The 57,671-nt window shown below is 66.2% G+C and carries 46 protein-coding genes (1 of these 46 only partly in view); 26 read left to right on the forward strand and 20 right to left on the reverse strand.

Annotated elements, in window-relative coordinates:
- Positions 1-11 precede the first annotated feature (11 nt).
- Both M1L61_RS15890 and asd read left to right on the forward strand, forming a co-directional pair.
- The gene (locus M1L61_RS15890) at positions 12-662 is read left to right on the forward strand and encodes an SCO family protein (protein ID WP_010483041.1); all 651 of its coding nucleotides are present in this window, start codon (positions 12-14) and stop codon (positions 660-662) included.
- Entirely contained in the window at positions 659-1,501 is an 843-nt protein-coding gene (gene asd, locus M1L61_RS15895) for an archaetidylserine decarboxylase (protein ID WP_019336666.1), read from the forward strand. The genes M1L61_RS15890 and asd overlap by 4 nt, the downstream gene beginning before the upstream one ends.
- 107 nt (positions 1,502-1,608) lie before the next feature.
- Here the strand turns inward: asd and M1L61_RS15900 are convergent, their stop codons facing one another.
- Together M1L61_RS15900 and M1L61_RS15905 are read right to left on the reverse strand one after the other, a co-directional pair.
- The gene (locus M1L61_RS15900) at positions 1,609-1,956 is read right to left on the reverse strand and encodes a ribonuclease E inhibitor RraB (RefSeq protein WP_248853766.1); all 348 of its coding nucleotides are present in this window, start codon (positions 1,954-1,956) and stop codon (positions 1,609-1,611) included.
- A gap of 23 nt (positions 1,957-1,979) precedes the next feature.
- Positions 1,980-3,584: a transglycosylase SLT domain-containing protein gene (locus M1L61_RS15905; RefSeq protein ID WP_099560512.1), complete on the reverse strand. Its 1,605-nt coding sequence runs from the start codon at positions 3,582-3,584 to the stop codon at positions 1,980-1,982.
- Between the two features lie 122 nt (positions 3,585-3,706).
- Here M1L61_RS15905 and M1L61_RS15910 point away from each other — a divergent pair, with 122 nt between their 5' ends.
- A complete protein-coding gene (locus M1L61_RS15910) occupies positions 3,707-5,212 on the forward strand; it encodes a helicase HerA-like domain-containing protein (protein ID WP_248853767.1) in 1,506 nt (501 codons plus the stop codon).
- A gap of 80 nt (positions 5,213-5,292) precedes the next feature.
- The gene (greB, locus tag M1L61_RS15915) at positions 5,293-5,799 is read left to right on the forward strand and encodes a transcription elongation factor GreB (RefSeq protein WP_019336668.1); all 507 of its coding nucleotides are present in this window, start codon (positions 5,293-5,295) and stop codon (positions 5,797-5,799) included.
- An 87-nt stretch (positions 5,800-5,886) separates the two neighbouring features.
- Here greB and M1L61_RS15920 read toward each other — a convergent pair whose 3' ends face one another.
- Positions 5,887-6,726, reverse strand: a complete 840-nt coding sequence (locus M1L61_RS15920) for a DUF3025 domain-containing protein (protein ID WP_191863469.1) — start codon at positions 6,724-6,726, stop codon at positions 5,887-5,889.
- Positions 6,723-8,084, reverse strand: a complete 1,362-nt coding sequence (gene rimO, locus M1L61_RS15925; RefSeq protein WP_248853768.1) for a 30S ribosomal protein S12 methylthiotransferase RimO — start codon at positions 8,082-8,084, stop codon at positions 6,723-6,725. Before rimO ends, M1L61_RS15920 begins: the two co-directional genes overlap by 4 nt.
- A gap of 203 nt (positions 8,085-8,287) precedes the next feature.
- On the opposite strand from rimO, the gene M1L61_RS15930 reads away from it, so the two are divergent.
- Genes M1L61_RS15930 through M1L61_RS15940 form a run of 3 tightly spaced genes read left to right on the forward strand, consistent with a single transcriptional unit; the run spans position 8,288 to position 9,561 of the window.
- Positions 8,288-8,959 carry a dienelactone hydrolase family protein gene (locus M1L61_RS15930; protein ID WP_248853769.1) on the forward strand — a complete coding sequence of 224 codons (672 nt, stop codon included), beginning with the start codon at positions 8,288-8,290 and terminating at the stop codon, positions 8,957-8,959.
- Positions 8,956-9,378: an HIT family protein gene (locus M1L61_RS15935; RefSeq protein ID WP_010483023.1), complete on the forward strand. Its 423-nt coding sequence runs from the start codon at positions 8,956-8,958 to the stop codon at positions 9,376-9,378. The genes M1L61_RS15930 and M1L61_RS15935 overlap by 4 nt, the downstream gene beginning before the upstream one ends.
- A 15-nt stretch (positions 9,379-9,393) precedes the next feature.
- The gene (locus M1L61_RS15940) at positions 9,394-9,561 is read left to right on the forward strand and encodes a DUF5668 domain-containing protein (protein ID WP_005418011.1); all 168 of its coding nucleotides are present in this window, start codon (positions 9,394-9,396) and stop codon (positions 9,559-9,561) included.
- 75 nt (positions 9,562-9,636) lie between these two features.
- On the opposite strand, the gene dcd is transcribed toward M1L61_RS15940, so the two are convergent.
- Together dcd and apbC are read right to left on the reverse strand one after the other, a co-directional pair.
- The gene (gene dcd / locus M1L61_RS15945; RefSeq protein WP_010483020.1) at positions 9,637-10,209 is read right to left on the reverse strand and encodes a dCTP deaminase; all 573 of its coding nucleotides are present in this window, start codon (positions 10,207-10,209) and stop codon (positions 9,637-9,639) included.
- Positions 10,210-10,286: 77 nt separating this feature from the next.
- Entirely contained in the window at positions 10,287-11,141 is an 855-nt protein-coding gene (apbC, locus tag M1L61_RS15950) for an iron-sulfur cluster carrier protein ApbC (RefSeq protein WP_026347084.1), read from the reverse strand.
- Between the two features lie 214 nt (positions 11,142-11,355).
- On the opposite strand from apbC, the gene M1L61_RS15955 reads away from it, so the two are divergent.
- The 8 genes from M1L61_RS15955 to M1L61_RS15990 all read left to right on the forward strand — a co-directional run bounded on the left by M1L61_RS15955 (position 11,356) and on the right by M1L61_RS15990 (position 29,341).
- On the forward strand, positions 11,356-14,145 hold the full coding sequence (locus M1L61_RS15955) for a TonB-dependent receptor (RefSeq protein ID WP_010483016.1): 2,790 nt from the start codon (positions 11,356-11,358) through the stop codon (positions 14,143-14,145).
- Between the two features lie 340 nt (positions 14,146-14,485).
- Positions 14,486-17,293, forward strand: a complete 2,808-nt coding sequence (locus tag M1L61_RS15960) for a TonB-dependent receptor (RefSeq protein WP_049409174.1) — start codon at positions 14,486-14,488, stop codon at positions 17,291-17,293.
- A gap of 166 nt (positions 17,294-17,459) precedes the next feature.
- Complete coding sequence (locus M1L61_RS15965) at positions 17,460-19,487, forward strand: prolyl oligopeptidase family serine peptidase (protein WP_248853770.1); 2,028 nt, start codon at positions 17,460-17,462, stop codon at positions 19,485-19,487.
- A gap of 187 nt (positions 19,488-19,674) precedes the next feature.
- Entirely contained in the window at positions 19,675-22,542 is a 2,868-nt protein-coding gene (locus M1L61_RS15970) for a TonB-dependent receptor (RefSeq protein ID WP_019338609.1), read from the forward strand.
- 189 nt (positions 22,543-22,731) lie between these two features.
- Positions 22,732-24,834 carry a M13-type metalloendopeptidase gene (locus tag M1L61_RS15975; protein ID WP_248853771.1) on the forward strand — a complete coding sequence of 701 codons (2,103 nt, stop codon included), beginning with the start codon at positions 22,732-22,734 and terminating at the stop codon, positions 24,832-24,834.
- Between the two features lie 222 nt (positions 24,835-25,056).
- A complete protein-coding gene (locus tag M1L61_RS15980; RefSeq protein ID WP_010483006.1) occupies positions 25,057-27,063 on the forward strand; it encodes a M13 family metallopeptidase in 2,007 nt (668 codons plus the stop codon).
- A gap of 123 nt (positions 27,064-27,186) precedes the next feature.
- On the forward strand, positions 27,187-27,681 hold the full coding sequence (locus tag M1L61_RS15985; RefSeq protein WP_143993719.1) for a VOC family protein: 495 nt from the start codon (positions 27,187-27,189) through the stop codon (positions 27,679-27,681).
- A 76-nt stretch (positions 27,682-27,757) separates the two neighbouring features.
- Positions 27,758-29,341: an NAD(P)/FAD-dependent oxidoreductase gene (locus tag M1L61_RS15990; protein WP_248853772.1), complete on the forward strand. Its 1,584-nt coding sequence runs from the start codon at positions 27,758-27,760 to the stop codon at positions 29,339-29,341.
- Positions 29,342-29,445: 104 nt separating this feature from the next.
- On the opposite strand, the gene M1L61_RS15995 is transcribed toward M1L61_RS15990, so the two are convergent.
- The 7 genes from M1L61_RS15995 to M1L61_RS16025 all read right to left on the reverse strand — a co-directional run bounded on the left by M1L61_RS15995 (position 29,446) and on the right by M1L61_RS16025 (position 36,062).
- A complete protein-coding gene (locus tag M1L61_RS15995) occupies positions 29,446-30,120 on the reverse strand; it encodes a rhomboid family intramembrane serine protease (protein ID WP_005410509.1) in 675 nt (224 codons plus the stop codon).
- Between the two features lie 93 nt (positions 30,121-30,213).
- Positions 30,214-30,552, reverse strand: a complete 339-nt coding sequence (locus M1L61_RS16000; RefSeq protein ID WP_241873196.1) for an MGMT family protein — start codon at positions 30,550-30,552, stop codon at positions 30,214-30,216.
- Positions 30,549-31,469: a DMT family transporter gene (locus M1L61_RS16005; protein WP_029550870.1), complete on the reverse strand. Its 921-nt coding sequence runs from the start codon at positions 31,467-31,469 to the stop codon at positions 30,549-30,551. The genes M1L61_RS16000 and M1L61_RS16005 overlap by 4 nt, the downstream gene beginning before the upstream one ends.
- 157 nt (positions 31,470-31,626) lie before the next feature.
- Positions 31,627-32,985, reverse strand: coding sequence for a glutathione-disulfide reductase (gene gorA / locus M1L61_RS16010; RefSeq protein ID WP_010482995.1), 1,359 nt, complete (start codon positions 32,983-32,985; stop codon positions 31,627-31,629).
- Positions 32,982-34,232, reverse strand: a complete 1,251-nt coding sequence (locus M1L61_RS16015) for an FAD-dependent oxidoreductase (RefSeq protein ID WP_043401124.1) — start codon at positions 34,230-34,232, stop codon at positions 32,982-32,984. The genes gorA and M1L61_RS16015 overlap by 4 nt, the downstream gene beginning before the upstream one ends.
- A gap of 3 nt (positions 34,233-34,235) precedes the next feature.
- On the reverse strand, positions 34,236-35,480 hold the full coding sequence (locus tag M1L61_RS16020) for a DUF418 domain-containing protein (RefSeq protein ID WP_235651927.1): 1,245 nt from the start codon (positions 35,478-35,480) through the stop codon (positions 34,236-34,238).
- Between the two features lie 99 nt (positions 35,481-35,579).
- Positions 35,580-36,062: a peptidylprolyl isomerase gene (locus tag M1L61_RS16025; RefSeq protein ID WP_010482989.1), complete on the reverse strand. Its 483-nt coding sequence runs from the start codon at positions 36,060-36,062 to the stop codon at positions 35,580-35,582.
- Positions 36,063-36,135: 73 nt separating this feature from the next.
- On the opposite strand from M1L61_RS16025, the gene M1L61_RS16030 reads away from it, so the two are divergent.
- On the forward strand, positions 36,136-36,714 hold the full coding sequence (locus tag M1L61_RS16030) for a C40 family peptidase (protein ID WP_187296438.1): 579 nt from the start codon (positions 36,136-36,138) through the stop codon (positions 36,712-36,714).
- 197 nt (positions 36,715-36,911) lie between these two features.
- The gene (locus tag M1L61_RS16035; protein ID WP_134958098.1) at positions 36,912-37,619 is read left to right on the forward strand and encodes a C40 family peptidase; all 708 of its coding nucleotides are present in this window, start codon (positions 36,912-36,914) and stop codon (positions 37,617-37,619) included.
- A 259-nt stretch (positions 37,620-37,878) separates the two neighbouring features.
- Here the strand turns inward: M1L61_RS16035 and M1L61_RS16040 are convergent, their stop codons facing one another.
- Positions 37,879-39,213 carry a dicarboxylate/amino acid:cation symporter gene (locus M1L61_RS16040; RefSeq protein WP_019338617.1) on the reverse strand — a complete coding sequence of 445 codons (1,335 nt, stop codon included), beginning with the start codon at positions 39,211-39,213 and terminating at the stop codon, positions 37,879-37,881.
- A 154-nt stretch (positions 39,214-39,367) separates the two neighbouring features.
- Between M1L61_RS16040 and M1L61_RS16045 the strand changes: the two genes are divergently transcribed.
- The 5 genes from M1L61_RS16045 to M1L61_RS16065 all read left to right on the forward strand — a co-directional run bounded on the left by M1L61_RS16045 (position 39,368) and on the right by M1L61_RS16065 (position 44,621).
- Positions 39,368-41,074 (forward strand): alkaline phosphatase, encoded by a 1,707-nt coding sequence (locus M1L61_RS16045; RefSeq protein WP_057502494.1) that lies wholly within the window; start codon positions 39,368-39,370, stop codon positions 41,072-41,074.
- Positions 41,071-41,616 (forward strand): WG repeat-containing protein, encoded by a 546-nt coding sequence (locus M1L61_RS16050; RefSeq protein WP_248853773.1) that lies wholly within the window; start codon positions 41,071-41,073, stop codon positions 41,614-41,616. The genes M1L61_RS16045 and M1L61_RS16050 overlap by 4 nt, the downstream gene beginning before the upstream one ends.
- 553 nt (positions 41,617-42,169) lie before the next feature.
- On the forward strand, positions 42,170-43,456 hold the full coding sequence (gene tilS, locus M1L61_RS16055) for a tRNA lysidine(34) synthetase TilS (RefSeq protein WP_029550871.1): 1,287 nt from the start codon (positions 42,170-42,172) through the stop codon (positions 43,454-43,456).
- Positions 43,457-43,492: 36 nt separating this feature from the next.
- Entirely contained in the window at positions 43,493-43,753 is a 261-nt protein-coding gene (locus tag M1L61_RS16060) for an exodeoxyribonuclease VII small subunit (RefSeq protein WP_019338620.1), read from the forward strand.
- On the forward strand, positions 43,743-44,621 hold the full coding sequence (locus M1L61_RS16065; RefSeq protein ID WP_019338621.1) for a farnesyl diphosphate synthase: 879 nt from the start codon (positions 43,743-43,745) through the stop codon (positions 44,619-44,621). The genes M1L61_RS16060 and M1L61_RS16065 overlap by 11 nt, the downstream gene beginning before the upstream one ends.
- 85 nt (positions 44,622-44,706) lie before the next feature.
- On the opposite strand, the gene M1L61_RS16070 is transcribed toward M1L61_RS16065, so the two are convergent.
- Complete coding sequence (locus M1L61_RS16070) at positions 44,707-45,078, reverse strand: DUF4870 domain-containing protein (protein ID WP_010482972.1); 372 nt, start codon at positions 45,076-45,078, stop codon at positions 44,707-44,709.
- A gap of 87 nt (positions 45,079-45,165) precedes the next feature.
- Complete coding sequence (pmbA, locus tag M1L61_RS16075) at positions 45,166-46,533, reverse strand: metalloprotease PmbA (RefSeq protein ID WP_049411897.1); 1,368 nt, start codon at positions 46,531-46,533, stop codon at positions 45,166-45,168.
- Positions 46,534-46,601: 68 nt separating this feature from the next.
- On the opposite strand from pmbA, the gene yjgA reads away from it, so the two are divergent.
- On the forward strand, positions 46,602-47,189 hold the full coding sequence (yjgA, locus tag M1L61_RS16080) for a ribosome biogenesis factor YjgA (RefSeq protein ID WP_010482967.1): 588 nt from the start codon (positions 46,602-46,604) through the stop codon (positions 47,187-47,189).
- A 41-nt stretch (positions 47,190-47,230) separates the two neighbouring features.
- On the opposite strand, the gene tldD is transcribed toward yjgA, so the two are convergent.
- The 4 genes from tldD to M1L61_RS16100 are packed head-to-tail and all read right to left on the reverse strand — an operon-like array spanning position 47,231 to position 54,710.
- Positions 47,231-48,676 (reverse strand): metalloprotease TldD, encoded by a 1,446-nt coding sequence (tldD, locus tag M1L61_RS16085; protein WP_159360420.1) that lies wholly within the window; start codon positions 48,674-48,676, stop codon positions 47,231-47,233.
- Between the two features lie 60 nt (positions 48,677-48,736).
- A complete protein-coding gene (locus M1L61_RS16090; RefSeq protein WP_248853774.1) occupies positions 48,737-52,591 on the reverse strand; it encodes a YhdP family protein in 3,855 nt (1,284 codons plus the stop codon).
- A gap of 30 nt (positions 52,592-52,621) precedes the next feature.
- Positions 52,622-54,109 (reverse strand): ribonuclease G, encoded by a 1,488-nt coding sequence (gene rng / locus M1L61_RS16095; protein WP_049454682.1) that lies wholly within the window; start codon positions 54,107-54,109, stop codon positions 52,622-52,624.
- Complete coding sequence (locus M1L61_RS16100; RefSeq protein WP_029379848.1) at positions 54,102-54,710, reverse strand: Maf family nucleotide pyrophosphatase; 609 nt, start codon at positions 54,708-54,710, stop codon at positions 54,102-54,104. The genes rng and M1L61_RS16100 overlap by 8 nt, the downstream gene beginning before the upstream one ends.
- A gap of 131 nt (positions 54,711-54,841) precedes the next feature.
- Between M1L61_RS16100 and M1L61_RS16105 the strand changes: the two genes are divergently transcribed.
- The 3 genes from M1L61_RS16105 to M1L61_RS16115 all read left to right on the forward strand — a co-directional run.
- Positions 54,842-55,579 (forward strand): SIMPL domain-containing protein, encoded by a 738-nt coding sequence (locus tag M1L61_RS16105; protein ID WP_006382138.1) that lies wholly within the window; start codon positions 54,842-54,844, stop codon positions 55,577-55,579.
- A 217-nt stretch (positions 55,580-55,796) separates the two neighbouring features.
- Complete coding sequence (locus M1L61_RS16110; protein ID WP_019338627.1) at positions 55,797-56,447, forward strand: energy transducer TonB; 651 nt, start codon at positions 55,797-55,799, stop codon at positions 56,445-56,447.
- 191 nt (positions 56,448-56,638) lie between these two features.
- Positions 56,639-57,671: the 5' portion of a TonB-dependent receptor gene (locus tag M1L61_RS16115; protein WP_019338628.1), read on the forward strand. It continues 1,805 nt past the right edge of the window; only the first 1,033 of its 2,838 coding nucleotides appear in the window; it begins with the start codon at positions 56,639-56,641; its stop codon lies off the right edge, out of view.

Raw genomic sequence — 57,671 nt, forward strand, 5'->3', positions numbered from 1 at the left:
CGGGGGCTCCCATGTTCAATCGCAACGCCGGCATCATCCTGCTGATCGCCCTGGCGGCGGGCCTGGGCCTGCTGGCCGCCCAGCAGGTGTTCGCGCCGAAGCCACCGGCCAACGCCCCGGCCACCGAAGCGATCACGCTGTACCCGCAGCCGCGCGAACTGCCCGACTTCAACCTGGCCCAGTCCGACGGCACCCGCCTGATTCCGGGCGAGCTGAAGGGCCACTGGACCCTGGTGTTCCTGGGCTTCACCTTCTGCCCCGACGTCTGCCCCACCACTCTGGCCGAGCTGGCCGGCGCGCAGAACCAGTGGGAGGCCCTGCCCGACAGCCTGCGCCCGCGCGTGCTGTTCATCTCGGTCGACCCGGACCGTGACAGCGCCACACGCCTGGGCGAGTACGTGCACGGCTTCCACAAGGACACCCTGGCCGCCACCGCCGATATCCCGTCGCTGGAGCGCTTTGCCACGTCGCTGGGTTTCGTGTTCCAGAAGGTGCCGGGCAAGCACTTCGACGAGAACCCTGAGGATTACACCGTCGAGCACTCGGCCAGCCTGGCCGTGCTCGACCCGCAGGGCCGCCTTGCCGGCCTGGTGCGGCCCCCGTTCAACGCGCCGGCCATTGCCCGCGACCTGCAGAAGCTGACCGAGAAAACCGCCCCATGAGCCTCACCACCGCCCTGACGTACGCCCTGCCCCACCGCCTGCTGTCCTCGATGGCGCGTTCGCTGGCGTACTCGGACGATCCGCGCGTGTCGCGCTGGCTGATCGACACCGTCACCCGCAAGTTCAACGTCAACCTGGACGAAGCGGCCAACCCGGACCCGCGCAGCTATGCCACCTTCAACCAGTTCTTCACGCGTGCGCTGAAGCCGGGGGCGCGCGTGGCCGATGCCGATCCGCGCAGCCTGGTGATGCCGGCCGACGGCCGCATCAGCCAGCTGGGGAAGATCGAGGCCGGCCGGATCTTCCAGGCCAAGGGCCAGTCGTTCACCGCCGCCGAACTGCTGGGCAGCGACGAAGACGCCAAGCCGTACAACGACGGCCTGTACGCCACCGTGTACCTGTCGCCGCGCGATTACCACCGCGTGCACATGCCGTGGACCGGCACCCTGCGCGAGACCGTGCACGTGCCGGGCCGCCTGTTCAGCGTCGGTCCGGCCGCGGTGAACGGCGTGCCGCGCCTGTTCGCCCGCAACGAGCGCCTGGTCTGCCACTTCGATACCAGCTTCGGCCCGATGGTGAGCGTGATGGTCGGTGCACTGCTGGTGTCCGGCGTGGAGACCGTATGGAGCGGTGAGGAGATCCCGGCCTACGGTGACCGCATCACCCGCAAGGATTACCGCGGCCAGGGCATCCAGCTGGAGCGCTTCGCCGAGATGGCGCGCTTCAACTACGGTTCGACCGTGATCGTGCTGCTGCCGCCGGGCGTGGCCGAGTTCGCGCCGCAGCTGGGCGCCGAAAGCCCGGTGCAGCTGGGCCAGGCGCTGGCGACGCTGCGCTGAGGTACATGTAGAGCCGAGCCCATGCTCGGCTGCTGGCTGCAACCGGTCATGCATTTCTGTGGGCAAAGGAAGCCGAGCATGGGCTCGGCTCTACAGCCAGAAGCGCGCTACTGCAGGGCCGGGGCTGGACCTACGTCCATGCCGTCGTAGTCTTCCACGCCCTTCTCCGCGGCCAGCGCCGCGAACTCCTGGTTGCGACGGTCCAGCGAGGCTTCGTCGTGAATCTCCACGCGCTCCACATGCAGCACGTGGAACGGCGCGTCGCCTTCTTCCGGCTCCTGCTCGAACAGTTCCACAAAGGAGTAGCCCTGCGCCTGCAGATGCTCAGCCAGTACCTGCAACGGCTCAGCAGTGGAATGCACGAAGAAATACCCCCACAGCAACGGGCCGGTGATGTCCCAGTCGGTGTTTTCGCGGAGGTTGGCGAACAGGTTGCGGGTGTCTTCGAGGTCCATGCGGATTCCAGGGGTCGGGAGGATTACTTGTCGCAGCCCTGCAGCTTCAGCGTCTGGCCGTGGCGCAGGCTGTAGGCCGGGGCCTTCAGGCCGTTGGCGCGGGCCAGGGTCGGCACGTCGCACTGGAATTTCGCGGCGATGGCGCCCAGGGTCTCACCCCGGCCCACCTTGTGGCTGCGCACCGGCTTCGGCCGTGCCGGCGGGCGCGGCGTAGCTACCGGAGCGGCCGGTGTGGTCGGCACGCTGGTGGACGCGGCGGCATCGGCCACCGGCACCACACCGCCCACGGCCACGCTGCCGGTGTAGCTGGCAGCGGTCGGACGCTTGATCGCTGCGTTCAGATCGGCGGTGATCAGCGTGCGGGCCAGATCGGCACGCGGGCCGCTGACGCAGTTGCGCTGGTACAGGCCGGCGATGCGGGTGGTGGCATTGATCAGCGTGCCGGCCGGAATCCAGCCGTCGGCTTCATAGCGCGGGTTGAGGTTGCGCAGCGCGCGCATGTAGCCATCGCGGGTGCCGTGGCTGCCCAGGCAGATGGTCAGTTCGTAGATGGTAGTGGACTTGGCCAGGCGCAGCGTGGCCGGCTGCGCGCTGATCTTCGGGAATTCCACGCCGTACTGCTGCGGGTGCAGGAAGATCCAGGCGGCGGCGATCACCATCGGCACGTAGTCCTTGGTCTCGCCCGGGAACTGGTTGTAGACGCTGTCGGTCCAGAAGCTCTGGCCAGCACTCTGCTTGAACACGCGCGCGGCACGGCCTTCACCACCGTTGTAGGCGGCCACCGACATTTCCACGTTGTTGTTCAGCTCGCGTAGACGCTCGTTGAGGTAACTGGCGCTGGCCTCGGCGGCGCTGCGCGCGTCAAAGCGCGTATCGAAGCCGGTGCCGTCCGGGCCGAGGCCGAAGCGGCGACCGGTGGCCGGCATGAACTGCATCAGGCCGGCGGCGCCGGCGCGCGAGGACGCATGCACGCGGCCGTTGGACTCCTTGGCCATGATGCCGAACAGCAGCGCCTCGGGCAGGCCGCGCTTCTCCCACTCCGGCCACATCACCGCACGCAGGTTCTGGTAGTTCTCGTAGCTGGTCAGCAGCGCGGGACGCATGTCGGTCAGCCAACGGCGGATGCCGGCCTGCACGGCCGGGTTGTACTCGACCATGCTGTCGAAGGCATGCCGCTTGTCGTTGAGCAGCGCGGCGGCGCGCGCGGCCTCCGGCACGTCGGCGGTGAGCGGGCCGATATGGTCGGGGTCGGCTTCCAGGCGGTCACCGCCCTCGTCGGCCACGTCGTCGCTGGCAGCGGCATCAGCGTCGTGCTTGAGCAGGCGCTTGTAGCTGGCAAGCAGGGTGCCCATCTGGCAGCCCTTCTGCTTCACGCAGTCGTTGAGGACATCTTCCATGTCTTCCAGCGCGGCATCGGCCTCGTTGCTGCCCTTGGGGTCGGCATTGGCGACCAGCAGCAGGGCGTCGCTGTAACGCTTTTCGGCGACGGTCATGCGCTGCTGCAGCGCATCCACCTTCACCTTGTCCCGGGCCGAAACCCGCTGCGCATGGGCGTCGGGCGCCAGGGAAACCAGGCCGGCCAGGGCCAGCAGCGGCCAACCGCGGGAAATCAGGACAGGAACGGGCATTGATGGCACTGTGTGCGAAACAGACAGGCAGAGTAGCGGCGCCGCCAAGGTCCGGGCAAGCCGACCTTCGGCCCGTCACCGCCGGCGGTTAACATTGGGCTATTCACCACAAGGGCTGGACCATGGATCCGATTCTGCTCGGCAAAGGCATTACCGACGATATTGCCGTCACCCTGTTGCCGAAACTCGGCAACCGCCACGGCCTGGTGGCCGGCGCCACCGGCACCGGCAAGACGGTCACCCTGATGACCCTGGCCGAGGGCTTCTCGCGGCTGGGCGTGCCGGTGTTCCTGGCCGATGTTAAGGGCGATGTGTCCGGCCTGGCTGTTCCCGGCACCGGTGCCGAGAACCTGCTGACGCGTGCTGCCGAGATCGGCGTGGCCGACTATGCGCCGGCCGCCAGCCCCACCATTTTCTGGGACCTGTACGGCAAGCTCGGCCATCCGGTGCGCACCACGGTCAGCGAGATGGGCCCGACCCTGCTGGCGCGCATCCTCGAGTTGAACGACACCCAGTCCGGCGTGCTCGACATCGTGTTCAAGCTGGCCGACGACCGTGGCCTGCTGCTGCTGGACATGGACGATCTGCGTGCCCTGCTCGGCCTGGTGGCCGAGGAGCGCAAGGACATCTCCACCGAGTACGGCCTGGTCAGCGCGCAGTCGATCGCCGCGATCCAGCGCTCGGTGCTGCGCCTGGCACAGGACGGCGGCGAGAATTTCTTCGGCGAACCAGCACTGGAACTGGCCGACATCATGCGGGTCAATCACGACGGCCGCGGCATGATCGGCATCCTTGCCGCCGACCAGCTGGTGCTCAAGCCCAAGCTTTACTCCACCTTCCTGTTGTGGCTGCTGTCGGAACTGTTCGAGCAGCTGCCGGAAGTGGGCGACCTGGACAAGCCGAAGCTGGTCTTCATCTTCGACGAAGCGCACCTGTTGTTCGACGACGCGCCCGCGTCGCTGGTGCAGCGCATCGAGCAGGTGGTTCGGCTGATCCGCTCCAAGGGCGTGGGCGTGTACTTCTGCTCGCAGTTCCCCGACGACGTGCCGGGCAACATCCTCGGCCAGCTGGGCAACCGCGTGCAGCACGCGCTGCGTGCCTTCACTCCGCGCGACCAGAAGGCGGTGAAGACCGCTGCCGAGACCTTCGTACCAAACCCGAAGCTGGACGTGGCCAAGGTGCTGAGCCAGCTCGGCACCGGCGAGGCGCTGGTGTCCACGCTGCAGGACAAGGGCGTGCCGATGCCGGTGCAGCAGACGATGATCGCGCCGCCGCGCTGCCGGATGGGACCGATCACCGAGGCCGAACGCGCGCAGGTGCGCGCCGGCAGCCCGGTCGGCAGCCGCTACGACACCGCGATCAACCGCGAGTCGGCAGCAGAGCTGCTGGCCCAGCGCGCGCAGAAGGCGGTCGAGAAGGCCGAAGCACCTGCCGCGCGCAGTCGCGAGCAGGACGAGGCGCAGGAGGGAGGCTTCGGCCAGTCGATCAAGGATGCGATCTTCGGCACCAAGCGCCGCCAGGGCATGATCGAGACCATGGCCAAGCAGACCACGCGTACCGTCGGCACCAAGCTGGGCAACCAGATCGTGCGCGGCATTCTGGGCGGCATTTTCGGCGGCAAGCGCTGATTCACCGCCACTGGGGTCAGAGCTCTTTCCACGGGAAAGGGCTCCGACCCCATCGTTCCTTTGAAAAGAAGTCTTACCGCATGTCCCGTTGGCGTCCCCCCGCAGAAAAAAGCACGGCCCTGATCACCGCCTCCGGCCACGCACGGCTGAAGGCCGAACTGGATGACCTGTGGCGGGTGCGCCGCCCCGAGGTGGTGAAGGCACTGGCCGCAGCCGCCGCAGAAGGCGATCGTTCGGAAAACGCCGAGTACACCTACCGCAAGAAGCAGCTGGGCGAGATCGACCGTCGCGTGCGCTACCTGACCAAGCGATTGGAATCGCTGCGCGTGGTCGACACCACGCCGACTGATCCGCAGGCGGTGTTTTTCGGCGCGTGGGTGGAACTGGAGAACGTGGACAGTGGCGACACCAGCCGCTATCGCATTGTCGGCCCGGACGAGACCGATGCAGGCCTGGGTTGGATCAGCATCGATTCGCCGCTGGCACGTGCGCTGCTGAAGAAGCGGCTGGATGATGAGTTCTCGGTAGAGCTGCCCGGCGGGCAGTTCACCTTTGCGGTGATCGGGGTGGAGTACGAGCCTGTGTAGCGTCGAGCATGGCTCGACTGCCTGCCCTTTGTAGAGCCGAGCCCATGCTCGGCTGATGGGCAAACGCAGCCGAGCATGGGCTCGGCTCTACAACGGCAACCCCACCAGCGGCAACGGATACTGGCGACCGGCACGCAGCGGGCGGAAATAATCGGCATTGCGATAGAAGGCGGAATCCTGCACGCCATGCCAGCCGGGAATACCGGCCAATGGCAGGGGCCGCAGCTGCAGCGGATCGGTCACTGCCCTGCCCTCGGCGATGGCCGCGGTCACTGCGTCAACGCAGGCATCATCGACTTCGTCGCGCACCACCACGCACTTGCCCACCAGACGGCGTTCCGGCAGCAGCGCCTGCTCCATCAGCGCGTGCCCGAATACCGCAGCGATGGCGATATCGCCGCTCAGCCAGTGCGCTGGCTCGAACAATGCATGCCAGTCATGCCCATCCCACGCACGCATAAACGAGTCATCGCGCACGCGCACGATCACGCCGGTCTCGTCGAACTGGGTCAACGCGGCCTGCGCACGGTTGCGCTGGCCCGGCGGCATCGCCTCGATATGCCGGCACTGCTGCACATTGAGGGCCTGCTTGAGCTGCGGGTAACGGGCCCACACCAGTGCATTGAACAGGTCGTGCCAGTTGTCGGCGCGGGTGGCGATAAGCCCCTGCGCGATGCGGGCTTCGTAGTGCAGGCCGTCAGCCAGCAGCGCGGCATCCTGCTCGACCAGGTGCTTGCCGGGCAGCGTGAGGCGTGCCTCGAGCGCTGCAATGGACGGCCACTCCGGGCCTTCCAACAGATCACGAACGTCGCGCAATCCGGCAAACACCGGGTGCGCGAACACCTGCGGATCGACCGCCGCACGCGGCGGCGGCACGAAGCGGCGGACACCGCTGCCGTCACCGGCGGCGGTCGTCGCTGTGGTCACAGCATCTTGAGATCGAATGCCGGGCGGTTAGCGGCCGGCAGCGCGTCACCGTACAGGTCGTGCTCGTCGCTCTCGGTGATTTCCACGTCGACGAACTCACCCACGCGCAGCGGCACCTGGTCGGCATTCTGGATGTGCACCAGGCCGTCGATCTCCGGGGCATCGGCCTTGGAGCGGGCCACGGCGATATCGCCTTCGATGGCGTCGACCAGGCACTGCTGCACGGTGCCGATTTTGGCTTCCAGGCGTGCCGCGGAAATCCGCGCCTGCTTTTCCATGAAACGGGCCAGGCGCTCCTGCTTCACTTCCTCCGGTACCGCATCGGGCAGGTCGTTGGCGGTGGCGCCTTCCACCGGCGAATAGGCGAACGCACCGACGCGGTCCAGCTGCGCTTCGTCGAGGAACGACAGCAGCTCTTCGAACTCGGCCTCGGTCTCGCCCGGGAAGCCAACGATGAAGGTCGAACGCACGGTGATGTCCGGGGCGATACGGCGCCAGTTCTGTACGCGCTCCAGGGTCTTCTCGACCGCGCCGGGGCGCTTCATCAGGCGCAGGATGCGCGGGCTGGCATGCTGGAACGGAATGTCCAGGTACGGCAGGATGCGGTTCTCGGCCATCAGCGGCACCACCTCGTCCACGTGCGGGTACGGGTAGACGTAGTGCATGCGCACCCACGCATCCAGCTCGGACAGGCCTTCGCACAGCGCCTTCAGGCGGGTCTGGTAGGCCTTGTTGCGCCACATCTTCTCGGCGTACTTCGCGTCCACGCCATAGGCCGAGGTGTCCTGCGAAACCACCAGCAGCTCGCGCACGCCGCCCCGCACCAGGCGCTCGGCTTCGCGCAGCACCTCATCCACCGGGCGCGAGACCAGCTTGCCACGCATCGACGGGATGATGCAGAAGCTGCACTTGTGGTTGCAGCCCTCGGAAATCTTCAGGTAGGCGTAGTGGCGCGGGGTCAGCTTGATGCCGTAGTCGGGCACCAGGTCCACGAACGGGTCGTGCTTGGGCGGCAGTGCTTCATGCACCGCTTCCATCACGCTCTGGTAGTCCTGCGGGCCGGACACCGCCAGCACGTTGGGGTACGCCTCGCGGATCTGCTCCGGGCGCTTGCCCAGGCAGCCGGTGACGATGACCTTGCCGTTCTGGTTCATCGCCTCGCCGATCGCGTCCAGCGATTCGGTCACTGCCGAATCGATGAAACCGCAGGTGTTGACCACCACCACGTCGGCCGAATCGTAGGACGGCACGATGTCGTAGCCTTCCGAGCGGAGCTGGGTAAGGATGCGTTCGGAATCGACAAGGGCCTTCGGGCAGCCAAGGCTGACGAAGCCGACTTTGGGGTTCAGCTGGGACATGGAATAGCGGGACTCTGGGGGCCTGGGCCCCTGCCGTCGTGGCAGGGGTTCCTGGGGGCCGGGGCCTGAAAGGGCGCCAGTATACCGGGGTTGGCGGCCGCGCTCTGAATGGCCAGCCGCCCGATCCCGCACAGCCGCTGACATCGCGCTAACCCACGCTGCACCGACAATGCCGTTCTGTTCCCCACAACGAGATGGAAACGATGGCCGAGTGGATCACCCTGGATACGCATCACGGCCCGGTACGGGCCTGGCAGGCCCTGCCGGAGGGCACCCCGCGTGGCGGGCTGGTGGTGGTGCAGGAAATTTTCGGCGCCAACCCGCACATCCGCGGCGTAGCGGAGCGCTTCGCGGCCGAAGGCTACGCGGTGCTGGCGCCGTCGTTCTTCGACCTGGTCGACGGTGCAGAAGCCGATCCGGATGCCCTGCCCTATGACGCCGAAGGCGTGAAGCAGGGCCTGGAACGGGTGACCGAACTGGGCATGGAGAAGGCGCTGGAGGTCGTGCGTGCAGCCGCCACCCGGCTGGCGCCCCAAGGCAAGGTCGGCACGGTGGGCTACTGCTGGGGCGGCACGGTGGCGATGCTGTCGGCCCTGCGCCTGGGCCTGCCCTCGGTCAGCTATTACGGTGCGCGCAATGTCCAGTTCCTGGATGAGACGCCCAAGGCCCCGGTGATCTTCCACTTCGGCGCCCAGGACAAGAGCATCCCGCCGGAGGCGGTCCAGGCCCATCGCGAGAAGCTGCCGCAGATGGCCACCTTCGTCTATCCGGCCGACCACGCCTTCAACCGGGAGGTCGGACATGCGTATGATCCAGACAGCGCCAGCCTGGCGCTGCAACGCACCCTGGACTTCTTCTCGGAGCATCTTGGATGAGCGATTTCGAACTCGATTCACGCCTGGCCACCGATAGCGTGCTGGTGGCCGAAGGACCGTTGTCGCAAGTGCGGCTGATGAACGACGAACGATTCCCCTGGCTGGTGCTGGTACCGCGCTTGGCCGGGGTGACCGAGTGGATCGAGCTGGACGGCGAGCAGCAGGACAAGCTGCGCACCGAGCTCAACCGCGCCTGCAAGGCCCTGAAGGGCGCCGACGGGGTGGAGAAGATCAATATCGGTGCGCTGGGCAACATCGTGCGCCAGCTGCATTTCCATGTGATCGGCCGCCATGACGGCGACCCCGCGTGGCCGGGCCCGGTCTGGGGCAGCGGCCCCGCGCACCGCTACGAGCCGGGTGCGCTGGACCAGCATGTCGCCTACTGGAAGGAACGGCTAGGATATCCAGCCCAGTCCTGAGCGTTTGCCGACCCGATGCGATTCAACCTCGTTGCCGCCGTCCTGCTGATCCTGATCGGCCTGTTCATGCTCGCCAGCAACTTGGGCTGGACGCACCTGAACCTGTCCAAGCTGCTGCTGACCTGGTGGCCGGTGGCATTGGTGGGTGTCGGCATCGCGATGCTGTTCGGTCGCGGGAAATAAAGAAGGCGGCGCATTGCGCCGCCCTCCTTCATGTAGAGCCGAGCCATGCTCGGCTTCACAAATCGCCTGCAATCTTCAGGTCCGCGGCAGCGTCACGCCGGTCTGGCCCTGGTACTTGCCGCCACGATCGCGGTACGACGTCTCGCAGATGTCGTCGGCGGCCGCCTGGAAGAACAGCATCTGCGCTACGCCTTCATTGGCGTAGATGCGCGCCGGCAGCGGCGTGGTGTTGCTGAATTCCAGGGTGACGTGCCCTTCCCATTCCGGTTCCAGCGGGGTCACGTTGACGATGATGCCGCAGCGCGCGTAGGTGCTCTTGCCCAGACACACCACCAGGGTGTCGCGCGGGATGCGGAAGTACTCCACGGTGCGCGCCAGCGCGAAGCTGTTGGGCGGGATGATGCATTCATCGCCGACGATATCCACGAAGCTGCCCGGATCGAAGTGCTTGGGATCGACGATGGTCGAGTTGATGTTGGTGAACACCTTGAACTCGCGCGAGCAGCGCACGTCGTAGCCGTAGCTGGAGGTGCCATAGCTGACGATGCGCTCGCCGTTGGCCTGCTTGACCTGCCCGGCCTCGAACGGCTCGATCATGCCGTGCTGCTCGGACATGCGGCGGATCCAACGGTCACTCTTGATGCTCATGCTTTGTCCTGGGGTACGAGGGGGCGCGAGGATTCTAGCAGGGGGCCGGGCGTCGCCGGCGGCCCCTGCCCGGGCACTTACAGCAGCGACGACAGGATCGGGATCGAGGCACGCGGACGCTTGCCAACCTCCTCGATCAGGCGCTGCGCGGCATGGCGGTAGGCCTGGGCCGGGACCGAATCCGGCTGGGCCACGGTGATCGGGGTACCGGAATCGCCCTGCTCGCGGATGCCGATCTGCAGCGGCAGCGAACCGAGCAACGGCACGCCGTACTGCGCGGCCATGCGCTCGCCGCCGCCCTCGCCGAACAGGTGCTCGACATGCCCGCAGCTGCTGCAGGTATGCACCGCCATGTTCTCGACGATGCCCAGCACCGGCACCTCGACCTTCTCGAACATCTTCAGCGCCTTCTTCGCGTCCAGCGTGGCGATGTCCTGTGGCGTGGTGACGATCACCGCACCGGCCAGCGGGATCTTCTGGGTCAGGGTCAGCTGGATGTCGCCGGTGCCCGGCGGCAGGTCGATCAGCAGGTAGTCCAGGTCGTCCCACAAGGTGTCGTTGAACAGCTGGGTCATCGCCGAGGTGGCCATCGGCCCACGCCAGATCATCGGCGTGTCCTCTTCGATCAGGTAGCCGATCGACATGGTGTCGACGCCGAACGCACGCAGCGGCTCGATGCTCTTGTTGTCCGGGCTTTCCGGACGGCCGGACAGGCCCAGCATGGCCGGCACGCTGGGGCCATAGATGTCGGCGTCGAGCACGCCCACGCGCGCGCCGAGCTGCTGCAGCGCCACGGCCAGATTGACCGCGGTGGTCGACTTGCCGACGCCGCCCTTGCCCGAACCAACCGCGATCACATTGCGGATGCGGGCATGCGGCGTGAGTCCCTTCTGGACCTGGCTTGCATGGGGACGGCGGGGAGAACTGTTCACAACGAGCACCGGCGGGGTCAGGGGGAATAACCGAGCATCATACAAGCTGGACGTAACCTGACTGAAATTCAGGATTGCTACAGATTCGTGCACAGATTGTTAAGTTCATGTTACGTTCGACCCGCACTGTTTTGGGCTGCGGAGCTGGCATTTCCAGCCCGCGCGATGGCGCATGCGCAGTGCCGTTTTTGTTTTTGCTCTCCAATGGAACTACATGAACTACGTAAGCAACACCGCACGTCGCAACACGCTCGCCGTCGCCCTGATTTCCGCTCTGATGGCCGCCGCCCCGGCAATGGCCCAGGACAAGGCGACCAACCTGGACAAGATCACCGTCACCGGTTCGCTGATCCCGCAGACCCAGGTTGAAACCCAGACCCCGGTGATGTCCATCACCGCCGAAGACATCCAGACCCGCGGCTTCAGCAGTGTTGCTGAAGTGCTGCAGCAGTCGTCGCTGACCACTGGCGGCCTGCAGGGCGGCCAGACCTCGGGTTCGTTCACCCAGGGCGCCGAAGCCGCCGGCATGTTCGGCCTGAATCCGGGCTACACCAAGTACCTGATCAACGGCCGCCCGATGCTCTCGTATCCGGCGCTGTACAACGGCAGCGAAACCTTCAACAACATCAGCGGCATTCCGATCGACATCGTCGAGCGCATCGAAGTGCTGCCGGGCGGCCAGTCCTCGCTGTACGGCTCGGACGCGATCGCCGGTGTGGTCAACATCATCCTGAAGGAGCGCATGGACGGCGGCACCATGACCCTCCGTGGCGGCACCTACACCGAAGGCGGCGGCAGCAACATCCGCTTCAGCGCTGCCAAGGGCATCAACGCCTTCGACGACCGCTTCCATGCGCTGTTCAACGTGCAGATCGAGAACGGCAGCCCGATCTGGGGCTACCAGCGCGACATCACCCGCCAGAACAACCCGGTCGGCTACACCGCCCAGGTTCCGTCGAACGACTTCGCCGTCATCACCAACGCTGACAACAAGCTGCTGATGATGGACCCGAGCCGTTGCGCCAACGTCGCCGGGCTGTATGACGGCACCACCGTGGTCGGCCAGCGCGCGTCGGGCGAGTCCTGCGGTTCGGTGTACAGCGCCGGCTACAAGACCCTGAAGAACGGCAAGAACAGCGGCCAGTTCTACTCGTCGATGACCTTCGACGTGAACGACAACTTCCAGCTGTTCGCCGACGTGCTGTACAGCAAGGAAAAGACCGAGTTCACCTCCGGCTCGAGCGCCCTGTGGTGGGGCACCAAGTCGGTCATGGGCGGCTTCTACGACCAGGGCCTGGGCAAGGTCGTGAACCTGCAGCGCGCCTTCGCGCCGGAAGAAATCGGCCCGGGCCACTACAACAACATCATGAACTCCGACGAAAGCCGTGCCTACCAGGTCACCCTGGGCGGCAAGGGCATGGTCGGCGACTGGGACTACAGCGCCAGCTTCACCCGTGGCGAGTACCGCCTGGACCAGAACCGCTTCGTGCGCTGGAAGGACAAGATCGAAGACTTCTTCGGCCAGACCGTGCTGGGCCCGCGCCTGGGCACCTCGGCTGGCGGCTTCGGCATCTACAACCCGGACTATGCGGCCTTCTACTCGCCGATCACCCCGGACCAGTTCGCCAGCTTCACCGGCTACGGTACCCACCGCAGCAAGACCTGGCAGAACCTGGGTCGCGTGCAGGTGACCAACGGCTCGCTGTTCAGCCTGCCGGGCGGTGATGCCGGCCTGGCCGTCGTGCTGGAAGGTGGCAGCGAAGGCTGGGATTACTCGCCGGACCAGGCGTTCGTTGATGGCAATGTGTGGGGCACCACCGCCGTCGCCGGCGCCGGCCACCGCAGCAACTACGCGGTCACCAGCGAACTGCGCATGCCGCTGCACGACACCCTGACCGTCAGCGCCTCGGGCCGCTATGACGCCTTCAAGATCGCCGACAAGACCGTCGACAAGGCCACCTACAGCATCGGCCTGGAATTCCGTCCGATCGAGAGCCTGCTGCTGCGCGGCAAGTACGGTACCGCCTTCCGCGCACCGACCCTGTCCGATGCCTTCCAGGGCATGAGCGGTTCGTACTCGTCCGGCCAGAACGACTACTACCGCTGCAGCCAGATGGGTTATGGCCTGCGTGATGAGGCCTGCTCGTTCTACAAGAACACCTCGGTGTACAGCGAAAAGTCCGGCAACCCGGACCTGAAGCCGATCACCGCCGATGTCTGGAGCGCAGGTGTGGTGTGGGCCCCGGTCAGCAACTTCTCGCTGTCGGCCGACTACTACAACTGGAAGATCAAGAACGAGGTCAAGACCCTGAGCTCGGACCAGCTGCTGCTGGCCGAGTACCAGTGCCACAACGGCCTGCCGAACAACACCTCGGCCAGCTGCGGTGACGTGACCAACTGGATATCCCGCGACGCCGGTGGCAACCTGACCCGCGTATACACGCCGAAGCTCAACGTTGCCAGCCAGAACCTGGAAGCGGTGACCGTGGCGGCCAAGTACCAGCAGGATATCGGCCGCTTCGGCTCGCTGATGTTCTCCGGCAACTACACCAACATGCTGAAGCGTGAAGTGCAGCCGATGCCGGGCGCCGCCAAGCTCGACCTGCTGAGCGACCCGTACAACATGTGGTACTACGACAACTTCGCCAAGGTCCGCGGCGATCTGTCGGTGGCCTGGAACATCGCCAAGTTCACCACCACCGTGTACGCCAACTACGTCGGCAGCACCCCGAACTACCTGGCCTACACCGGCCGCAGCTACGGCTACGTCCACTCCTCCGGCGCCAAGGCCGGCAAGTGGGGTTCGTACACCACGTACAACCTGAGCATGAACTACCAGGCACAGGAAGATCTGGTCCTGTCGCTGATGGTCAACAACGTGTTCAACAAGCTGCCGGAAGGCCAGCGCTACAACTACCCGGGCAACGAATCGACCCCGTTCAACGACGGCTTCTACAGCGTCTACGGCCGCCAGATCTCGGCCCAGGTCAAGTACAACTTCTGATCCCGTCGTTTTCCGGACTCCGTGTCTGGACCAGGCCCCGCTTCGGCGGGGCCTTTTTTTTGGTTCCAGGAAGCCTTCGGTAAAGCACTGATGCAGAAGCAGCAAATGCACTACGACAGATTGACCTTCATATCGCCATCTTTTGAAACACACCAAAACAATTGGCGTTAACCATTGATCTGCCGACATTTTTCAGGCCAAACGCCGATTGACGAAATGACGATCGTGTGCACTCTGCGTTAAGTGCGTGTTACGGTCCGGCTGAATGGAATGCAACTGAACAGATCGTTAAACCGACATGGAAGCCGGTCGCCAAGACATCTCACTACGGGGATTTTCCATGTCTCGCCATCGTTCCACACTCTCGCGCCACCCACTGACCCTCGCCCTCCTCGGCACGCTGCTCGCCTCCGGCACGGCCCTGGCGCAAAGCAACAATGCGCCGACCCAGCTTGACCGCGTGACGGTCACCGGGTCGCTGATTCCGCAGACCGAGATCGAGAACCACACACCGGTCCTGACCGTGACCGCCGAGGACATCCAGACCCGCGGCTTCACCAGCGTTGCCGATGTCCTGCAGCAGTCCTCGCTGTCCACGGGTGGCCTGCAGGGCGGCCAGACCTCGGCGTCGTTCACCCAGGGCGCCGAAGCCGCCGGCATGTTCGGCCTCAGCCCGGGTTACACCAAGTACCTCATCAACGGTCGCCCGATGCTTTCGTATCCGGCGCTGTACAACGGCGGCGATACGTTCAACAACATCAGCGGCATTCCGATCGACATCGTCGAGCGCATCGAGATCCTGCCGGGCGGCCAGTCCTCACTGTATGGCTCCGATGCGATCGCTGGCGTGGTCAACATCATCCTCAAGGAACGCATGGATGGTGGCGTCCTCAACGTACGTGGTGGCGCCTACAGTGAAGGCGGCGGCAACAGCTTCCGCCTCAGCGGCGCCCGCGGCTTCAATGGCGTGGATGATCGCTTCCATGCGCTGGTCAACGTGCAGTATGAGAAGACCAGCCCGATCTGGGGTTACCAGCGCGACCTGACCAAGGTCAACAATCCCGACGGCTACAGCCCGCAGTACGTCTCCAACGATTTCCTGGTGCTGTTGCCGGCCAACAACAACCGTTACGCGATGATGGACCCGAACCTGTGCGCCAATGTGGCCGGGCAGTTCGATGGCACCACGGTGCTCGGCACCCGGCCCACCGGCCAGGCATGTGGCTCCACCTATGGCACCGGCTACAAGACCATCAAGAACGGCAAGGAAAGCGCGCAGATCTACAGTTCTGCCACCTTCGACGTGAATGACAACTTCCAGTTGTTCGGCGATGCGCTGTACAGCCTGGAAGAGGTCAAGTACGCGACCGGTTCCGGCTACACCTGGTGGGGTACCTCGTCCGGCTGGGGCCGCTTCTATGACCAGGCCAGCGGCCAGTACATGAACCTGCAGCGGGTGTTCGCCCCGGAAGACATCGGTGGCGCCGGCTACCGCGACATCATGAACACCGACCGCAACAAGGCCTACCAGGTAACGCTGGGCGGCCGCGGCACGGCCGGCAACTGGGACTACAGCCTCAGCTTCACCCGCGGCGAGTACAAACTGACCGAGCGCAACTTCGTGCGCTGGAATGACCCGATCAACGATTACTTCGAACAGCGCGTGCTCGGCCCGGTGCTGGGCACCACCAGCACCGGTTACGACATCTACAGCCCGAACTGGGAAGCCTTCTACGCGCCGCTGCCGGCCGGAGACTTCCAGACCTTCACCGGTTACAGCTACAGCCAGAGCCGTACCTGGCAGAACCTGGCCCGTGCACAGGTCACCAACGGCTCACTGTTCAAGCTGCCGGGCGGCGACGCCGGCCTGGCCGTGGTCGTTGAAGGTGGCAGTGAAGGCTGGGACTACAGCCCCGATCCGGGCCTGATGGATGGCAGCGTCTGGGGCACCACGGCGGTCTCCGGCGCCGGCCACCGCAGCAACTATGCGGTGACCGGTGAGCTGCGTCTGCCGCTGCATGACACGCTGACAGTCACCGGCTCCGGCCGCTACGACGCCTTCAAGATCGGCAGCAACACCGTCGACAAGTCCACCTACAGCATCGGCATCGAGTTCCGCCCGATCGAGAGCCTGCTGTTCCGCGGCAAGTACGGCACTGCCTTCCGCGCGCCGACCCTGTCCGACGCATTCCAGGGCCGCAGCGGCTACTATGCCAACGGCTCCACCGACTACTACCGTTGCGGCCAGCTGGGCTACGACCCGGCCAACACCACCGGTTGCCCGTATGACAGCGTCTCGGTATTCGGCACCCGCGCCGGCAATCCGGACCTGGAACCGATCACCGCCGACGTCTGGAACGCAGGTGTTGTGTGGGCACCGATCAACAACCTGTCGCTGTCGGTGGACTACTACAACTGGAAGATCAAGAACGAGGTCGATACGCTCAGCTCCGACCAGCTGCTGCTGGCCGAGTACTACTGCCGTGGCGGCCAGGCCAACAACACCTCGGCCAGCTGCCAGAACGTCGACGACTGGATCACCCGCGATGCGTCCGGCGTGCTGGACGAGATCTACACCCCGAAGATGAACGTCGCCCGCCAGAACCTGGAAGCGCTGACCGCCAGCTTCAAGTACGTGCACGACATGGGCCGCTTCGGTTCGTTGCAGTTCTCGGGCAACTACACCGACATGCTCAAGCGCGAACTGCAGCCGCAGCCGGGCGATGAGTTCCTGGACCTGCTGCGTGACCCGTACGCGATGTGGGTATACGACTCGTACGCCAAGGTGCGCGCCGATGGTTCGGTCGGCTGGGCCAAGGACAAGTGGACCACCACCCTGTATGCCAACTACATCGGCAAGACGCCGAACTACATGGCCTACGTGGGCAATGGCTACGACTACGTCCACAGCTCCGGCTACAAGGCAGGCAAGTGGGGGTCCTACACCACCTACAACCTGAGCGTGAACTATCGCGCGCTGGACAACCTGACCCTGTCGCTGATGGTCAACAACGTGTTCAACAAGATGCCGGACAACCAGCGCTTCAGCTTCGCCGGGACCAGCGGCCAGCCGTACAACAATTACCTGTACAACGCCTACGGGCGTGCCATCTACGTGCAGGCCAAGTACGAGTTCGGCGGCAACTGATCTCCGCCCTCGCCACACCGAAGACCCCGCCCCGGCGGGGTCTTTCTTTGGGCTTACTCCCCCGGCAGGACAAATCCACAGGGCTTTCACGCCAAGTTGACTAACCCCACGCCTTCGTTCATCTTCAGGTCATGTTGATGTGCCCGCCACAAGGACCCTGCCGACCATGGAACTGCGCTTGACCCCCGCCCGCCTTGGCGCCGCCGCTCTGGCGGCGCTGTGCATTGCCCCTGCCCTAGCAAGCCCTCTGCCAGCCGAGGATTTCGCCAAGATCCCAACCATCCAGTCGGTCACCATGAGCGCCGACGGCAAGCAGTTGGTGGCCATCGTCGCCGCGCCTGGTAGCAACAACAGTGATACCGCTCTGGCCAACTGGAACCTGGACAACCTCGGCGCCGGTCCAGTCGCCATCACGCCATCCGGTGACCGGATGAAGTTCATCGCGGCAAGCGCACTGAAGGCGGGACGCAACCTCGTCATCGGACGCCAGGAATGGACAGGAAAACTCGGCGGCTGCGGTGAAGGCAACAGTACGGGAGCCACCAAGACCTTCCTGACCAAGGCCTACCTCACCGACGCCACCCAGACCAAGTTCGACGAGGCTTTCGCCAACAACACCCGCACGCTCGGGGTCAGCCCCGAGACCCTTCGCTGCCTCGAACTTGCGGGTACCGCCTCGCTGGTCCATGGCCTGCCGCTGGATGCAGACAGGGTCATCATCAGTCAGCTCAACGAAGCCACGCTGCAGGCCAACTACTACCGCTTCAACCTGCGCACCGGCCAGACCGAACTGCTGTTCAAGGGCAGCTCGCGCACATCACCTGGCCTGTTCCACCCCCGGACAGGTGAAGTCCTGACGCAGACCCAGGTCGAATCCGCCGGCTCCGACGATTTCGAACAGCGCATTCTGATCAAGAACAGCGCCGGCCAGTTCGAAGTGCACGCCCCCCTGACCACCCGACTGAGCGAACGCTATACGGTGGAAATCGTCGGCATAGACGATGACAGCGGCAAGCTGTACGTGCTGACCGACCAGTTCTCTGACCTGGTGCAGGCGCGACTGTACGATCCCGCCAAGAAGGAATTCGACAAGGAGCCCCTGGCCGCCCATCCATCCTTCTCGATCAGTTCACTGATCCTGGGCACGCGCAAGAGCAACTTCAACCAGGTCCTCGGCTTCTATATAGACGGCCCCCAGCGGCAGGCCGTGTACGTGGATCCGCAGATGAAAGCCCTGCAGGAGGGCCTGCAGAAAGCCTATCCCGGCCTGAGCGTCTACATCACCGGTTACAACGACGACCTTTCGCGCGTCCTGTTCACCACGGAGAGCAACCGCAACCCGAAGAGCTACTTCATCCTGGCCGATCGCAAGGATGTCGTGCCGCTCGGCAATGAGCGGCCCTGGGTGGACAGCAAGCAGATTGGCGAACAACGCTGGGTGACCTACACCGCACGCGATGGCCTGCAGATCCCGGCGATTCTGGACCTCCCGCCGGGCTGGAAGCAGGGCGACGGCCCGCTGCCGGCACTCGTGCATCCGCACGGCGGGCCGTGGGCGCGCGACTACACCGGCTGGGATGCATCAGGCTGGGTACCGTTCTTCACTTCGCGAGGCTATGCCGTGTTGCGCCCGCAGTACCGCGGCAGCTCTGGCCTTGGCCGCAAGCTCTGGCTGGCAGGTGACGCCGAGTGGGGCCAGAAGATGCAGGACGACAAGGACGACGGCGCTGCCTGGCTGGTCTCGCAAGGCATCGCCGCCAAGGACCGCATCGCGATCTTCGGCTATTCCTATGGCGGTTTCGCGGCTGCCGCTGCAACGGTCCGGAGCCCATCGCCCTATCAGTGCGCCATCGCTGGTGCCCCGGTCACCGATCTTGGCCGGCTGGGCACCTCCTGGAGCCAGAACCGCCTGCAACGCATCCTGCAGGGGCGCACGGTGAAGGGCATGGACCCGATGCAGAACACCGCGAAGGCCACGTTTCCTCTGCTGACGTTTGTCGGCGACCGTGACGTACGCACGCCGTCCTTCCATGCAAGGAACTTCTACAACGGCGTACAGGGCAAGGTGCCGGCCCGGTTCGAGCTGATCCCCGACATGCCGCACAGCATGCCCTGGTACCCCGTGCACTTCCGGACGACATTGACGCTCATGGCCGACTACCTGAGCAAGGATTGCGGCCCCGGCGGCCTCTGATCTCTCCCCCGCATCCAGCATCTCCCTCCAAGCCCCTGCCCGCGCGGCAGGGGCTTTTTCATGCGTGAACCCCTGAATTTCCCCTTACTAACAACAAGTTAAGGATCCCTATCATTCATGTTGCATTTACTTTACGCGACACATACACTCCATTAACCGAAGCATAACAAGTGGGGATCAAAACGAAATGCGCACCGCCAACCGCCAAACCAAGCCAAGCCGCGTCCCGTTGACTCTTGCTGTGCTGGCCTGCCTGCAGGTCGCACCGGCTCTGGCCCAGGAATCCACCCAGCAGGAAGCAAAGGCGTCAAGCACCTCCTCGTCATCCCAGCGCGCGACGGATCTTGACAAGATTACTGTCACCGGCTCCCTGATCCGCCGCGCGGACTACGAGACCACCTCGCCGGTGTTCACCATCAACGCCGAAACCAATGCCAAGCAGGGCCAGGTCAACGTGGCCGAGTTCCTGCAGAAGTCGGCCATCGGTTCGGCCGAAACCCAGATCACCCACCAGTTCGGCGGCTTCGTCGTGGACGGCGGTACCGGTGTGCAGACGGTTTCGCTGCGTGGCCTGGGCGCCAACCGCACCCTGGTGCTGCTCGATGGCCAGCGCCCCGGCCCGGCCGGTACCCGTGGTGCTGTCGGCGCCTTCGACCTGAACGTCATTCCCACCGCCATCCTGCAGCGTGCCGAGATCGTGAAGGACGGTTCGTCCTCCATCTATGGTTCCGACGCCGTGGCCGGTGTGGTCAACCTGATCACCAAGAAGAACATCGAGCGCCCGGAGCTGACCGTCACCGGTCGCGTGCCGACCGAAGGCGGCGGCGAAGTGTTCGCTGCCTCGCTGGCCAACGGCTGGAACTTCGAGAAAGGCAGCATCGTGGCTGCGGCAGAGTGGTACAAGCACTACGAACTGAACCGCAACGACCGTGACTACCTGAACTGCAGCAATGATCTGGTCAAGGATGCCGATGGCAACCGCATCGACCGTCAGGATCGCTCGATCACTGCCGGCACCAACCTGGCAAACTGCAACAACCTGCTGCATAACGTCGTCGACGTAGGTGCCATCCGTTATGTTCCTTCACCGGAAGGCAACACCATCGGCCCACTGCCCGGCTATCGCCCGCGTACCACCCGTACCTACGCAGGCGGCGGCCAGGCCTACTATGATGAGCCGCTGAACTTCGCACGCTTTGGTGAAGAGCAGATCATCAACCAGCAGGAGCGCAAGAGCGTCTTCGTAGCCACCGATTTCGCCTTCGACTCCGTCAACTGGAAGACCCAGTGGCTGTTCAACCGTCGCGAGACCGAATCCTTCCGCTGGCGCCAGTTCTTCCCGCGGATCCAAGCACCGGCAGGTTCAGGCTTCACCGGCGTCATCCGTCCGATCATGCCGTTCAAGTCACAGCAGGACGTCACGGTCGACTACTTCTACGGCGCCACCAAGCTCGATGGTCTGTTCAAGGGCACTGACACTTGGGCATGGGAAGTCAATGCCAACTTCAGCCACTCCAAGGGCAAATACGGCAACTTTGGCATCCAGGCCTCCAAGACCGGCGACGTTGACTACACTGACAACGCGCCGACACTGAACTACCTCGATCCGGGCTACCTGAGCGGGGCCAAAGTCGATGAACTCAGTAATCTGCTGGGACAGTGGGATTGGGGTAAGACGATCTACAAGCAGGCCACGATCAATGCCGTCGTCAGCGGCGACCTGTTCGAGCTGCCGGCAGGTGCTGTGGGCGTAGCCGCGGGCTTGGAGTACCGCTACTACTCGATCGATGATCAGCCGGGTGAACTGTCAAAGGCACAGGACCTTTGGGGCTCGAGCTCGGCCAATGTCACCAAGGGCGACGACAGGGTCAAGGAAGCATTTGTTGAATTCGATGTCCCGCTGCTGAAGGGCCTGCCGGCGATTGAGTCGCTGAGCCTGAACGCGTCCGGCCGCGCATTCCAGTACGACTCGGTGGATGGCACCGACGAGGTCTGGAAGGTGGGCCTCAACTGGCAGGTCATTCCGTCGCTGCGGCTGCGCGGCTCGATCGGCACCTCCTACCGTGCTCCGGGCCTGTATGAGCTCTATCTGGGCAACCAGACCGGTTTCCTGGGACAGACCGGCATCGACCCCTGCATCCGCTGGGGTGAGAGCTCCAACACCAACTACCAGCGCAACTGTGCCGCGGCAGGCATTCCTGCCGACTACGCAGGCGCCGGCAGCAGTGCAACTGTGTATTCGGGCGGCGGTGCAGGCCAGCTGATTCCGGAAACCTCCCGTGCCAAGACCGCAGGTATCGTTTTCACCCCCACTTTTGCCAATCTGAGTGTGGCAATCGATTACTTCGATTATCAGGTGAAGAACGAGATCGGCCAGATCACCACGGCTGACATCGTCAAGGGTTGCTATGGCGCTGCGGTGTATCCGAACGCCTTCTGCGGCCTGCTGGTCCGCAACCCCGGTACCGGCGACGAGGCTTGGAACATCACTGATGTGTACAACCAGTACGTCAACATCAATAAGCAGCGCACTCGCGGCTACGACCTGACTGCGAACTTCGACCACGACTTCTCGTTCGGTAAGTTCTCTGCCGAAACCCAGGTCACTTACACCATCGAGGATACCCAGCAGGTCTTCTCCAGCGCCGAAGAAAGTGGCCTTTCGTCCAATGAGCTTCTTGGTGACATCGGGCGTCCGAAGGTTGTGGGCAACCTGGCACTCAGCCTGACCCGTGGAGACTGGACCTTCAACTGGCTGACCACCTACATCCACAAGACCAAGGACATCGACCTGGATCCGGTCTTCATCTACCAGGGCCGTCCGAACTCCTACCGTGACATCGTGGTCGATTCGCGTACTTACCACACCGCATCGGTCAGCTACTCGCAGGCCGACTGGGAAATCCTGGTGGGTGTCAGCAACATCTTCAACAAGACCCCGCCGCTGATCTCCACCGGCGTCAGCGATGCCCGCTACGGCAACATTGCGGCATTCGCGACCCAGTACGACTTGTACGGCCGCACCCCGTTCGTGCGTCTGAAGTACAAGTTCTGATCCACGCCTGATCGCAGCACCCCGACAGACCCGGCTTTTGCCGGGTCTGTCTTTTCCGGGCCACCTAACGCCCCCCTTGCGCCCGCCCATGACCTTCGACACCCTTGCAGGGCAGGCCGGCGGCGTATTGTTCGGCCCACGGCCGTCCCGCGGCCCTTCCCTGACTCACTCGGCCTGGAGGCCATCAAAGTGACCCGTACTCCCAAGATCGTGCTGCTGACCCTGGCCGTTTCGGCCGCGCTGGTCGGCTGCGGCAAGAACGAAACCCCGGCCAAGGACGCCACCGCCTCCACGCCGGCTGCGGCCGAAGCCACCCAGTACACCCTGGACGAGAGCAAGCTGCCGGCCTACAACGCCTTCCAGCCCAGCGATCTGGATACCAGCAAGGACGCCTGCGGCGCCTTCGGCGACTACGTCAACAGCAAGTGGCTGGCCGCCAATGAAATTCCGGGCGACCGCACCAGCTGGGGCGCGTTCACCATCCTCGACGAGCGTTCGGTGGCCGTGCAGCACCAGCTGGCCGAACAGGTCGCGCAGGTCAAGAACCCGAACCACATCGAGAAGATCGTCGGCGACCTGTGGGCCACCGGCATGGACGAGGCCAAGATCAACGCCCAGGGCATCGAGCCGCTGAAGGCCGACCTGACGGCGATCGACGGCCTGCAGGACAAGGCGGCCATCGCCGACTACCTGCGCAGCAGCGCGGCCAAGGGTGACAACGTCCTGTTTGGCTTCGGCGCCGAAGCCGACTTCAAGAACTCGGCCGTCAACCTGGCCTACGCCAGCCAGGGCGGCCTCGGCCTGCCGGACAGCACCTACTACACCGACGCCAAGAACGCCGACAAGCTGAAGGCCTACCAGGCGCACGTCGCCAAGGTGCTGGAGCTGTCCGGCGTCGCCGCTGCCGACGCTGCCAAGCAGGCCGAGGACGTGGTCAAGTTCGAGACCCGCCTGGCCAAGGCCTCCAAGTCGCGCGTCGAGCTGTCGCGCAACGTCGAGCTGTACTACAACCCGGTCACCCTGGCCGACGCCGACAAGCTGACCCCGAACTTCAGCTGGACCGAGTTCTTCAAGTCGCAGGGCGTGGCCGCACCGGAGAAGTTCTCGCTGGCGATGCCGGCCTTCCATGAGGAAGTGAGCAAGGCACTGGGCGACACAGATCCGTCGGTGTGGCGTGCCTACCTGCGCTTCCACACCGTGGACAGCGCCTCGCCGTATCTGGCCGACGCCTTCGTGCAGGAGAACTACGAGTTCTACGGCAAGATCCTCAACGGCCAGAAGGAACAGAAGCCGCGCTGGAAGCGCGTGCTGGGCACCATCGAGAACGATGCCGGCGAAGCCTTCGGCCAGCTGTACGTGAAGGTTGCCTTCTCGCCGGAAGCCAAGGCGAAGATGGAAGAGCTGGTAAAGAACCTGGCCGCCTCGCTGAAGGAACGCATCCAGGGCCTGAGCTGGATGAGCGATGAAACCAAGGCCAAGGCCATCGCCAAGTGGGAAACCTTCACCCCGAAGATCGGTTACCCGGACAAGTGGCGTGACTGGGCGGGCCTGCAGACCCAGCGCGACAGCTACCTGGGCAATGTGCGCGCTGCCAGCGAGTTCAACTACAAGTTCAACCTGTCCAAGATCGGCAAGCCGGTGGACAAGACCGAGTGGGGCATGACCCCGCAGACGGTCAACGCCTACTACAACCCGCTGCAGAACGAGATCGTGTTCCCGGCCGCCATCCTGCAGCCGCCGTTCTTTGACCCGAAGGCCGATGACGCGCTGAACTACGGCGGCATCGGTGCGGTGATCGGCCACGAGATGACCCACGGTTACGACGACCAGGGCGCACGCTTCGGGCCGACCGGCAACATGGAAGACTGGTGGACCGCTGCTGACAAGAAGAACTTCGAAGGCCTGACCGGCAAGCTGGTCAAGCAGTTCGACCAGTACAAGGTCGACGGCCAGGCCGTGAACGGCCACCTGACCCTGGGCGAGAACATCGCCGACTTGGGTGGCCTGGCTACCGCCTACGACGCGCTGCAGAAGGCCTCCGCCGGCAAGGAAGATGCAAAGGTCGATGGCTTCACCCGTGACCAGCGCTTCTTCTTCAACTGGGCTACCGTGTGGCGCACCAAGTACACCCCGGAAAACGCCAAGGTCCGCCTCGCGACCGACCCGCACGCGCCGGCGCAGTTCCGCGCCATGGGTGCGCCGTCGAACCTGCCGACCTTCGCCGCGGCATTCCAGTGCAAGGCCGGTTCGCCGATGGCCCGCACTGGTGAGCAGCAGGTGGTGATCTGGTAAGCCACGGCTGACGCCAAGGCAGACCTGCAGAGGCCCGGGAATTCCCGGGCCTTTGTTGTTCTGGGGTGTCTTTCATCCACGCATGGCGTGGATCTACTGATCCCGGCGCTCCCCGGTAGCTGCCGACCTTGGTCGGCGAATGCACCGCGACGCATGCATGCCGCGTCGATGCCCGGCTTGCTATAGTGCGCGCGCCCTCAATCCATCACGGATTCGTTCCACATGCCCAACTTCCGTCCGCTTGCCATCGCCCTGGGCATCAGCCTGGCGACCCTGGTCCCGACCCACGACGCGTTCGCTGCCAAGAAAAAGGCTGCGCGTGCCCCGGCTGTCAGTGCCCAGTGCAGCGACTTCTATGACGCCACCAATGCAGGCTGGCTGAAGGCCAACCCGGTGCCGCAGACCGGCGCCACCACCGCGCTGGGCCAGCTTGTCGACCGCAGCCGCCAGCAGCAGCGTGAACTGCTCGACGCCGCGATGAAGGCGCCGCAGGGCAACGTGCAGAAACTGCTGGGTGACTTCTGGGCCAGCGGCCTGGACGAAGCCGCCGTGGAAGCAGACGGCTCCAACCCGATCGCCCCGCTGCTGACCCGCATCAATGCCATCAAGAAGGCCAAGGATGTGCCGGCCTCGATCGCCGCACTGCACCAGGTCGGCATCCCGGTGGCATTCAACTTCGGCCCGGACGTGGACCTGAAGGCGCTGGACCGCCACATCGGCTACTTCATGCAGGGCGGCATGGGCCTGCCGGACCCGGCGTTCTATACCCGCAGCGACGCCGACACCGTGGCGCTGATGGGCCGCTACCGCAACTACGTCAAGCAGATCCTGGCGCTGACCGGCACCCCGGCTGCCAAGCTGGATGCCGAGTCGCAGGCGGTGATCGCGCTGGAAACCGAGCTGGCACGCAATGCGCAGTCGCTGGCCGGCATCAACAACCCGTTCAACAACTACGCGCCGATCTCCACCAAGGAGCTCAACAGCCGCTACCGCAACCTGCAGCTGGATGCCTTCCTGAAGGCACAGGGCGTGGATGACGACCTGGTCTCGCTGGCCGACCCGGGCCTGTTCAAGCAGCTCGACGGCATGGTCACCAAGCTCAAGCCGGACCAGTGGAAGGCCTACCTGCGCTGGCGCGTGGGCGACTCGATGGCACCGTACCTGTCCAAGGCCTATCGCGACGCCGAGTTCGAATTCCGCGGCCGCGTGCTGCGTGGCGAAACCCTGCCGCCGCAGCGCTGGGAAGATGTGCTGGAGGCGATCAACGTGGCCGCCGGCCCGATGGTCGGTCGCGAGTACGCTGCCCGTTACCTGTCCGCCGAAGATCGCCGCCAGGCGGCGTGGATCGTCGACAAGGTGCGCGAAGTGCAGATCGAGGCGGTCAAGAACAGCAGCTGGATGAGCGCCGAAGCCAAGACCGAAGCGCAGGCCAAGCTGGCCGCGCTGAAGATCGAGATCGGCACCCCGCTGCGCGACCTCGACTACAGCGTGCAGCCGATGGGCCGCGGCTCGTTCGGCGGCAACATGCTGATTGCTTCGACCTGGCGCCATCGCGAAGAAATGAAGCGCATCGGCAAGGGCAACGCCGACCGTCGCTGGGACGTGCTGCCGCAGCAGCCGTCGCTGGCCTACGACCTGGCGCAGAACCGCCTGATCGTCACCGCCGCGATCCTGCAGGGCCCGGTGTTCAACGCCAAGGCCGATGCTGCCGACAAGTTCGGCAGCTTCGGTGGCCTGGTCGGCCATGAGCTGACCCGCGCGATCGATGCCAAGGGCGCGCTGGTCGACGCCAAGGGCGAGCTGCGCAGCTGGTGGACCCCGGCCGACAAGACCGCCTGGACCCTGCTCGGCAGCCGCGTGGCCGCGCAGTACAGCGCCTACGATTTCCCGGGCGTGAAGGGTGCCAAGGTCAACGGCACGCTCACCCAGGAAGAGAACCTGGCCGACATCGCAGGCCTGGAACTGGCCTGGGCGGCGTATGTCGCGCAGGAGCCGAAGGCCAAGCAGGCGCAGCAGCAGGGCTTCTTCCGCGCCTGGTCTGCACTGTGGGCGCAGCAGCTGGCGCCGAACGAGGCCGTGCGCCGCCTGACCGCCGACATCCGCGCACCGGGCCTGTGGCGCAGCAACGGCACGCTGGCCAACCTGCCAGCGTTCGGTGCTACTTTCAGCTGCAAGGCCGGCCAGCCGATGCAGCGCAGCGAAGCGGAACAGATCAAGGTCTGGCGCTGAACCCGCTGCCACACGGGTAATGCAGAGGGCGCCTTCGGGCGCCCTTTTTTGCGGGTGCAGCACGATCCCGGGTTAACACCCGGCATGCTATCGCTGCGGCTTCGTCCATCGCGGAGCCCCGACATGGCACACAAGAACACGATCTGTGTCTGGTATGACAACGGCGCGCTAGAGGCCGCCACCTTCTACGCCAGTATCCTGCCCGACAGCGCAGTAATTGCCGTACATCACGCACCGGGCGACTATCCCGACGGCAAGGAAAGCAACGTACTGACCGTCGAATTCACCGTCTGCGGCATCCCCTGCGTCGGCCTCAACGGCGGCACCGCGTTCAAGCACAACGAAGCCTTCTCCTTCCAGATCCAGACCGAGGACCAGGCCGAGACCGACCGCCTGTGGAACGCGATCGTGGGCAATGGCGGCCAGGAGAGCCAATGCGGCTGGTGCAAGGACCGCTGGGGCATCTCCTGGCAGATCAGCCCGCGCATGTTGATCGAAGCGGTGACCAGTAAGGACAAGGCACTGGCCAAGCGCGCCTTCAACGCGATGATGCCGATGAAGAAGATCGACATCGCCACCATCGAAGCCGCCATCAAAAAAGGGGACGGAGGGAATTAAGTCGTTTCTCCCCATTACCGCCGGCCCTATGCGAATTGCGACTTAATCCCCTCCGTCCCCTTTTTCCGAGGTGCTGATGTCCTGGGATGCAATCATCATCGGCGGTGGCCACAACGGGTTGGTCTGTGCAGCCTATCTGGCACGCGCCGGCAAGCAGGTGCTGGTGCTCGAACGGCGTGGTGTGCTCGGCGGCGCCGCGGTCACCGAGGAGTTCCATCCCGGCTTCCGCAACTCGGTGGCGTCGTACACGGTCTCGCTGCTGCAGCCGAAGGTGATCGACGACCTGCAGCTGCATGCGCATGGGCTGCGCATTGTCGCGCGCCCGGCCAACAACTTCCTGCCATTGCCCGACGGCCGCTACCTGTTATCCGCGCCCGGCCGCACCCAAGCCGAGGTGGCGAAATTTTCCGAGCGGGATGCACAGCGCCTGCCCGCATATGAAGCGCGACTGGAGATTTTCGCCGACATGCTGCGTGCGTGGGCCCTGCGTACACCACCGGACCTGGGCGTGGCGGGTGGTTGGCGCGCACTACCCGCACTGTGGCAGATGGGAAAGCTCGGCCGCGAACTGGCGGCGTTGGATGCACCACTGCGGCAGGAGCTGCTGGACCTGTTCACGCTGTCGGCGGCGGAGTACCTGGACCGCTGGTTCGAGAGCGAGCCGATCAAGGCGCTGTTCGGCTTCGATGGCATCGTCGGCAACTACGCCAGTCCGTACACGCCGGGCAGTGCCTACGTGTTGCTGCATCACGTGTTCGGCCAGTGCAATGGCGTGAAAGGTGCGTGGGGCCATGCGATCGGTGGCATGGGCGCGATCAGCCAGGCCATCGCCGCCGCTGCACGCGAGGCCGGTGCGGAACTGCGCGTGGATGCCGGCGTGCAACGGGTACTGACCGAACAGGGCCGCGCCGTGGGGGTGGAACTGGCCAACGGCGAAACCCTGCGTGCACGCGCGGTGGTCGCCAACGTCAATCCGAAGCTGCTGTACGAACAGCTGCTGGAGCCGGCGCAGGTACCGGCTGCCACACGCGAGCGCATGGCGCAGTGGCGCTGTGGCTCGGGCACCTTCCGGATGAACGTGGCGCTGTCGCGGCTGCCGGACTTCCGCGCCCTGCCCGGCCCCGGCCCGCACCTGAGCGCGGGCATCATCCTGGCCCCCTGCCTGGACTACATGGATCGCGCGTGGCTGGATGCGCGGCGCGACGGCTGGTCGCGCGAACCGATCGTGGAGATGCTGATTCCCAGCACACTGGATGACTCACTGGCGCCAGCGGGGCAGCACGTCGCCAGCCTGTTCTGCCAGCACGTGGCGCCGGTGCTGCCCGACGGGCGTCACTGGGATGATCGTCGTGAAGCAGTGGCCGATCTGATGATCGCCACCGTTGAGCGGTATGCACCGGGTTTCGCTGACAGCGTGCTGGGCCGCCAGGTCCTGTCACCGCTGGATCTGGAGCGCACGTTCGGGCTGATCGGGGGCGACATCTTCCACGGTGCGCTCAGTGCCAACCAGTTGTTCTCGGCACGGCCCATGGTTGGCCAGGCCGGCTATCGCGGTGCCCTGCCCGGGTTGTATCTATGCGGGTCGGGTACCCATCCCGGTGGTGGCGTGACCGGCGCGCCAGGTCACAATGCGGCGCAGGTGGTGTTGCAGGATCTCTGAAGGCGTGCCGACCAATGGTCGGCACCTACCGCGTCAAATGATCCTGGCCAAGGTGTGCCAACCAAGGTTGGTACCTACCCGCGTGAAGCGAGGCACATCGCGCCTCACTTCACGCTGCGCAGATGGTTCGGGCGCTTCGGCGGGCCGGGCGGGCGACGCTTGTTGAATGGCGGCTGCCCGCGCCAGTAGCGGATCAGCAGCCAACCGAACAGCATGCCGCCCAGATGCGCGAAGTGGGCCACGCCCGGCTGCCAACCGGTCATGCCCAGCACCAGCTCACCCACACCGAACAGGATCACGAAGGTCCGTGCCTTCATCGGGATCGGCGGGAACAGCAGCATCACCCGCTGGTTCGGGAACAACATGCCGTAGGCCAGCAGCAGGCCGAACACGCCGCCGGAGGCGCCCAGCACCGTGGCCGGATTCTCCAGCAGGGTACCCACCAGCAGCTGGCAGACACCGGCGCCAGCCACGCACACCAGGTAGTACAGCAGGAAGCGCTTTTCGCCCCAGGTCTGCTCCAGCGGCGCGCCGAACATGAAGACCGCCAGCATGTTGAAGAACAGGTGGCCGAAGCTGCCATGCAGGAAGCCATAGGTCAGCAGCTGCCACGGCTGGAAGTTGCCGCCCGGCGAGAACGCATCGAAGCCCTGCTGCAGCGGTTGCAGCATGAACGGCTCGAAGGTCTGCATGCCGAGCAGGAACGGCTGCTGCAGCAGGAACAGGATCGCGTTGGCGATCAGCAGGGCCTTGGTGACGGTAGGCAGTCGCGGGAACATGGGAGCACCGGCATGGAACGGCCTCCATCATAGCCGCAGCACCGTGTGTTGTTGGCGACCGGCAGGCGCAGCCTGTTCAGTCGCCAGCGGTGCTCAGCCCGGGCCCCACACGGCGGCATCCAGCGCCACGGCCGGATCGGTGGCCGGCATCCGCACCCGGCCGTTCTCCACCACCACGCCCTCGGCACGCAGCCGTTGTGACTGCTCGCGCCAACCAGCCGACCCTTCTTCCATGGCAATGCGCCCGTCCGAACGCAGCACGCGATGCCAGGGCAGGTCGGGATCGTCGTTCTGGCCGAGGATGCGCGCGGTCAAGCGCGCACGCCCCGGCAGGCCGGCACGCATCGCCACTTGGCCATAGCCCATCACCTGCCCCGCCGGGATCGCGCGGATCACCGCCAGGATGCGCGCCCGCGCCTGCTCCGGCGTCAGCGCCGCAGGCGGGTCACCAGCAGTACGCCGATCAGCACCAGCACGGTGCCGGCGATCTGTGCCGGCCCCATCGGTTCGTCGAGCAGCCATAGGCTCATCACGATGGTGGAAACAGGGCCCAGCATACCGACCTGCGCGGCCAGCGACGAACCCACGCGCTGCACCGCCAGCATGATCGCCAGCACGGGCAGTACCGTGCACACGGTGGCATTGACCAGCGACAGCCATTGCACCGGCGCCGGTGCCTGCCACAGCAACGGCAGCGGATGGGTCACCGCGAAATGCAGCAGCACCAGCACGCTGGCCACGCAGCTGGCGTAGGCGGTGAGGCGCACCGCACCGATGCGCGCGACCACCTGGCCACTGCCGAACAGGTACAGCGCGTAGCTGAGCGCACTGCCCAGTACCAGCAGGCTGCCGACGATGATCTGCCCGCCCTCGCGCTGAAGATCGTGGCCGAAGGCGAGCAGCACGCCCAGATAGCTCAGCACCAGCGCACCGATCTGCCAGCGGCCCGGGCGCTGCCGTGCCAGCAGCACGTTGATCAGCAGCACCAGGGTCGGGTTCAAGTAAAGAATCAGCCGCTCCAGGGTCACGCTGATGTACTGCAGGCCCTGGAAATCGAGCAGGCTGGACAGGTAGTAGCCGGTGAAGCCCAGCCACAGCACGCGGGCGCGGTCGGCCCAGGACAGCGGCTCTGCCCGGCGCGCAGCCCACAGTGCCATCAGCACGAACAGCGGCAGCGCCATCAGCATGCGCAGGGCGAGCAGCGTGGTGGCATCGACGCCGTGGCGCAGGCCGAGCTTGACGATGATGGCCTTGCCGGAGGCGGCGATGGCGCCGATCGCGGCCAGGCCGATACCCCCCAGCGCGATGCGCGGGGAAGCGGTGGCGATACGGGAAGCGGGGCTGGACATCAGGACGACGGCGGGCCGCATAGGGCGGCCCGGAAACGCATTGGGGGGGCGCCCAGTATCGCATGGGGGCGCCAGGTGCCCTGTAGAGCCTGCGCTCGGCTGCACCATGTCTGCACGGAATGCAGCCGAGCATAGGCTCGGCTCTACAACTGCGGGCTCAGCGCATCAGCACCACTTCCTCGGCCGAGGTCGGGTGGATCGCCACGGTGTCGTCGAACTGGGCCTTGGTCGCCCCCATCTTCACCGCCACCGCGAAGCCTTGCAGGATCTCGTCGGCTGCTTCGCCCAGCAGATGGATGCCCACCACCCGCTCTTCCGGGCCCACGCAGACCATCTTGAACAGGCTGCGCTGGGTGCCGTTGGCCAGCGCCTGCAGCATCGGGCGGAAACGGCTGTGATACACGCTCACCTGATCGAAACGGGCGCGCGCCTCTTCTTCGCTCATGCCCACCGCGCCCAGCGGTGGATGCGAGAACACCACGCTGGCTACGTTCTCATAGTCCATCTTCGACTGCGGGCGGCCGCCGAACAGGCGATCCATCAGGCGCCGCGATGCAGCCACCGCCACCGGGGTCAGGCCAACCTTGCCTGCGATGTCACCCACCGCATGCACGTTCGGCACGCTGGTGGTCTGCCATTCGTCCACCTCCACCTGCTGGTGCTCACCGATGCCGATGCCCAGCGCTTCCAGGCCCAGGTCGCGACTGTTGCCGCGACGGCCGGTGGCGAAGAACACCGCATCGAATACGCTGTCGAGCGGACCATCATGGCCGAATGCACGCACACGCTCGCCATCGCGCTGCAGTTCGCGCAGGCGATAGCCGAAATGGATGCGCACGCCCTGCTGCTTCAGGTTCTCGGCCAGCTGATCGGTCAGCTCGTAGTCGAAGCGATCCAGCAGCCGCTGGCCGCGCACCAGCAGGCTGACCTTGCTGCCCAGTGCCTGCAGCAGGCCGGCCAGCTCCACCGCAATGTAACCGCCACCGATGATCGCCACCTCGGCCGGTGCCGCGCGCAGATCGAAGAAATCATCGGAGACCAGGCCCAGTTCGGCGCCGGGAATGTCGGGCCGCAGCGGGTGCGCGCCGGTGGCGATCAGGATGTGCTCGGCGCTGTAGCGCACGCCATCGCTGCAGGCCACGGTGTGGGCATCGAGCAGATGACCACGCGCCGGAATGCGCACCACGCCGGTTTCGTCCAGGCGCTTGTGGTAGCTGGTGTGGATGTTGCTGATATAGGCCTGGCGATGGATCACCAGTTCCTTCCACGACAGCGCCGGGCGCGCTTCGACATCGAAGCCCATCGCACTGGCCAGGCCGATGCGCTCGTGCAGGTCGGCCGCCAGCCACATGGCTTTCTTCGGCACGCAGCCGACATTGACGCAGGTTCCGCCCAGTTCGCCAGGCTCCAGCATCGCCACGCGCTTGCCGTGCTGCGCGGCGCGGATCGCGCCAGCCAGGCCGGCGGAACCGCCGCCAAGGACGATCAGGTCGTAATCATAGGGTGCAGTGCTCATCGGAATCGCTCGGGTCGGTAAGGGGCAGGATCGATCGCCGGCGTGCGGCCGCAGACGAGATCGGCGATCAGCTGGCCGGTGCCGGCGCTCATGCTGATGCCGAGCATGCCATGCCCCGCTGCAAGCCAGACGTGAGGATGTGCGGGCGCGCGGCCGATCAACGGCACATCGTCCACGCTCATGGGACGCCAACCGCACCACTGCTCCTGCAGCTGCGCACCACGCGGCGCGCGCAGGTAGTGGTCGGCAGCGTGCTGCAGGGCCTGTAGGCGGGTCGTGCGCAGCTGCGGGTCGGCACCGGCGAATTCCATGGTGCCGCCCAGTCGCAGTGCTTCACGCCAGGCAATCACGAACACGGAATGGTCCTTCAGCACGACTGGGCGCTGCGGCACCTGCGCCGGTCGCGACCAGGTCAGCGAATAGCCCTTGCCGGGCTGGATCGGCACGCGCAGATCCAGTTGCCGTGCCCAGCGCGGTGACCACGGCCCGGTCGCCAGCACCAGCTCGCGTGCGTGCAGCGTGCGTTCGCCGACGTGCACGCGCACACCCTGCGCGTCGGCGCTGAAATCCCGCATGTCCGAGTGCTCTTCGATCACCACGCCCTGTGCGCGCAGCACGCGCGCCAGTTCGGCGGTGTAGCGGTCCGGACGCAGCTGCGCATCGCCGGGGAAGTGGATCGCACCGGCAAGGCGATCATGGAACGCTGGATTGTCGCGCGCGTAGTCGGCCCCATCGATGCGCACCGTGGCGATGCCCTGCGCGTTCAGCGCCTCACACTCGGCTGCATGGTGATCGAAATTGCGGGCGTCACCGAACACATAGTCCAGACCGCGCGCCTCGAACTCGCAGTCCAGCGCATGCGTCCGCACCCACTGCGCCAGGCGCAGCCGTGAATCATTCAACAGTGCGCCGCGTGCCCGCGTGGAGTGCAGCCAGTCACGCGCGTTGCAGCGCGCCCCGAACTGCAGCAGCCAGCGCCACAATGCAGGGTCGAGGCGTGTACGGACGTACAGCGGCGCACGCGGATCGAGCATCCAGCGCAGCGCCCGTAACGGCACACCAGGCGCTGCCAGCGGTGGCGCGTGGCTGGGGGTGATGGTGCCGCAGTTGCCATGCGAAGTCGCCGCACCCACGCGTCCCCGCTCGATCATACGGACCTGCCGGCCGTTCGCGCACAGCGCAAGCGCGGTGGCCAGGCCGATGGCACCGGCGCCCACCACGATCACATCCTCGCGCGCGCCCTGCATCGATCAGCCCTGCCCGGCCTCGCGCCGCATCGGCGGCCACTGCCGGTAGGTCATCGCGCGCCACAACCATTCCATCGGGCCAAAGCGGAAGCGGCGCAACCAGACGTGTGAAAGGGCCACCTGCACGGCAAACAACAGCAGTGCGAACAGCAGCTGCACGCTGCGTGGCATCATTTCGAACGCGCCCAGGCCGTAGTGGTAGAACACCCAGGTGCACAGCAGCGACTGGCCCAGGTAGTGGGTCAACGCCATGCGCCCGACCGGTGCCAGCCAGGCCAACCGCGCACGCCAATGCACGATCCACGCCAGGTAGCCCAGGCACATCGGCAGGCCACCGATCGTCACCAGTGCCATTGCGGCTGTCACCGGCAGATTGTAGGCACCCGGTGCAAGGTAGGGTTTCCAGGCAACACCGATCAACGTGACCAGCAGGCCCAGCGGCAACGCAATCCAGCGCAGCGTCGCGTACAGCCGCGGGAAGCGCTCCGGCGCCGCCAGCGCGCCACTGCCGGCAAACCAGCTGCCGATCAGGAACATGCCCAGCACCTCCGGGCCGGTGATCAGCAGCGCGCCCATCGACGTGCCGAACTCGCTCAGCCGCTGCGCATTGGCCTGCATCCAGCTGCCGTGCCCGTACACCAGGCGCTGCAGCTCGATGCTCTGCTGCGCGTCGGCGAGCATCTTCTGTACGTCTTCCGTCGAAGCCATCGACACCATCGCGCCCACCAGCAGCATCATCGCTATACCGCCGAGGTAGACCGTCACGCCCATCCACGGCAGCCAGCTGCGCGGCGCCTCGCGGCAGGCCAGCAGCGGCAACGAGACCAGCGCGTACATCACCAGGATGTCGCCGGACCAGACCAGCAGCGCGTGGCACAGGCCGATCAGCAACAGGCCGGCGCTGCGGCGCAGGTAGAACGGGGTGAAGTCGCGCCCGGCGGCCTCGGCGCGCTGCGCCATCACCGCGAAGCCGGCGCCGAACAGCAACGAGAACAGGGTGAAGAACTTGCCCTGCACGAACACGTAGACGAACGCATCAGCCCAGTAGTCGATGCCCTGCCAGTGCGTGTCGATGCCGGTAAAGGCCAGGTCCAGCGGTCCGCTGAAGGCCTCGATGTTCATCAGCAGGATGCCCAGCAACGCCGCACCGCGCAGCACGTCCAGTAGGGCGATGCGTTCGCCGGAAGCCATCGGCTGCAGGGAAGGAGAAGCGGCGTTCACGGGGCATCCGTCAGGCAGGTCCGCCATTATGCCGCCGGCCCACACGCCATGGATGGCCGCGTCGTGTTCCAGAAACGCAACGGCCCGCCGAAGCGGGCCGTTGCTGCCATCACGATCGCGCTGCGATCAGTGGTGGTGGCCGCCGTCGCCGTGGACGTGGCCGTGGTCGATCTCTTCCTTGCCGGCTTCACGCACGTCAACGATTTCGACGTCGAAATGCAGGTCCTTGCCAGCCATCGGGTGGTTCAGGTCGACGTCGACGACGCTCATGCCGACCTTCTGCACGGTCACCGCACGCGGGCCGAAGTTGGTCTGCAGCACGACCTGCTGGCCCGGGGCCAGCTTGGTGTTGCCGAAGTGCTTCTTCGGCACGCGCTGGGACAGGCCCTCGCGGCGCTCGCCGTAGGCATCAGCGGCAGTGACGTCGACGCTGAAGGTCGCGCCGGCTTCCTTGTCCATCATGGCGTTTTCCAGGCCCGGGATGATGTTGCCGTGGCCGATCAGGATCGCCAGCGGCTCGCCGCGGTCCTTGGACGATTCGATCGGCTCCTGGCCGACTTCGGAAACGGTGTAGTGGAAGCGGACAACGCGGTCTTTTTCGATCTTCATGCGCAACTCTGTCTGGATCTGCCGAAGGCAGGCGGGTTGGGGCGGGTTGTCGCCCGGCGGGGACGCCGCCATCATGACGGCCAATCCTAAGGTGGCGCATTATCCGGAGATCATGCACATCACGCCAGTTTCGTCCGGCCTGCGCCGGCTCCTCGCCCCGGCCCTGCTGCTGGCCCTGCCCGTGCTGATGACCGCCTGCGGCGGCGGCAAGGCCCCCCGCCCCGCGCCCCCCCCGTCGACGGCGAACTGGCCAAAGACCGTGCCGGACAACCCCGAGGCGGCCAACTCGGTGCTGATGCGCGCCATCAGCCTGGTCGGCACGCCCTACCGCTATGGCGGCAACACCCCGGATTCGGGCTTCGACTGCAGCGGCCTGGTCGCCTATGTCTATCGCGAGATGCTGGACCTGCGGCTGCCGCGCACCTCCCGCGACCTGGCGGCGGTACAGGGACCGAAGATCGACCCGCAGCGCCTGGCCACCGGAGACCTGGTGTTCTTCGGCAGCCGCGGCAGCGTCACCCATGTCGGTATCTATGTGGGTGAAGGGCGCTTCGTGCACGCGCCGAGCACCGGCGGCACGGTACGCCTCGACTCGCTCAGCGGTCCCTACTGGAAGGACCACTACACAGGGGCGAAACGCGTCCTTCGCTAAAATGAACAGGCGATATGTTCAAAACTGTGACGCCCATCACCACGAAACTAACGATTTACTAACGGAATTTTTAACTTATTGCCGCTTTTACAGGGCATGATGCCCCATCGTTTTTTTCCTGTGACCGACGCGTGACGACTGACGACCTGAAAAGCGAAGGCCAGACTTCCGTATCTTCACGTAGTGCCCGCCCGCTGTTGCTTGGCCTGGCACTGTGTCTGACCAGCCTTCCGGCCTGGTCGCAGACTGCTCCGAATCGTTCCGATGTGACCCCGGCCCCGGTGGCTGAGAGCACCGCCCGACCGGCCACCAAGGCCGAGGCCGCTGCTCCGCAGCGCAGCCGCGTCGATGCCGCCGCCAGTGCCACGCTGGCCGCCCTGCTGCCGCACCTGGCCGCCAATGACACCATTCCGCTGATGGACCGCTCGGCCGTGGTGGCGGGCGATCTCAGCCGCCTGCTCGCTAACTACGACACCAGCAGCGCCGCCAATGGCAGCGTTGTCGGCACCGCCGCCGATAACGGCAAGGTGCAGTCGCTGCTGCGCCGAGCGATGACCCTGCTGGGCACCCCGTACCGTTGGGGTGGCAGCAACCCGGACAGCGGCTTCGACTGCAGCGGCCTGGTCGGCTACGTGTTCCGCTCGGCGCTGGGCATCGAGCTGCCGCGCGTCTCGCGCGAGATGGCCCACGATGACAACGCCGAGCTGATCAACGACCGCACTGCGCTCGCCGCCGGTGACCTGGTGTTCTTCGGCCGCAAGGGCCGCGTCGACCACGTCGGCATCTATGTCGGTGATGGCCGCTTCCTGCACGCCCCGAGCTCGGGCAAGGACGTCCGCGTGGACACCCTGCTCAGTGGTTACTGGGGCAACAAGTTCATGCAGGCTCGTCGGGTCGACCTCTGACCCGCTGGCACTACGGCGCCGCCTGAAAGACAAAAAGCCGCTGCCCCGCAGCGGCTTTTTTGTTTGCGCCCCCGGTAGGTGCCGACCTTGGTCGGCATCGCGCCGCCTGCCCTGGTGGGTGCCGACCGTTGGTCGGCACTGCCTCCATCCACGCATGGCGTGGATCTACCAGGACCCGCCTTGGCCGCCACCGCGCCAACCAGCTCCCAAACAAAAGGCCCGCCGGGTCAGGGCGGGCCTTTTACATCTCCACGCAACCTCAGGCGCGTGGCGGTGTCGGGTCTGGATCGTCCACCCCGACATTGCTGGACGGATTGTCATACACCGCCTGATCGAGCAGCCCGGTCTCCTTGGCCACGATCACCGGCACCAGCATCTGGCCCGTCACGTTCGTCATCGTGCGCATCATGTCCAGGATGCGGTCGATGGCATACAGGTAGCCGATGGTCTCCAGCGGCAGGTTGGCCGCGCTCAGCACCACCGTGGCCATGATCACCGCAGTACCCGGCACGCCGGCGGTACCGAAGCTGCCCAGCACCGAGGCGATCAGCACCACCACATACTGTTCCGGGGTCAGCGGCACACCGCTGTACTGCGAGATGAACACCGCGCACAGCGCCGGGTAGATCGCGCCGCAGCCATCCATCTTGATGCTGGCGCCCAGCGGCACCGCGAACGAACCGTAGTCCTTGTTCACACCCAGGTTGTGGGTGATCGAACGCAGCGCCACCGGCATCGCGGCGAAGCTGGACGAGCTGACAAACGCCACCTGCATGCCCGGCGCGGCGCCACGGAAGAACTTCAGTGGGTTCAGGCCGTGCGCCAGCAGCAGCGCGCTGTAGACCACCACGATGTGCAGGGCGCAGGCCACGTACAGGGCCAGCACGAAATGCCCCAGCGGCAGCAGCTTCTCGAAGCCGTAGCTGCCGACCAGGCCAGCGATCAGGCCGAAGGTGCCGATCGGGGTGACTTCCAGCACGAAGCGGGTCACCTGGATCATGATGTCGCTCATCTGGCCGACCAGCTTGCGCGCCTCGGTCACCTTCTCGCCCAGCTTGACGATGGCGAAACCGACCAGACCAGCAAAGAAGATCACCGGCAGGATCGAGCCACGGCCCGCGGCCAGCACGGTTTCACCGGCGGCGTTGACCTTGGTGCCGATGCCGGACAGCGCGTAGAAGACATTGGCCGGCACCACATCCAGCAGCACCTGCACCACGCTGGGCACTTCACGCGGCACGTAGTTGCTGGCCATCGTCAGTTGCAGGCCACCGGCGCCGGGCTGCAGCACGGTGCCCACGCCCAGGCCGACGCACACCGCCAGCGCAGCGGTGATCACGAACCACAGGAAGGTGCGGCCACTGAGCGCGGCGACCGATTTCTGGCCGTGCAGCGACGAGATCGCGTTGATGACCGCGAAGAACACCAGCGGCACCGCGATCATCTTGATCAGGGTGACGTACAGCTCGCCGAGCGGGCCGAACCACGTTTCCGCGGCCGGGCCGAGCGCCCAGCCGGCCAGCGCGCCGAGCACGAAGCCACCGACCACGCGCTGCCAGAATGGAATCCGCAGCCAGGCAGAGACCAGCTTCATAGGCAATCCAGAGGGGAAGGAAGGGATGGTGGCACGATAGCCCAAGGCGGCCCGCAGAACGACCGCCCGGCCGGCAAATCAGTGTGTCATCGGCGTGCCTTGCGAGGGCGGGCATAATGAACGTCCCGTTACAGTTTGTGAGATCCCAGCGTCCATGCGCCGTTCCGTCTCCCTGTTGGCCGCCTGCGCCACCACCCTGCTGCTGGGCGCCTGCGCCAGCACCGCCCCCGCGTCCGCTCCGGCCGGCCTGAAGGTCGCCGTCGATCCCGTTACCCACCCGGCCGGCGAGACGCCGCAGTGGTGGTACCGCAGCGGCGCGGCCCAGGCCGCAGCGAACGGTGCGATGTCCGGCAAGGCCAGGAACGTCATCCTGTTCCTCGGTGACGGCATGAGCCTGACCACGGTGGCCGCCTCGCGCATCTACGAAGGCCAGCAGAAGGGTGGCTCGGGCGAAGAGAACCTGCTGTCCTGGGAACGCTTCCCGGCCACGGCGTTCAGCAAGACTTACAACACCGATTCGCAGACCCCTGATTCGGCCGGCACCATGACCGCCATCACCACCGGCGTGAAGACCCACATGGGCGCGATCGGCGTCAGCGCCGGCAGCCGCACCGACTGCGCCGACAGCCTGTCCAAGGGCCTGCTGACCTGGCTGCAGCTGGCCGACAGCGCCGGCCTGGCCACGGGCGTGGTGTCCACCGCACGCCTGACCCATGCCACCCCGGCCGCCACCTATGCACATTCACCCGAGCGCAACTGGGAAAACGACACCGACCTGACTGAAGCGGCCAAGGCGGCAGGCTGCAAGGACATCGCCCAGCAGCTGCTGTCGACCTCGCGCTATGGCCGCGGCCCGCTGGTCGCCCTCGGCGGTGGCCGCGGAGAATTCACCACCGTGGAAGAGCGCGATCCGGAGTACGACGATAAGGTCGGCCAGCGCCTGGACGGCCGCAGCCTGGTGCAGGAATGGCAGCAGGCCCATCCGCAGGGCGCCTACGTCTGGAACAGCAAGCAGCTGGCCGCCGCCGCCAATGCGCCGGCCATCCTTGGCCTGTTCGAGCCGGACCACATGCGCTACGAGTACGAGCGACCGCAGGATCCGGGCGGTGAGCCGAGCCTGGCCGAACTGACGGCTGCGGCGATCAGGAATCTGTCGAAGCACCAGGAAGGCTACGTGCTGATGATCGAAGGCGCGCGCATCGACCACGCCAACCACAGCGGCAACGCCTACCGTGCACTGACCGAGACCGTGGCCCTGTCCGATGCAGTGCGCGTGGCCAACGAACTGACCTCGGCCGACGACACCCTGATCATCGTCACCGCCGACCACTCGCACACGCTGAACTTCGTCGGCTACCCGGCACGCGGCAATCCAATCCTGGGCAAGGTGAAGGACAAGGGTGGCGAAGATGGCGCCGGCAAGCTGGACTACGCGCTGGACGGCACCGGCCAGCCGTACACCACGTTGAGCTACGCCAATGGCCCGGGCCATACCGGCAGCAGCAACCAGCAGCCGGCCGGCCCGAAGCGCTACCCGCACAACCCGAGCAGCTTCGAACCGGCCAACGGCCGCCCGAACCTGCGCGAGGTCGACACCGAGCATCCGGACTACATGCAGGAAGCACTGGTGCCGATGAAGTCCGAGTCGCACGGCGGCGAAGACGTCGGCATCTGGGCACGCGGCCCGGGCAGCAAGGCGATCCGCGGCACGCTGGAACAGAACGCGATCTACCACATGATCGTGCAGGCCACCCCGGCCCTGCGCGAGCGCCTGTGCCAGGCCGGCACCTGCGATGACAAGGGCGTGCCGGTGCAGCTGCCGGCGCCGACGGCCTTCGAACGCAAGGCCGAGGCCAAGTGATCGCACTGCAGGCCCGCCCTGCGCCTGCCAGCGGCCGCTTCGCGCGGTCGCTGGCCCTGCTCGGCGTGCTGGTCAGTGCCAACGCGCTGGCGCAGGCACCGGCGTGCAAGCTGCTGACCGACGAACACGGGTTGTGGCCGCTGCCCAACTGCGAAGTGGTCGACCACCGGCCGAAGATCCAGCCGGACACCCTGAAAGACCTGAACTTTGATGACCACGGCCTGGCCGTGGTGTATGCCGACCAGGGTTTCCACTACGTCGACCGCAAGGGCCGCAGCCTGCCGGTGCTGACCTGGGACAACGGCCCGGAGATGCCGGAAGAAGGCCTGCTGCGCGGCCGCGTCGGTAATCGCGTGGGCTACTTCGATCTGACATTCCGCCAGGTGGTGCCCGGCACCTTCGATTTCGCCTGGCCGTTCCGCGGCGGCGTGGCCGAGGTCTGCAACGGCTGCCGTCGCGGCACGCCGGATGCCGATGGCCACACGCCGATGGAAGGCGGAGAGCGGTTCCGGATCGACCGCTCGGGTCGTCGGGTGAAGTAGGTTTTCGGCAGGGCTGCGCCCTGCACCTGCAGACGCAACGGCAACGGCAACGGCCGAAGCAACAGCAACAGCGTGCATTCCGTGGGATGGCGGGGCACTGTGGGTTTGCGGGGACGGCGCAAGTACGTCCATGTAGCCTTGGTCGCCGCATCCATGCGGCTCACACCCCGCAAACCCACAGTGCCCCGCCTTCGACAGTTTTCCGGTGGCCAGTAGATCTACGCCATGCCTGGATGAAATCTGTCAGATATCGAATTGAATCCGGGGTCAGATCCGTTTTCCGCAGGAAAACGGATCTGACCCCAAGAGCAATTCCGACAGTTCGCAGGAAACTGTCGAAGGCGGGGTGGGTCCGGTTGCGGGAGTGTCCGCGGCATGGATGCCGCGGCCAAGCCCCCATGGATGGGTTTACGGCGTCTCCCGCAACCGGGCCCACCCCGCCATCCTTCAGGAACCCAGCTTCTGCTGTTGCTGTTGCTGTTGCTGTTGCTGTTGCTCTGGATCGTAGCGGGTGCAGGGCGCAGCCCTGCCGAGCAACCCTATACTTGCCGCCGTGACTGCCTTCCCTGCCCTTGTTCCGCTGGATGCGCCGCTGCTGGTGGGCTACAGCGGTGGTGTCGACTCCACCGTGCTGCTGCACTGGCTGTGGCGCTGCGCCCAGGCTTCCGGCACGGCGCTGCGTGCGGTGCACGTACACCACGGCCTGCAACCAGCAGCCGACGACTGGGTACGGCATTGCCAGCAGCAGTGCGCAGCACTGGGCGTCAAGCTGGCCGTGCGCCACGTACAGATCGACAGAACCACAGGCCTGGGCCTCGAAGGCGCAGCGCGCGAAGCACGACGTGCAGCGTTCACTGCTGAACTGCGCGAAGGCGAAACACTGGCGCTGGCACAGCACCAGGACGATCAGGCCGAGACCTTCCTGCTCCGCGCGCTGCGCGGCTCCGGTGTCGATGGCCTTGCCGCGATGGCCGATGACAGTCAGTTCGGTACGCACCGCCTGTGGCGTCCCTTGCTGCACGTACCGCGCACCGCACTGCTCGACTATGCCCGGCAACACGCGCTGCGTTGGATCGAGGATCCCAGCAACGCCGAAGACCACGCCGATCGCAACTTCCTGCGCCTGCAGGTACTGCCACTGTTGCGCCAGCGCTGGCCGCACGCCGCCGCCGCGTTGGCCGGCAGCGTCCTGCATTGCCGGCAGACCCGCGAACTGCTGGATGAAGAAGACGCCGAGCTGATCACACACCTGGAAGTCGCTCCACGCGTGCTGTCGCTGCAGTTGCTGCGTCAGGTGTCACCGGGACGCGCCGCGCGCGTGCTGCGCGCCTGGGTGATCGGCCATGGTGCCGCCCCACTGCCGGCCACGGTGCTGCAGCAAGGCCTGGACGAACTGCTGCCGGCCGGCAATGATCGCCAGGCGCGGGTGCGCTGGCACGATCATGCCATCCAGCAATGGCGCGAGCATGCCTATCTGCTACCCGCGCAGCTGCCATCGCTGCCCCGCGCGTGGCAGGCCGAATGGGATGGGCATGCTCCCCTGCCGCTGCCCGATGGCGGCCAGCTGCGGCTGCAGGGCGGCGCCGCCTTCGAGCGCCCGCTGCAGGTCCGTGCACGCGTGGGCGGAGAGCGCATCCTGCTGCCAGGTCGCCAGCATTCGCACGCATTGAAGGACTGCCTGCAACGCGAACATCTCGCCCCCTGGCGACGCGCGCAGCTGCCGCTGATCTTTGATGGCCCGCAGTTGCTGGCCGCCGCCGACGTGGTCATCTCCGCGCCACTGCAGGCCTGGTTGCAGGCCCACCAGGCACAGCTGCAGTGGCGTCCCGGCGGCTGGTGAATTGACCCCCGCGCGCGGCCCGTCCACACTTGCCACATGGCCAAGAAGTCCCCCGAAAACGCCTCCCCGGTCGCCCAGTTCGAGCAGTCGCTCGAATCGCTGGAACAGCTGGTGGAGCAGATGGAAACCGGCGAGCTGAGCCTGGAAGCCTCGCTCAGTGCTTACGAACGTGGCGTCGGTCTGTATCGCCAGTGCCAGCAGGCGCTGGAGCAGGCCGAACTGCGCGTGCGCCTGCTCAGCGATCCGGCGCAGCCGGAAGCATCCGAGCCCTTCGATCCGCCCAACCATGACGGCTGAGGTTCTGTTCGCGCGCTGGCGCGACCGTATCGAAAGCCAGCTCGACGCTGCCCTGCCCTCGCCTGCCGAAGCACCGCAGCGCCTGCACCAGGCCATGCGCTATTCGGTGCTGGGCGGTGGCAAGCGCATGCGCCCGCTGCTGGTCTACGCCAGTGGCCACCTGTTCGGTGCACAGCTGGAAAGCCTGGATGCGGCGGCTATGTCCGTCGAACTCATCCACGCCTACTCGCTGGTGCATGACGACCTGCCGGCGATGGATGACGACGCGCTGCGCCGTGGCAAGCCGACCACCCACATCGCCTTCGACGAAGCTACCGCGATCCTCGCCGGCGACGCGCTGCAGACCCGTGCCTTCGGCCTGCTGGCCGATGCACCGCTGCCGGCCACGCTGCGCGTGGCCTGCCTGCAGACCCTGGCCCACGCCTCCGGCGCGTCCGGCATGTGCGGCGGCCAGGCCCTGGATATCGATGCCACCGGCCAGCAGCAGACGCTGGCGGCATTGACCCGCATGCATGCGCTGAAGACCGGCGCGCTGATCCGCGCGGCAGTGCGCATGGGCGCGCTGTGCGGCCAGGCCCACGAACCGCAGCTGGCCCAGCTGGACAGCTTCGCCGATGCACTCGGCCTGGCCTTCCAGGTACGGGACGACATCCTCGATGTCGAGGCCAGTTCCGAGCAGCTGGGCAAGACCGCCGGCAAGGACCAGGCGCAGGACAAGAGCACCTTTCCCGCCCTGCTTGGCATGGACGGCGCAAAGGCCCAGCTGCACGAACTCGCTGCACGCATGCAGTCGATCCTGGCCGGGTATGGCGAGGAAGCCGATGCGCTGCGTGCGCTGGCGACGCTGGCGGTCGAACGCGATCATTGATCGCTCGCCGGGCACCGCCCGTCGCTCCCCGCACATGAAAACGCCCGGCAATGCCGGGCGTTTTCAGTTCCGCATGCAGCCGGTATTACTTGATCAGGCGCAGCGCGAACGGGTAGCGATAGGCTTCGCCGTTGTTGGCCTTGACCGCTGCGATGATGCTGAACACCAGGCTGATGATGCCGACGATCGGGGCCAGGAAGACGCCGATGATCACGATGGTCAGGATCATGCTGATGACCATGGCGATGGTCACGGTGATCTGGAAGTTCAGGGCTTCCTTGGCCTGGTCGGTCACGAAAGCCTTGCCAGCATCGTCCTTGTTGATCAGCCAGATGATCAGTGCGCCGATGAAGCCGGTGAAGATGCCCAGCAGGTGGGCAGCCAGGGCCATGGTGCGCTGGTCGGCCGGCACGTCGGTGGTGGCCGGCGGCGGCGGGACGTTATCGAATTCGCTCACGACAAAACTCCTTTTCATTGGGTGGTCTTGACCCACCAGCACCAAGCTGGTTGCGTCAGGCGGGCATAGCTTACGCCATCGACGCCATCAATCATTACCGGCGATGGTCATCCGCCCCAGCAGGATCGAACCGGTCCGGATGTGCGAGCGCGGGTCGACGTCGCTGCCGACCGCTTCGATGCTGCTGAACATCTCGCGCAGGTTGCCGGCGATGGTGATGCCATCCACCGGGTACTGGATCTCGCCATTCTCGACGCGGAAGCCGCCGGCACCGCGCGAGTAGTCGCCGGTCACCCCGTTCACGCCCTGCCCCATCAGCTCGGTCACCAGCAGGCCATCGCCCATCTGGCGGGCGATCTCCTGCAGGGAGCCCGCGTTGGCGGCCAGTTGCAGGTTGTGCACGCCACCAGCATTGGCGGTGGTCTGCAGGCCCAGCTTGCGCGCCGAGTAGCTGCCCAGCACATAGCGCTGCAGCACGCCGTCACGGACCAGGGCCGAAGCACGGGTGGCCACGCCGTCACCGTCGAAGGCGGCCGAGCGCAGGCCACGGCGCAGGTGGGGCAGTTCCTCGATCTGCATCCAGTCCGGGAACAGCTGCTGGCCAACACTGTCCAGCAGGAAGCTGGCCTGGCGGTACAGGGCACCGCCGGACACCGCCGACAGCAGGTGACCGACCAGGCTGCGCGCGACTTCCGGGGCGAACAGCACCGGCATGCTGCCGGTGGCCATCGAGCGAGGCTGCAGGCGGGCGACGGTACGCTCGGCGGCACGACGACCGACCAGGCCCACCTCCTCCAGGTCCTCGCGGGCCAGCGCGCTGGTGTACCAGCCATCGCGCTGCATGCCATCGCCCTGGCCGGCGATCAGCGCACAGCCCACCGAATGATGGGTGCCACGCTCACGGCCGAAAAAGCCATGCGAATTGGCGTACACCGACAGGCTCTGCATGCTCGACACCGAGGCGCCGTCGGAGTTGCGGATCTGCGCATCGGCCTCACGACCTGCGTTCTCGCAGGCCAGGGCCAGGTCCACCGCCTCGTCGGCCTGCAGCGCCCAGGGATGCCAGCTGTCCAGGTCGGGGAAGTCGGTCGCCATCAGCGCCGCCTCGGCCAGGCCGGCGGCCGGGTCGTCCTCGGTATGGCGGGCGATCGCGCAGGCCTGCTCGACCGTGGCGGTGAGGCTGGCCTCGTTCAGGTCGCCGGTGCTGGCGCTGCCCTTGCGTTGGCCGAAATAGACGGTGACGGCGATACCGCGGTCGCGGGTGGACTGCACGGTCTCAACCTCGCCAAGGCGGACATTGACCTCCAGGCCACGGTCCTCGCTGCAGCTGACCTCGGCCTGGCTGGCGCCCAGCGCCCGGGCACGGTCGAGCAGCTGCTGGGAAAGGTCGGCCAGCCGTTCCAGCCGGGCCGGGCTGTCGTCGCCGACAGCGACTTCAGGGGCGATCACGTTCAATGCTTTATCCTGTACGGGTTGGGCCCGGCCTCACGCCGGGCGACTTTTTTTGAGATCAGGTAGGAACGATGCGCGGACGCGACGAAGAAACCGGTGAATTCCACGACAAGAGCCGCAGCCAGAACCGGCGCGATGCGCTCGACGTCCTGGCCCTGGGCGAGAAGCTGGTGTCGTTGACCCCGGCCCAGCTGGCGCGCCTGCCGATTCCGGAAGACCTGCTGCCGCATATCGCCGAGTGCAAGCGCATCACCGCCCACATCGCCCACAAGCGCCAGCTGGCGTTCCTGGCCAAGCACATGCGCCGCGAAGAAGACGCCACGCTGGATGCGATCCGCGATGCGCTGGACGCCAACAGCGAAACCGGCCGCCGCGAAGTGGCGATGATGCACCGCGCGGAAGACTGGCGCGAGCGCCTGCTGGCCGAGGGTGACAAGGCACTGGCGGCACTGCTGGACGACTACCCGCAGGCCGACCGCCAGCAGCTGCGCACGCTGGTGCGCAATGCCCAGGCCGAGAAGGCGAAGAACAAGCCGCCGCGCGCCTACCGCGAAATTTTCCAGGTGCTGCGTGCCCTGATGCTGCCGGCCGCGTTGGGCCTGAAGGCCAGCGCCGAAGACGCCGACCCCATTGAAACCGACGAAGCCGACGAGGACTGAGTCCTCGCCGGCAGGGGCGGTGGCACTGGCCATCGCCCGGCTCAGGCCTGGGTACCGCCGACGGTGATGCCCTCGATCAGCAACGAGGGCTGGCCGACACCCACCGGCACGCTCTGCCCGTCCTTGCCGCAGATGCCCACGCCCTCGTCCAGGGCCAGGTCGTTGCCGACCATGCGCACCTTCTGCATGGTTTCCGGACCGTTGCCGATCAGGGTCGCGCCCTTCACCGGCGTGGTGATGCGGCCATCCTCGATCAGGTAGGCCTCGGTGGCCGAGAACACGTACTTGCCACTGGTGATGTCGACCTGGCCGCCGCCGAAGTTGACCGCGTACAGGCCCTTTTTCACCGAACGGATCATCTCCTGCGGGTCATGCTGGCCGGCGCGCATGTAGGTGTTGGTCATGCGCGGCATGGTCATGTGCGCGAACGATTCGCGGCGACCATTGCCGGTCGGCGCCACGCCCATCAGGCGCGCGTTGAGGCTGTCCTGCATGTAGCCGACCAGGATGCCGTCCTCGATCAGCGTGGTGCACTGGCTGGGATGACCCTCGTCGTCGATGTTCAACGAACCACGGCGTCCATCCAGCGTGCCGTCATCGACGATCGTCACGCCCGGGGCGGCCACGCGTTCGCCGATGCGGCCGGCGTAGACGCTGGTGCCCTTGCGGTTGAAGTCGCCTTCCAGGCCGTGGCCGACCGCTTCATGCAGCAGCACGCCGGGCCAGCCCGGGCCCAGTACCACCGGCATCACGCCGGCCGGTGCCGGTACCGCCTCAAGATTCACCAGCGCCTGGCGCAGCGCCTCACGGGCAAAGGCTTCCGGGCGGCCGTCCGCGAACAGTTCCTCATATCCGTAACGGCCACCGCCACCGGCATAGCCGGACTCGCGACGGCCGTTGTGCTCGACGATCACCTGCACGTTCAGGCGCACCAGCGGGCGCACGTCAGCGCCCAGCACACCGTCGCTGCGGGCGATCAGCACCGTATCGACGCCGCCGGACAGGCTGACCATCACCTGCTTCACGCGCGGGTCGGCGGCACGCAGGTAGCCGTCCAGGCGCTTGAGCACCTCGACCTTGGCCTCGTTGCCGATGCCGTCGATCGGGTCCAGCGCCGGGTAAAGCGCGCGCGCGTTGCCACGCAGCAGCGAGCGACCGGTCTGGGCACCACCTTCGCGCGAGATCGCACGTGCCGATTGCGCCGCCACCCGCAGCGCATCGGCATGGATGTCGTCGGAGTAGGCGAAACCGGTCTTCTCGCCGGAAATCGCCCGCACGCCTACGCCCTGCTCGATGGAATGCGCGCCGTCCTTGACGATGCCGTCTTCCACGCTCCAGCTCTCGCGGCGGGCGTGCTGGAAGTAAAGGTCACCAAAGTCCACACCGGGGCCGAGCAACTGCCCGAAGGTGCGCTCCAGGCCAGCGGTATCCAGGCCACCAGGGCGCAGCAGGCGGTCTTGGGCAAGCGTCAGGGCGATATCAGTCATGGTTCTCGATCTGGGGATGCGGGGGCGCTCAGGCAAGCCCCGTGAACAGGAAAGCCGCGCTCAACGCGCGCGCGGCAGGCCGGTGACGGTCGGCGGAATGGCCGGTGCCGGTGCCGGCGCGGGTGGCGGAGCCTTGTCGCGGCTGCGCTCGATCACTTCCACCTTCGGTTCCTTCCATGGACCGGTCACCTTGTAGGTACGGGCGCCAATCTCGCCCAATGGTTTGGACAATACCGCATTGGTGGCCGCGCCCAGCGCCGCCCCCACCGGGCCACCGGCCACCGCCCCCACCACGGTCAGCAGATTGCCTGCGCGCGGGTTGACGTCGATGGTCTGGTCGAACTGCTGGTTGCGCAGGTCGGCCTGGCCGCGGATGGTGATGTTGGCTGCCGGGCCTTCGATCAGCACCTTGTCTGTGCGCGCCATGCCCTGGCCGAACTGCATGCTGCCGTCGATCTGGTTGAACGCGAAGCCCTTGGAGAAGAAGTCGCGGAAGTCGAACATCAGGCGCCGCGGCAGCTGGGTCACGCTGAGCAGGCCCAGCACGCGGCCGGCGCCCGGTTCCAGCTCCAGCAGCTGGCCGTTGCGTGCGTGCAGGTCCAGGCGGCCCTGCAGGTTGCCCAGCTGGAAGTCCGACGGCCCCCCACTCCACGTGGCCTGCAGCTGCGCCTGGCCGGAACCGCCACGCAGCTGGCCGCCGTAGTCGAGGTTCTGCATCAGTCCGCCCAGGTCCTCGCTGCGCACCTGCGCGGTCAGTTCGGTGCGGGCACCACCGGTGCGGCCCAGCCAGCGACCGCTGATGTCGATCTCCTGGTCGGGCGCACGGAAGCGCAGCTCATCCACGTTCAGGCCATTGGCCAGCGGCCGCGTACGCAGCACCGCCTGGCCCAGCACCACCTTGCCGAACTTCAGGTCGGCGATGTCCAGCGCGAACGGCGGCAGCTTGGCCGGGTCCATGTCGTTGGCGCCTGCCTGTACCCGTGCCGGTGCGGCCGGTACACCTGGAGCCGCCGGCAATGACTGCCAGTGCACGCGGTCGAGCTGGCCACTGATGGTGCCGCCGTCTGCATTGGGGACGGTCAGGCGCCCGGCCAGCGACGGGCCGTCCAGGCGTACATCCAGTGCCTGCGCTCCCGGGCGCAGCTGCAACCGGGTCTGCTCGAACACACCACCGATCAGCATCAGCTTGCCGACCTGCACGTCCACCGCACGCAGCGGCATGCCGTCATCGTCGTTGCCACCACGGGCCAGGCCGATCCACTCCAGCGCATCCAGGGTCGGGCTGCGGCCATTCACGGACAGTCCGCTCGGTGGCGGCTCGCGATCGGCATGGTCGCTGCCCAGCGTCACCTGCACACCCGTCTGGTTGTTGTGGCTGCGCGCAGCCAGCGCCAGGCGCTGGCCGAACGACACGTCGATGCGGCCGGCCCCCATCGGCAGCTGTGCAGCCACGGTGGTCGCCAACGGCTCGGCAGCCGGTTTGTCCAGCGGCGCCGGCAGGTCCAGCCGGGTCCCGACCAGATCGGAGCTCAACCGCAGCTCGCTGGGCGGCGCAGGCGCCCCCGGAGCGACCTTGGGCAGATTGACCGCGATGGTCCACGGCGAGGTGCCGGCGATGTAGGGCTTCAGCCACGCCATTTCCGGCGCGCGGTCGATCAGCACGCCAGCATCGAGGTTGGCCGACAACTGCGATTCAAAGGCCAGCTTGCTGTCGTGCACGTAGCCACCGGCACGCAGGCTCAGACGACCGTCCTGGCCGAGGTGGCGCACCGCCAGTTCCTCGGCGCCGAAACCGCCGTTGCTGTAGCGCGCCTGCCCGTGCATGTTGTCAAAGGTGAGCTGGAAGCGCTTGTCGACCAGCTTCACGCCGGCCAGATCGACCGTTCCCTGCAGGTGGCCGCCACCTTCATCGTGGTGCAGCGGCTGCAGCAGATCGAAGGTCACATGCGCCGGGCCCGCAGCGGTGAGGTTGTCCAGGGTGTCGCCATAATCCTTGTGCAGCGGGCTCTGCCGCAGCATGGCCAGCAGCCTGCCGGCCTCGCTCTGCGCATCGGCACGCACGTACAGCGGCTGCTGCCCGAAATCCTGGATGCCCGCCTCGAATTTCTGCACCGCCACGCCGGCCAGATCGCCGCGACCGTGCATGTCGAAGCCGGGGCCGATGAAGGCGATATCGGCATCGACCTGGCGCATCAACGGCCAGTCGTGCTGGAAGCGGATGTCACCATTGGTGATATGGCCGGTCGCCTCGAAGCGGCCATCGTTGTTGTCGAACGGCCAGTCGTCCAGGTCGCCACTGACCAGGCCGATGCCGTTGCGCACCTGCCCACCGGCCAGCGCCATGTCCAGCCAGTCGGTGGCGCCCTTGCTCATCTTGGAGTGGATCCAGAAGCGCTTGGCCGCGGTCATCGGCACGTCGTCCAGCTTGGCCGCCAGCTGCAGCCACGGCCGCGTACCGTCGCCCTGGAACCAGACACCACCGCGCACGTCCGCCGCATAATCGGTGCCTTCCACGCGCATCGCTGCCGTGCCGATGCGCCAGCCACCGCCTTCATCGCGCCAGCCCACCACCTGGCCCGCCAGGTGCAGATCGTGGCGCACGCCGAAGCCGGTCGGCCAATCGAACTGCAGCTGGCGTTGCGACTGCAGCTGCAGGCTGAAGCCATCCGCGTCGCCTTCGAAGCGCCCGCCCAGGCCGCGCAGGCCGGGCGAATTGCCCACGCTGGCGAAGCCCAGCGACTGCAGTTCGCCCTGCGCCCACAGCGGGCCATCGCGTTCGCCCGCCAGCTGCAGCTCGCGCACGTCCAGCTGCGGCCTGGACAGGAACAGCCAGCGACGCAGGCCCGGTTCAAGACGATCGCTCAGGGCCAGCGCACGCAGCGCGATGCCGGCCTGCACTTCGCGAGAACTGACCCGCATCTGCTTGCCGAGCTGCAGCTGCAGGCCATCGAGCTGCTGCTCGCCTTCTTCGGTTTTCAGGCGCAGGCGCGGCACCTGCAATGCCCAGCCATCGGCCTGGCGCTGCCAGCGCAGGCGTGCCTGCAACCGCTGCAGCTGCAGCTGCGGAGCCGCCATCGCGGGCATCGGTGCGCCATCGATGCGGACATCACGCAGGTCCGAATCGGTGGTCACCGCCACCGGCGCGAAATCGCGCAGGGTCAGCCACAGGTTGAGTTCGCCCTTGCCTTCGCGCAGGCGCACACCGCCGGCCGCCAGCAGCGGCGACCAGGCATGAAAATCGACCGGATCGGCGCCCAGCCAGGCCTGGCCGTTGCCGCGCACGCGGTCCACGTCCAGCACCGCCGTCAACGGCAGCGCTTCGGTCTGGGCCCAGGCGCGCACGCCTACACGCAGGCGGTCGCCATTGACCCGCAGGCGCACGTCGATGCGTGGCAGCGTGGTATCGATCCCCAGCCCCGGCGCATGCACGCCCAGGCGGCCCCCGATCACCTGCAGTTCGCCCAGACGGCGCAGCGCATCCAGCGGGTCCCCGCCATTGGCGGCCTGCGGCAGGCCACGCACCGACCAGCGGCCGTCCTCGCCCTGCTGCAGGTCCAGTGCCAGGCCACGCAGGCGCAGTTCGGTCAACGAGCGGCCGGGCAGCAGCCCGCTGTACATCGATACCAGCACCTCGGCCTCGCTGATCGCCAGGCCCTGGCCGGCGCCAATGCGCAGGCCCTTGAGCTGCAGCAGCGGACCACGCCGGGTCCAGGCCGTCTGCAACTGGTCGAAACGCACCGGCTGGCCGGCGCGTTCACTCAACCAGGCGGCAATCCTGTCGGGATGGCGCTCGGCCAGCGGCAGCAGCTGGCTGAGGGTGCCCACCAGCAGTGCGAGCCCGACCAGGCCCACCGCGCAGGCGGCAATGAAATGACGGCGGATCCTTCGCAGTCGCAGGCGCGGCGGCGCGCTCATCGGCCACCGCCGGCCTGCGGCCGGCGAGGATCAGAGCAGAACAACATCGAATTGCTCCTGCAGGTACTGCTCGTCCGCCTGGAAGCGGATGCTCTTGCCGAGGAATTCCTCCAGCTCGGCCACCGCCGCGGATTCCTCGTCGGTGATGCGCGCGACCACCTTGGTCGAGGCGATCACCAGCAGGCGCGCGGCATCGAACTGGCGCACGGCACGGGTGATCTCGCGGAAGATCTCGTAGGTCACCGTTTCGGTGGTCTTGATGCTGCCGCGGCCGCTGCACTGCGGGCAGGTTTCCGACAGCTGGCGCTCCAGGCTTTCCACCGTGCGCTTGCGGGTCATCTCCACCAGGCCCAGCGGCGAGAAGTCGTACACCGTGGTCTTGGCATGGTCACGGGCCAGCGCCTTTTCCAGCGTACGCAATACCTGGCGGCGGTGCTCGGCATCATCCATGTCGATGAAGTCGATGATGATGATGCCGCCCAGGTTGCGCAGGCGCAGCTGCCGTGCCACCGACTGTGCCGCTTCCAGGTTGGTGCGGAACACCGTCTCTTCCAGGTTGCGCTGGCCGAGGAACGAACCGGTGTTGACGTCGATGGTGGTCATCGCCTCGGTCTGGTCGATCACCAGGTAACCACCGGATTTCAGCGGCACCTGCTTGTCCAGCGCGCGGCCGATCTCGTCCTCCACCCCGAACATGTCGAAGATCGGGCGATCGCCGCTGTACAGCTCGATCTTCTCCGCCAGCACCGGCATGTACTTGGCAACAAAGGCCTGCAACTGCGCGAAGGTCTCCTTGGAGTCCACCTTCACCTTGTCCACATCCTTGCGGATCAGGTCGCGTACCGATCGCAGCGGCAGGCTCAGGTCTTCATAGATGTTGCTGCACGAGGCCGCTTCGCGGCCACGACGCTCGACCACGTTCCATACGCGCGACAGGTAGGCGATGTCCTCGGCGATGGCTTCGGCCGGCTGGCCCTCGGCATTGGTACGCACGATGTAGCCGTAGCCCCCGTGCTGCGCCGACAGTTCGGTCACCAGCGCCTTCAGGCGCGCACGCTCGGTTTCATCCTCGATGCGCGCCGACACGCCCACCACCTTGGACTGCGGCAGCAGCACCATGTAGCGCGAGGGAATGCTGATCTGGGTGGTCAGGCGGGCGCCCTTGGTGCCGATCGGATCCTTCACCACCTGCACCACGATGTCCTGGCCGTCGCGCAGCAGCTCGACGATCGGCACGCTGGACGGCGGCGGCAGCGTGGTGTTCTCGGTGTCGGCACTGGCTACCGGCGCCGGCCGCACCACGTCGTTGGCGTGCAGGAACGCGGCACGCTCCAGCCCGACTTCGACGAAGGCCGCCTGCATGCCGGGCATCACCCGCTGTACCTTGCCCTTGTAGATGTTGCCGACCACACCCCGGCGCCAGCCGCGCTCGATGTGCAGTTCCTGCAGCATGCCATTTTCGATCACCGCGACCCGGGTCTCGCGCGGGGTCACATTGACCAGGATTTCCTCAGACATCGGCAGCCTCCCTGGCGGCATCGGCAGTGGGGGCCGGCACGCCACAGCGCGCCAGCAAACGATCGGTGTGCAGCAACGGCAGCCCCATCACCCCGGAGTAACTCCCGGACAGGTGCTCGATCCAGCGCTCGGCCCCGCCCTGGATGGCGTAGGCCCCCGCCTTGTCCAGCGGTTCGCCGGTGGCCACGTAGGCGGCGATGTCGGCGGCGTCGATCGGGGCGAAGGTCACTTCGGAAATGACCAGCTCGCTGTCCAGCCCGTCCGCGCCGACCACCACCACCGCGGTCATCACCTGATGGGTACGCCCGGCAAGACGCGCCAGCATCGCCCGCGCATCGGCGGCGTCGGTGGGCTTTCCGAACACGTCGCCGTCCAGCACCACCTCGGTGTCCGAACCGAGCACCCGCGCCTGCGGGTCATCGGCCAGCACCCGGGCCAGGCCGGCGCGCGCCTTGTCGGCGGCGACCCGGCAGACATACTGTTCGGCGCTTTCAGCGGGCGCGCGCTGCTCGACGACCTCCAGGTCCAAGGCTTGGAAGGGGCGTCCGAGTCGGGCCAGCAGCTGGTTGCGTCGGGGGGAGCGGGAAGCAAGGTAGAGCATCGGCACAGCATAACCTGAGGCTGCCACCTGAATCGTCGGCAACCCGTTCTGGAACGCACTCAACCCCGAACGGGCTCACAGCGCGTTCATCGCTACGACACCACCCTCAACGGCACAACAAGGAGTTCTCCATGCGCCTGACCGCCACCCCGCTGCTGCTCGCCCTGTCCCTCGCCCTTGGAACCTCGATGACCGCCCATGCTGCCCCGTCGTCGCCGTCGATCGCCGCTCCGGCCGAAGGCACCCTGCTGAACATCTCGGCCAACGCCGAGGCCACCCGCGTGCCGGACGTGGCCACCCTGTCGGCCGGCGTGGTCACCCAGGCCGCCGATGGCAACAGCGCCATGCGCCAGAACGCCCAGCAGATGGACAAGGTACTGGCCGCGATCAAGGCCGCCGGCATCGCCGAGCGCGACGTGCAGACCAGTGGCGTCAGCCTCAACCCGCAGTACCGCTATGCCGACAACGAAGCGCCGAAGATCACCGGCTACCAGGCCAGCAACACGGTCAGCCTGAAGGTGCGCGACATCGCCAAGCTGGGCAAGGTGCTGGACGCACTGGCTGCGCAGGGCGCCAACCAGATCAATGGCCCCAGCTTCGAGATCGACCAGCCGGAACCGGTCTATGACGAAGCCCGCCTGGCTGCACTGAAGAAGGCCCAGGCCCGCGCCCAGACCTATGCAAAGTCGCTGGGCCTGCAGGTGCGCCGCATCGTCAGCATTTCCGAGAACGCCGGCGGCGGCTACCGCCCGATGCCGATGATGCGGGCCATGTCGGCCGGCGCGGCGATGGACAAGGCCACCCCGGTCGCACCGGGTGAATCGACCGTCTCGGTCAACCTGGACGTGGTGTTCGAACTGGGTCGCTGATCCCGTTCGTCATTGCCGGCAAAGGCGGATCCCGCAGGGGATCCGCCTTTTTTCATGTCCGCAGCCGGCACTGGCTGAAGGCCAGCCCAACGATCGCCCCCCTGCCTCTAGGCAGTGGCCGCCATGTCGCGCTACTGATGGACTGCCAGCCGCGTGCGGCAACCCCGCCACGGGCCCTGGTGCGTTGAGGACTTCGTCACTGGCATGGAGGTGGACCATGGTTCGTACGTATCCCGTTGCATCCCCGCAGTTCGACCCCGCCCGCGTTGCCGCCTGGAGCGCGGCCATCGCCCTGCATCTGCTGGCCTTCCTGCTGCTGCTGATCCCGGCGACCTACCAGGCTGTGCAGGTCCCGCGTGACAAGACTGCGGTCAGGCTGATCGAGAAGATCCCGCCACCGCCCACGCCGCCGGTTCCGATCCCGCCGAAAGAGATCGTCCAGGTGGTGCCCAAACCGCGGACGCAGCCGGTGGTACCGCCGCTGCCCGCACCCACCGCGACCGTAGAGGAAACCCAGGGCATCGCACTGCCGGCCGCCGAACCGGCCCCGCCCCAGCTCGCACCGAGCATCGATACCGCCACACCACTGGCCGGCGCCCAGCTGCAATACCGCAGCGCCCCGCCGCCGGCCTACCCGCTGGCGGCACTGCGCAACCGCGAGCAGGGTACGGTGCTGTTGCGGGTAGAGGTGGACACCCACGGGCAGCCGGCGGTGGTCAGCATCGAGCGCAGCAGTGGCTCGCGCAGCCTGGACCAGGCCGCACGCCAGCAGGTGCTCAGGCACTGGCGCTTCGAGCCGGCCCAGCGTGATGGCGTGGCCGTGCCGGCCATCGGCATGGTGCCGGTGCAGTTCTCGCTGCCGGACTGAAGTGATCGCCGGCCCGGCCATCTGCCGGGCCGGCCCTTCCGTCCGGGCGGGCACGGACGGAACAGGATCAACTGTTATTGATTAAGCAAAAATTCACGACTTCGTCACCCGCCGGAAACCTAGATTGGTCCGTCCCGGAATCTACCGGAGACAGCCCTCAACGCTACGGTTTTCCAGTTAGGAGAGAAGCTGTGAAACACCTGATCCAACGGCCCGCCAGCCGCCGCCGCACCACCCTGGCATCGTCCATCACCCATATCCTTACCGGCGGCACCCTGCTGCTGGTTGGCGCCGTGGCTTCCACCTCCGCTTTCGCGCAGGAGAAGGCCACCAACCTGGACCGCATCACGGTCACCGGTTCGAACATCCCGCGCACCAACACTGAAACACCGTCCCCGGTGCAGGTGGTGACCCGCCAGGAAATCGACCGCACCGGCAAGACCACGGTTGCCGAGTACCTGCAGACCATCACCGCCAATGGCGCCGGCTCTATTCCCAAATCGTTCGGCAACGGCTTCGCCGGCGGTGGCGCCGGCATTTCGCTGCGTGGCCTGGGCGCGGGTTCAACCCTTGTCCTGTTGAATGGTCGCCGCATGGCCACCTACGGCCTGGCAGATGACGGCCAGAAGGTCTTCACCGACCTGAGCACCATCCCGCTCGACGCCGTTGAACGCGTGGAAGTGCTGAAGGACGGCGCCTCGGCGATCTATGGCTCCGACGCCATCGCTGGCGTGGTCAACATCATCCTGCGCAGCGACTTCCAGGGCGCGATCCTTCGTGGCTCCTACGGCCTGTCCGGCGACAGCGATGGCGATACCAAGAAAGCGACCCTGACCGCCGGTACCGGCGACATGGCCACCGACGGATGGAACGCCTTCTTCAGCCTGGATGTCGGCAAGAGCGACGCGATCAAGATCAGCGACCGCAAGAACCGCAAGTGGATCGGTACCGGCGACACCCGCCAGTGGGGCTATGGCAACAATGCCCAGTTCCTGGGTGGCGCCTTCCTCAGCGGCAAGACCCGCGGCGGCGTTGGTCCCAATGGCTCGGTGTACGACGACCGCAATGTCACCGACACGAATCCGGCCACCCTCGTGCCACTGCCTGGCTGCCAGGGCCTGACCACCATCGGTGGCCAGACCGACGCCTCGGTCGCCGCGCAGGGCTGCCTGTGGGATCCGGCACAGCTGTATCGCGACATCTCGCCGGAAGAGAAGTACGTCA

The organism is Stenotrophomonas sp. NY11291, assembly GCF_023277365.1.
GTDB lineage: Bacteria > Pseudomonadota > Gammaproteobacteria > Xanthomonadales > Xanthomonadaceae > Stenotrophomonas > Stenotrophomonas geniculata.

Bases quoted from the DNA above. Each gene is read 5' to 3' on its own strand.
- M1L61_RS15935 (WP_010483023.1), top strand. From the start codon at position 8,956: ATGAGCGATTTCGAACTCGATTCACGCCTGGCCACCGATAGCGTGCTG.
- tldD (WP_159360420.1), bottom strand. From the start codon at position 48,676: ATGACTGATATCGCCCTGACGCTTGCCCAAGACCGCCTGCTGCGCCCT.
- M1L61_RS16045 (WP_057502494.1), top strand. From the start codon at position 39,368: ATGCGCCGTTCCGTCTCCCTGTTGGCCGCCTGCGCCACCACCCTGCTG.
- M1L61_RS16090 (WP_248853774.1), bottom strand. From the start codon at position 52,591: ATGAGCGCGCCGCCGCGCCTGCGACTGCGAAGGATCCGCCGTCATTTC.
- M1L61_RS15930 (WP_248853769.1), top strand. From the start codon at position 8,288: ATGGCCGAGTGGATCACCCTGGATACGCATCACGGCCCGGTACGGGCC.
- rng (WP_049454682.1), bottom strand. From the start codon at position 54,109: ATGTCTGAGGAAATCCTGGTCAATGTGACCCCGCGCGAGACCCGGGTC.
- M1L61_RS16100 (WP_029379848.1), bottom strand. From the start codon at position 54,710: ATGCTCTACCTTGCTTCCCGCTCCCCCCGACGCAACCAGCTGCTGGCC.
- M1L61_RS16040 (WP_019338617.1), bottom strand. From the start codon at position 39,213: ATGAAGCTGGTCTCTGCCTGGCTGCGGATTCCATTCTGGCAGCGCGTG.
- M1L61_RS16015 (WP_043401124.1), bottom strand. From the start codon at position 34,232: ATGCAGGGCGCGCGCGAGGATGTGATCGTGGTGGGCGCCGGTGCCATC.
- M1L61_RS15955 (WP_010483016.1), top strand. From the start codon at position 11,356: ATGAACTACGTAAGCAACACCGCACGTCGCAACACGCTCGCCGTCGCC.
- M1L61_RS16110 (WP_019338627.1), top strand. From the start codon at position 55,797: ATGGTTCGTACGTATCCCGTTGCATCCCCGCAGTTCGACCCCGCCCGC.
- M1L61_RS15900 (WP_248853766.1), bottom strand. From the start codon at position 1,956: ATGGACCTCGAAGACACCCGCAACCTGTTCGCCAACCTCCGCGAAAAC.
- M1L61_RS15990 (WP_248853772.1), top strand. From the start codon at position 27,758: ATGTCCTGGGATGCAATCATCATCGGCGGTGGCCACAACGGGTTGGTC.
- M1L61_RS16105 (WP_006382138.1), top strand. From the start codon at position 54,842: ATGCGCCTGACCGCCACCCCGCTGCTGCTCGCCCTGTCCCTCGCCCTT.
- dcd (WP_010483020.1), bottom strand. From the start codon at position 10,209: ATGAGCATCAAGAGTGACCGTTGGATCCGCCGCATGTCCGAGCAGCAC.
- M1L61_RS16060 (WP_019338620.1), top strand. From the start codon at position 43,493: ATGGCCAAGAAGTCCCCCGAAAACGCCTCCCCGGTCGCCCAGTTCGAG.
- M1L61_RS16065 (WP_019338621.1), top strand. From the start codon at position 43,743: ATGACGGCTGAGGTTCTGTTCGCGCGCTGGCGCGACCGTATCGAAAGC.
- gorA (WP_010482995.1), bottom strand. From the start codon at position 32,985: ATGAGCACTGCACCCTATGATTACGACCTGATCGTCCTTGGCGGCGGT.
- M1L61_RS15960 (WP_049409174.1), top strand. From the start codon at position 14,486: ATGTCTCGCCATCGTTCCACACTCTCGCGCCACCCACTGACCCTCGCC.
- M1L61_RS15910 (WP_248853767.1), top strand. From the start codon at position 3,707: ATGGATCCGATTCTGCTCGGCAAAGGCATTACCGACGATATTGCCGTC.
- M1L61_RS15905 (WP_099560512.1), bottom strand. From the start codon at position 3,584: ATGCCCGTTCCTGTCCTGATTTCCCGCGGTTGGCCGCTGCTGGCCCTG.
- M1L61_RS15890 (WP_010483041.1), top strand. From the start codon at position 12: ATGTTCAATCGCAACGCCGGCATCATCCTGCTGATCGCCCTGGCGGCG.
- M1L61_RS16025 (WP_010482989.1), bottom strand. From the start codon at position 36,062: ATGAAGATCGAAAAAGACCGCGTTGTCCGCTTCCACTACACCGTTTCC.
- asd (WP_019336666.1), top strand. From the start codon at position 659: ATGAGCCTCACCACCGCCCTGACGTACGCCCTGCCCCACCGCCTGCTG.
- M1L61_RS15985 (WP_143993719.1), top strand. From the start codon at position 27,187: ATGGCACACAAGAACACGATCTGTGTCTGGTATGACAACGGCGCGCTA.
- M1L61_RS15970 (WP_019338609.1), top strand. From the start codon at position 19,675: ATGCGCACCGCCAACCGCCAAACCAAGCCAAGCCGCGTCCCGTTGACT.
- M1L61_RS16030 (WP_187296438.1), top strand. From the start codon at position 36,136: ATGACGGCCAATCCTAAGGTGGCGCATTATCCGGAGATCATGCACATC.
- rimO (WP_248853768.1), bottom strand. From the start codon at position 8,084: ATGTCCCAGCTGAACCCCAAAGTCGGCTTCGTCAGCCTTGGCTGCCCG.
- M1L61_RS15940 (WP_005418011.1), top strand. From the start codon at position 9,394: ATGCGATTCAACCTCGTTGCCGCCGTCCTGCTGATCCTGATCGGCCTG.
- M1L61_RS15980 (WP_010483006.1), top strand. From the start codon at position 25,057: ATGCCCAACTTCCGTCCGCTTGCCATCGCCCTGGGCATCAGCCTGGCG.
- M1L61_RS16020 (WP_235651927.1), bottom strand. From the start codon at position 35,480: ATGGCGGACCTGCCTGACGGATGCCCCGTGAACGCCGCTTCTCCTTCC.
- greB (WP_019336668.1), top strand. From the start codon at position 5,293: ATGTCCCGTTGGCGTCCCCCCGCAGAAAAAAGCACGGCCCTGATCACC.
- M1L61_RS15965 (WP_248853770.1), top strand. From the start codon at position 17,460: ATGGAACTGCGCTTGACCCCCGCCCGCCTTGGCGCCGCCGCTCTGGCG.
- M1L61_RS16005 (WP_029550870.1), bottom strand. From the start codon at position 31,469: ATGTCCAGCCCCGCTTCCCGTATCGCCACCGCTTCCCCGCGCATCGCG.
- M1L61_RS15995 (WP_005410509.1), bottom strand. From the start codon at position 30,120: ATGTTCCCGCGACTGCCTACCGTCACCAAGGCCCTGCTGATCGCCAAC.
- yjgA (WP_010482967.1), top strand. From the start codon at position 46,602: ATGCGCGGACGCGACGAAGAAACCGGTGAATTCCACGACAAGAGCCGC.